Annotated in this window: 46 protein-coding genes (1 of these 46 cut by a window edge); 24 read left to right on the plus strand and 22 right to left on the minus strand. The window is 57.2% G+C overall.

Annotation, left to right across the window (positions count from 1 at the left end; all coding sequences use genetic code 11):
- Window positions 1-41: 41 nt before the first annotated feature.
- The 3 genes from SH661x_RS16670 to SH661x_RS16680 all read right to left on the minus strand — a co-directional run bounded on the left by SH661x_RS16670 (window position 42) and on the right by SH661x_RS16680 (window position 2,713).
- Window positions 42-1,385: a (Fe-S)-binding protein gene (locus SH661x_RS16670; protein ID WP_437223732.1), complete on the minus strand. Its 1,344-nt coding sequence runs from the start codon at window positions 1,383-1,385 to the stop codon at window positions 42-44.
- A 61-nt stretch (window positions 1,386-1,446) separates the two neighbouring features.
- The gene (locus tag SH661x_RS16675) at window positions 1,447-1,809 is read right to left on the minus strand and encodes a cupin domain-containing protein (RefSeq protein WP_437223735.1); all 363 of its coding nucleotides are present in this window, start codon (window positions 1,807-1,809) and stop codon (window positions 1,447-1,449) included.
- Between the two features lie 19 nt (window positions 1,810-1,828).
- Window positions 1,829-2,713, minus strand: a complete 885-nt coding sequence (locus SH661x_RS16680) for a bestrophin family ion channel (RefSeq protein WP_437223738.1) — start codon at window positions 2,711-2,713, stop codon at window positions 1,829-1,831.
- Window positions 2,714-2,945: 232 nt separating this feature from the next.
- Here SH661x_RS16680 and SH661x_RS16685 point away from each other — a divergent pair, with 232 nt between their 5' ends.
- A complete protein-coding gene (locus SH661x_RS16685; protein ID WP_437223741.1) occupies window positions 2,946-4,223 on the plus strand; it encodes a putative sensor domain DACNV-containing protein in 1,278 nt (425 codons plus the stop codon).
- Window positions 4,224-4,405: 182 nt separating this feature from the next.
- On the opposite strand, the gene SH661x_RS16690 is transcribed toward SH661x_RS16685, so the two are convergent.
- Complete coding sequence (locus tag SH661x_RS16690; RefSeq protein ID WP_437223743.1) at window positions 4,406-6,073, minus strand: sigma-70 family RNA polymerase sigma factor; 1,668 nt, start codon at window positions 6,071-6,073, stop codon at window positions 4,406-4,408.
- A gap of 398 nt (window positions 6,074-6,471) precedes the next feature.
- Window positions 6,472-6,966 (minus strand): hypothetical protein, encoded by a 495-nt coding sequence (locus SH661x_RS16695; RefSeq protein ID WP_437223746.1) that lies wholly within the window; start codon window positions 6,964-6,966, stop codon window positions 6,472-6,474.
- Window positions 6,967-7,151: 185 nt separating this feature from the next.
- On the opposite strand from SH661x_RS16695, the gene SH661x_RS16700 reads away from it, so the two are divergent.
- Window positions 7,152-7,619 (plus strand): universal stress protein, encoded by a 468-nt coding sequence (locus tag SH661x_RS16700; protein ID WP_437223748.1) that lies wholly within the window; start codon window positions 7,152-7,154, stop codon window positions 7,617-7,619.
- Between the two features lie 24 nt (window positions 7,620-7,643).
- Here SH661x_RS16700 and panD read toward each other — a convergent pair whose 3' ends face one another.
- Window positions 7,644-8,015: an aspartate 1-decarboxylase gene (gene panD / locus SH661x_RS16705; RefSeq protein WP_437223751.1), complete on the minus strand. Its 372-nt coding sequence runs from the start codon at window positions 8,013-8,015 to the stop codon at window positions 7,644-7,646.
- A gap of 638 nt (window positions 8,016-8,653) precedes the next feature.
- Here panD and SH661x_RS16710 point away from each other — a divergent pair.
- Window positions 8,654-10,147 (plus strand): serine/threonine-protein kinase, encoded by a 1,494-nt coding sequence (locus SH661x_RS16710; RefSeq protein ID WP_437223753.1) that lies wholly within the window; start codon window positions 8,654-8,656, stop codon window positions 10,145-10,147.
- Between the two features lie 447 nt (window positions 10,148-10,594).
- On the plus strand, window positions 10,595-12,364 hold the full coding sequence (locus SH661x_RS16715) for a tetratricopeptide repeat protein (RefSeq protein WP_437223755.1): 1,770 nt from the start codon (window positions 10,595-10,597) through the stop codon (window positions 12,362-12,364).
- 3 nt (window positions 12,365-12,367) lie between these two features.
- On the opposite strand, the gene SH661x_RS16720 is transcribed toward SH661x_RS16715, so the two are convergent.
- A complete protein-coding gene (locus tag SH661x_RS16720) occupies window positions 12,368-12,871 on the minus strand; it encodes a DUF420 domain-containing protein (protein ID WP_437223758.1) in 504 nt (167 codons plus the stop codon).
- A gap of 160 nt (window positions 12,872-13,031) precedes the next feature.
- Here SH661x_RS16720 and SH661x_RS16725 point away from each other — a divergent pair, with 160 nt between their 5' ends.
- The 3 genes from SH661x_RS16725 (at window position 13,032) to SH661x_RS16735 (ending at window position 15,516) form a co-directional block, all read left to right on the plus strand.
- Window positions 13,032-13,382: a hypothetical protein gene (locus SH661x_RS16725; RefSeq protein WP_437223761.1), complete on the plus strand. Its 351-nt coding sequence runs from the start codon at window positions 13,032-13,034 to the stop codon at window positions 13,380-13,382.
- A gap of 236 nt (window positions 13,383-13,618) precedes the next feature.
- A complete protein-coding gene (locus tag SH661x_RS16730) occupies window positions 13,619-14,404 on the plus strand; it encodes an SDR family oxidoreductase (RefSeq protein WP_437223763.1) in 786 nt (261 codons plus the stop codon).
- A gap of 155 nt (window positions 14,405-14,559) precedes the next feature.
- The gene (locus SH661x_RS16735) at window positions 14,560-15,516 is read left to right on the plus strand and encodes a bestrophin family protein (protein ID WP_437223766.1); all 957 of its coding nucleotides are present in this window, start codon (window positions 14,560-14,562) and stop codon (window positions 15,514-15,516) included.
- A gap of 37 nt (window positions 15,517-15,553) precedes the next feature.
- Here the strand turns inward: SH661x_RS16735 and SH661x_RS16740 are convergent, their stop codons facing one another.
- Complete coding sequence (locus SH661x_RS16740) at window positions 15,554-18,205, minus strand: O-antigen ligase family protein (RefSeq protein WP_437223768.1); 2,652 nt, start codon at window positions 18,203-18,205, stop codon at window positions 15,554-15,556.
- A gap of 605 nt (window positions 18,206-18,810) precedes the next feature.
- Here SH661x_RS16740 and SH661x_RS16745 point away from each other — a divergent pair.
- A complete protein-coding gene (locus tag SH661x_RS16745; protein ID WP_437223770.1) occupies window positions 18,811-19,617 on the plus strand; it encodes a hypothetical protein in 807 nt (268 codons plus the stop codon).
- Between the two features lie 88 nt (window positions 19,618-19,705).
- On the opposite strand, the gene SH661x_RS16750 is transcribed toward SH661x_RS16745, so the two are convergent.
- The 4 genes from SH661x_RS16750 to SH661x_RS16765 form a co-directional block, all read right to left on the minus strand.
- Complete coding sequence (locus SH661x_RS16750) at window positions 19,706-20,410, minus strand: SGNH/GDSL hydrolase family protein (RefSeq protein ID WP_437223772.1); 705 nt, start codon at window positions 20,408-20,410, stop codon at window positions 19,706-19,708.
- Window positions 20,411-20,527: 117 nt separating this feature from the next.
- Window positions 20,528-20,944, minus strand: coding sequence for a hypothetical protein (locus SH661x_RS16755; RefSeq protein ID WP_437223773.1), 417 nt, complete (start codon window positions 20,942-20,944; stop codon window positions 20,528-20,530).
- Between the two features lie 349 nt (window positions 20,945-21,293).
- The gene (locus SH661x_RS16760) at window positions 21,294-22,331 is read right to left on the minus strand and encodes a DUF1559 family PulG-like putative transporter (protein WP_437223776.1); all 1,038 of its coding nucleotides are present in this window, start codon (window positions 22,329-22,331) and stop codon (window positions 21,294-21,296) included.
- A gap of 72 nt (window positions 22,332-22,403) precedes the next feature.
- Window positions 22,404-23,147: a FadR/GntR family transcriptional regulator gene (locus tag SH661x_RS16765; RefSeq protein ID WP_437223778.1), complete on the minus strand. Its 744-nt coding sequence runs from the start codon at window positions 23,145-23,147 to the stop codon at window positions 22,404-22,406.
- A gap of 579 nt (window positions 23,148-23,726) precedes the next feature.
- On the opposite strand from SH661x_RS16765, the gene SH661x_RS16770 reads away from it, so the two are divergent.
- Window positions 23,727-24,215 (plus strand): division/cell wall cluster transcriptional repressor MraZ, encoded by a 489-nt coding sequence (locus SH661x_RS16770; protein ID WP_437223781.1) that lies wholly within the window; start codon window positions 23,727-23,729, stop codon window positions 24,213-24,215.
- 339 nt (window positions 24,216-24,554) lie between these two features.
- Here the strand turns inward: SH661x_RS16770 and SH661x_RS16775 are convergent, their stop codons facing one another.
- From SH661x_RS16775 to SH661x_RS16785, 3 genes are all read right to left on the minus strand, one after another.
- Entirely contained in the window at window positions 24,555-26,384 is a 1,830-nt protein-coding gene (locus tag SH661x_RS16775; RefSeq protein WP_437223784.1) for a UbiD family decarboxylase, read from the minus strand.
- A 177-nt stretch (window positions 26,385-26,561) separates the two neighbouring features.
- Entirely contained in the window at window positions 26,562-26,966 is a 405-nt protein-coding gene (locus tag SH661x_RS16780; protein WP_437223786.1) for a hypothetical protein, read from the minus strand.
- Complete coding sequence (locus tag SH661x_RS16785) at window positions 26,966-28,003, minus strand: DUF1559 family PulG-like putative transporter (protein WP_437223789.1); 1,038 nt, start codon at window positions 28,001-28,003, stop codon at window positions 26,966-26,968. Before SH661x_RS16785 ends, SH661x_RS16780 begins: the two co-directional genes overlap by 1 nt.
- An 818-nt stretch (window positions 28,004-28,821) precedes the next feature.
- On the opposite strand from SH661x_RS16785, the gene groL (SH661x_RS16790) reads away from it, so the two are divergent.
- The 7 genes from groL (SH661x_RS16790) (at window position 28,822) to SH661x_RS16820 (ending at window position 36,256) form a co-directional block, all read left to right on the plus strand.
- Window positions 28,822-30,519 (plus strand): chaperonin GroEL, encoded by a 1,698-nt coding sequence (gene groL, locus SH661x_RS16790; RefSeq protein WP_437223790.1) that lies wholly within the window; start codon window positions 28,822-28,824, stop codon window positions 30,517-30,519.
- A 195-nt stretch (window positions 30,520-30,714) separates the two neighbouring features.
- Window positions 30,715-31,005, plus strand: coding sequence for a co-chaperone GroES (groES, locus tag SH661x_RS16795; RefSeq protein WP_437223793.1), 291 nt, complete (start codon window positions 30,715-30,717; stop codon window positions 31,003-31,005).
- Window positions 31,006-31,109: 104 nt separating this feature from the next.
- Window positions 31,110-32,723, plus strand: coding sequence for a chaperonin GroEL (gene groL, locus SH661x_RS16800; protein ID WP_437223796.1), 1,614 nt, complete (start codon window positions 31,110-31,112; stop codon window positions 32,721-32,723).
- A 272-nt stretch (window positions 32,724-32,995) separates the two neighbouring features.
- The gene (dnaJ, locus tag SH661x_RS16805; RefSeq protein ID WP_437223798.1) at window positions 32,996-34,126 is read left to right on the plus strand and encodes a molecular chaperone DnaJ; all 1,131 of its coding nucleotides are present in this window, start codon (window positions 32,996-32,998) and stop codon (window positions 34,124-34,126) included.
- Window positions 34,127-34,186: 60 nt separating this feature from the next.
- Window positions 34,187-34,741: a nucleotide exchange factor GrpE gene (gene grpE, locus SH661x_RS16810; protein WP_437223801.1), complete on the plus strand. Its 555-nt coding sequence runs from the start codon at window positions 34,187-34,189 to the stop codon at window positions 34,739-34,741.
- A gap of 205 nt (window positions 34,742-34,946) precedes the next feature.
- Window positions 34,947-35,249 (plus strand): FmdB family zinc ribbon protein, encoded by a 303-nt coding sequence (locus SH661x_RS16815; protein ID WP_437223804.1) that lies wholly within the window; start codon window positions 34,947-34,949, stop codon window positions 35,247-35,249.
- 56 nt (window positions 35,250-35,305) lie between these two features.
- Window positions 35,306-36,256: an SGNH/GDSL hydrolase family protein gene (locus SH661x_RS16820; protein ID WP_437223807.1), complete on the plus strand. Its 951-nt coding sequence runs from the start codon at window positions 35,306-35,308 to the stop codon at window positions 36,254-36,256.
- Window positions 36,257-36,437: 181 nt separating this feature from the next.
- Here SH661x_RS16820 and SH661x_RS16825 read toward each other — a convergent pair whose 3' ends face one another.
- Window positions 36,438-37,169 (minus strand): hypothetical protein, encoded by a 732-nt coding sequence (locus tag SH661x_RS16825; protein ID WP_437223809.1) that lies wholly within the window; start codon window positions 37,167-37,169, stop codon window positions 36,438-36,440.
- A gap of 211 nt (window positions 37,170-37,380) precedes the next feature.
- Entirely contained in the window at window positions 37,381-39,114 is a 1,734-nt protein-coding gene (locus SH661x_RS16830) for a family 16 glycoside hydrolase (protein ID WP_437223812.1), read from the minus strand.
- 171 nt (window positions 39,115-39,285) lie between these two features.
- On the opposite strand from SH661x_RS16830, the gene SH661x_RS16835 reads away from it, so the two are divergent.
- Window positions 39,286-39,876 carry a thioredoxin family protein gene (locus SH661x_RS16835; RefSeq protein ID WP_437223814.1) on the plus strand — a complete coding sequence of 197 codons (591 nt, stop codon included), beginning with the start codon at window positions 39,286-39,288 and terminating at the stop codon, window positions 39,874-39,876.
- 181 nt (window positions 39,877-40,057) lie between these two features.
- On the opposite strand, the gene SH661x_RS16840 is transcribed toward SH661x_RS16835, so the two are convergent.
- Together SH661x_RS16840 and SH661x_RS16845 are read right to left on the minus strand one after the other, a co-directional pair.
- Window positions 40,058-41,383: a Gfo/Idh/MocA family protein gene (locus SH661x_RS16840; protein ID WP_437223816.1), complete on the minus strand. Its 1,326-nt coding sequence runs from the start codon at window positions 41,381-41,383 to the stop codon at window positions 40,058-40,060.
- A 191-nt stretch (window positions 41,384-41,574) separates the two neighbouring features.
- Window positions 41,575-43,035 carry an Nramp family divalent metal transporter gene (locus SH661x_RS16845; protein ID WP_437223818.1) on the minus strand — a complete coding sequence of 487 codons (1,461 nt, stop codon included), beginning with the start codon at window positions 43,033-43,035 and terminating at the stop codon, window positions 41,575-41,577.
- A 323-nt stretch (window positions 43,036-43,358) separates the two neighbouring features.
- Here SH661x_RS16845 and SH661x_RS16850 point away from each other — a divergent pair, with 323 nt between their 5' ends.
- The 3 genes from SH661x_RS16850 to frr all read left to right on the plus strand — a co-directional run bounded on the left by SH661x_RS16850 (window position 43,359) and on the right by frr (window position 47,948).
- Window positions 43,359-44,837: an aldehyde dehydrogenase family protein gene (locus tag SH661x_RS16850; RefSeq protein WP_437223821.1), complete on the plus strand. Its 1,479-nt coding sequence runs from the start codon at window positions 43,359-43,361 to the stop codon at window positions 44,835-44,837.
- Window positions 44,838-45,197: 360 nt separating this feature from the next.
- Window positions 45,198-47,084: a DNA mismatch repair endonuclease MutL gene (gene mutL, locus SH661x_RS16855; protein ID WP_437223823.1), complete on the plus strand. Its 1,887-nt coding sequence runs from the start codon at window positions 45,198-45,200 to the stop codon at window positions 47,082-47,084.
- Between the two features lie 303 nt (window positions 47,085-47,387).
- On the plus strand, window positions 47,388-47,948 hold the full coding sequence (gene frr / locus SH661x_RS16860; protein WP_437231215.1) for a ribosome recycling factor: 561 nt from the start codon (window positions 47,388-47,390) through the stop codon (window positions 47,946-47,948).
- A 142-nt stretch (window positions 47,949-48,090) separates the two neighbouring features.
- Here frr and SH661x_RS16865 read toward each other — a convergent pair whose 3' ends face one another.
- Complete coding sequence (locus SH661x_RS16865; protein WP_437223826.1) at window positions 48,091-49,614, minus strand: sensor histidine kinase; 1,524 nt, start codon at window positions 49,612-49,614, stop codon at window positions 48,091-48,093.
- Window positions 49,615-50,198: 584 nt separating this feature from the next.
- Between SH661x_RS16865 and SH661x_RS16870 the strand changes: the two genes are divergently transcribed.
- On the plus strand, window positions 50,199-51,578 hold the full coding sequence (locus SH661x_RS16870; RefSeq protein WP_437231216.1) for a sodium-dependent bicarbonate transport family permease: 1,380 nt from the start codon (window positions 50,199-50,201) through the stop codon (window positions 51,576-51,578).
- Window positions 51,579-51,798: 220 nt separating this feature from the next.
- Window positions 51,799-52,107, plus strand: coding sequence for a hypothetical protein (locus SH661x_RS16875; RefSeq protein ID WP_437223828.1), 309 nt, complete (start codon window positions 51,799-51,801; stop codon window positions 52,105-52,107).
- A 61-nt stretch (window positions 52,108-52,168) separates the two neighbouring features.
- Here the strand turns inward: SH661x_RS16875 and SH661x_RS16880 are convergent, their stop codons facing one another.
- Together SH661x_RS16880 and pruA are read right to left on the minus strand one after the other, a co-directional pair.
- A complete protein-coding gene (locus SH661x_RS16880) occupies window positions 52,169-53,455 on the minus strand; it encodes a tagaturonate epimerase family protein (protein WP_437223831.1) in 1,287 nt (428 codons plus the stop codon).
- A gap of 94 nt (window positions 53,456-53,549) precedes the next feature.
- Complete coding sequence (gene pruA, locus SH661x_RS16885) at window positions 53,550-55,157, minus strand: L-glutamate gamma-semialdehyde dehydrogenase (RefSeq protein WP_437223834.1); 1,608 nt, start codon at window positions 55,155-55,157, stop codon at window positions 53,550-53,552.
- Window positions 55,158-55,684: 527 nt separating this feature from the next.
- Between pruA and SH661x_RS16890 the strand changes: the two genes are divergently transcribed.
- Entirely contained in the window at window positions 55,685-56,878 is a 1,194-nt protein-coding gene (locus tag SH661x_RS16890; RefSeq protein WP_437223837.1) for a M24 family metallopeptidase, read from the plus strand.
- Window positions 56,879-57,147: 269 nt separating this feature from the next.
- A protein-coding gene (locus SH661x_RS16895) for a hypothetical protein (protein ID WP_437223840.1) crosses the window boundary here: on the plus strand, window positions 57,148-57,671 show its 5' portion. Its footprint extends 502 nt past the window's final position; the window shows 524 of its 1,026 coding nt (coding positions 1-524); its start codon is at window positions 57,148-57,150; the stop codon falls past the right edge of the window.

The raw sequence follows: 57,671 nt of genomic DNA on the forward strand, positions 1-57,671 counted from the left end.
GCGCGAGGCTCTTTTCTTTCATTGAGATTCGCTGCAGAACCTTAGCCCTTCTCGCCGGTATAGCTCTGCTCCAGCAATTCGACAGGGTGGACGACGGAAATGTCGCTGCGGCCCGCCTCACGGAGCATCGCCTGAATCTGCAGCGAACATCCGGCGTTCGCACAGACAACGGAAGTCGCCCCTGTTTCCAGGATGTGCTTCACCTTGCGGCGACCGAGGCGATCGGCCATTTCCGGCTCGGTCAGGTTGTACGATCCCGCTGCTCCGCAACAGATTTCCGACTCCGCCAGCGGAACAACTTCCAGTCCAGGAATCATTCCGAGCAGCTGCCGGGGCTGCGTGCGAATCTGCTGCGCGTGACAGAGATGGCAGGCGTCATGATAGGTGACTCGTTCCGGAACCGCGTGCGTCGGAGCGACCGGTCCCAGCTTCGCCAGAAACTCGTTCACGTCCTGAATCTTCTGGGCGAACTTGCTCAACCGGTCGACGACTTGCTTCTTCTCCGGACACAGCTCTTCCGCCATGTGTCCGTAGTCCTTCAGCATCGATCCGCATCCCGCCACATTGACGATGACGGCATCAATCTTGTCGATGTCGAAAGCCTTGTCGTTGGCCAGTGCCGTCGCCAGTGCCGGTTCGCCTGCGCCCGAGTGGTAGTGGATCGCCCCACAGCATTGCTGGGTCTTCGGAATGATGACGTCGCAGCCGTTCTTCTGCAGAACGCGGGCAGTGTCGCGGTTAACATGCGGGAACATGGCGTCCGCGACGCATCCAGTGAACAGGGCGACTGTCGCGCGGCGAGGGCCTTCCGCAGGAAGAAACTCCGGTAACTCAGGACCGCGACTCTTCAACTGCGGCAGCAGTCTCTGCATCCGCTGCAGTTTCTCCGGCAGCAGTCCATTCAATCCCATTTTTTCAATGAGTCGATCGAGCTTCAGCTGCTGCATGATCCGGGCCGGCCACAGCGCCCAGCGCAGACGTTTGGCATACGGGAACAGTCCATACAGGATCAGGCTGCGAAACCAGTCGGGACGAGCCCGCTTGCCGGGGGCAGGTCGATGCATCGCCACCCGGAACGGTTCGATGAGCCGACCGTATTGAACACCCGACGGACACGCCGACTCACAGCTCCGGCAGTCGAGGCACAGATCCAGATGACGGGTGACAGCCGGAGTCTGTTCGAGCCGGCCGTCCGTCACCGCCCGCATCAGGTAAATGCGTCCGCGGGGACTGTTGTTTTCATCCCCGGTTTCGAGATATGTGGGACAGGAAGCGGTACACAGCCCGCAGTGAATGCAGTCAAGAAACCGTTCGTACGGAATGTTTGCCGAGGTCGCTGGCGGAGCGAGGGGAGCGTCTTTGACACTGACTTCAATCTCAGACATGAATTCGATTCCAGTTGACTCTGCAGGCTGATCAGGCGGGCTCGATATGCTTTATATTCTGCTATTCATCTCGATGGACCGTCTGCGGGGAGAATGCCGGCAGGCAGACCGCGATGTACTCGGCTCCCGATTCCTCAGGGGTACTGTAGCGGACCCACTCCCCTGCTTCCGTGACCACCGCCTGTCCCGCCTTCACATCGATGTATCCGTCTTCATATTCGACTCGCAGCAGTCCGCCGAGGACCAGTGTGAATTCTTGAAACTCAGGCCGCTGGCCCGGTTCAATCCAGCCACCGGGGGAATTCATGCGGGCCACGCTGATGCCGGTGTCCTGCGAATTCACCCGGCCGATAAACTCTTCGATCCGCTTCGGCTTGTTGCCTGCAGCTTCGATCACAGTGGGCTGGGAGATCAATCGGGGCATGTTGAGAACTCACCTTGCTTCACGAGCGCCAGGCGTTGAGGATGTTACGTCGTTCGAAAATCTGATTGACGCTCCGCGAAATTGCGTCGCACAGCCCATCCAGATCGAGATCGTCTTCATCATACCCGAACGGTTCTTCAACGTGCTCGGCAACGGTCTCCAGTCCCAGCATGAAGTAAGCTGTGATGATCGTCAACGGAATGGTCCACCAGCGGAAGTCGTTGGCGATTCCCCAGGGGAATGTTGCCAGAAACAGAAAGACGCACTGACGGGCAAACACCCGGTAAGACCGCACGATGCGTGTATTTCGAATTCGTTCGCAGCCGCCGCAGACGCTCAACAGGAGCACGGCATCTTCGTCGATGAGACGCAGATCGAAATCGTTAATCTGACCGTTCGCCCGCCAGCGATTCAGCAGGACATACAGGCGCTGCACCAGCTCCGACGGCAGATGATCGAGCGTTGACGAATCCGGCACCAGATTTTCACCCAGTGATGCGTTGTATTCCCGACGCAGATGATCACGGAGGATCGGAGGAAAACCGATTAACAGCCGCCGGGCTTCCGACAGTTCACCGGGGGCGATGTTCCCGAGAGAGTTCAGCTTGATGGCAATGTTTCTCGACACATTGACCAGCTGTCCCCAGAGAGTCCGGGCCTCCCACCAGCGGGAATAAGCGGCATTGGTGCGGAACACAAGAAGCCATCCCAGAACCAGCGTCAGTGCGGCGTGAACCTCCGCGGGGAGATCACCGTAGCTGGCAAAGTGCGTCACCTCTTTCGTCGCTGGAATGGCAGCGTAAACGCCCATCAACAATGCATAGATGGCCACGTGCAGCAGCGTGCGACTATGGACGATCGGCTTGACAATTCCCTTGTCAGTCATGGCGCTGCGGGTGGTCACGAGATAATTCCCGACAATCAAAAATGTCTTTCAGCAAACCGCTGATCGGCGGTAGATTATCGCAAACCGAACTCAACATCTATTGGATGCGACAGGGTTCGCCGCCTGCGGGGCCAAAAATCAGGCAGAAACGTCTTTGCCGACAGTTGACTTCGCCGTACCCCATGAGAAGGATGCTGCCGCGGCGGGCAGAGAAATTCGACGATCAAGCTCAATGAGGATCTGAATCGACTTGGACACATCGCATTCGCTTTATTCGACGCAGCTTTCTGACGAGACCCGCGCGCGATGGAAGGCCTCCGGCTACGATCCTGAGAAACTTCCATCAGAGCCCCTCCTGCGCCAGCTGCTGGATGCTGTCTATCAGGCCAGCCTGCTGCGGGAAGAGGGTGAACCGGTCCGCTGCCGGGTCATTCTCGGAAGCCCGGCGGAATTCCGGTCACTCCCCAGCCTGGGGACCAATCAGCTGATGACGCTGATGTTCAAGACCCCCACCCCGCTCAGCGCCCATCAGATTCGAAAACTGGCCGCAGCGGCCGGCTTCTACCGCTCCTTGCTGGCGGTGGACATCGACCCGGAAGATGGAGAACTCAAACTCTGGGGAATCATCAACACGGGAACACGCTGGGTGAACCGCGTGTCCGGAAGCCGCCCCGATGAACTCCCTCTCCCCCCCAATCTGGTGATTCAAATCCTCGGCCCCGGACATCTGGTCGTTGCCAGTGGAGACATCCGGATTTTTGAAACCTCCGGCGGGGTCCTCCTCCGGGACGGCTTCGATCCTTTTCTGTCGGCGTGGCTGCCGGAGCGGTTTCAGTCGGTCAAGGAAGCGCTGGTCAAGATCCTCGAATCCAGTCCGCATCAATCAACCGCCAAAATCTGCCACACATTCATGCAGAGTACGGCACAAAGCGTCATTCGACGAGCCATCAGCCTGATCCGGACCCGTGGACACGGAGGGATGCTCACGTACATCTGCGATCAGGAGGACGCTGAAGCTCTTGCCTCCCGCTGGTTCCGGTTTCGCGTTTTCTTTCAGCAGGATGAAGGGACGCGGCGGTTTCGTCAGCTCATCGTCCGACTCATCGAGCGACTGACAACAATTGGTCAGGCACGCGGACTGGCTGTCGTCACCTGGAGCGACTATCAAAGAATCATGGATGCGGAAGTCCAGGATATCGACGATGCCATGGTGGAGTTCGCCCATGTTCTCGCAGACTTCATGAGCGTGGACGGTGCGCTGGTCCTCGACCGGTCCTTCCGGGTGATCGGATTCGGGGCCGAAATCCTGGGAGACTCCCACGTTTCAATCATTCACCGGGCGCTGGACCTGGAAGCGAATCACACGATCGCCGAACCCGCCGACGCTTCGGGCACACGCCATCGCGCAGCCTATCGACTCGTCAGCGGGATGCCGGACGTGATCGCGCTGGTGGTCTCGCAGGATGGAGCGGTTCGCTTTGTGGCGAATCATCACCAGAAAGTGACCTACTGGCCGTATTTGCCCTGATACGGCAGTTCCCAGTTTCCGGAGCACGCTGCGTCAGCAAGTGCATTTCGTCGTATTGAGCGAGCATGCACTCGCTCACGCGTCGTGCTCTGATTCGTCTGCGCTGGATTCCCAACTCAAAAAAAATCCCCCGGATCGTGTTGCTCCGGGGGATTTCACTGCGGCTGGAGTTCCGGCCTATCTTACACGCCGGGGATGTCCAGCTTCTCTTCTTCAGCGATCTTGCGGATCTTCTGCATCGCCCGGGATTCGATCTGGCGAATCCGCTCTTTGGTCACGTTGAACCGGGACCCGACCTGCTCCAGCGTTTCGGGTTCGCTTCCCCGTTCCAGTCCGTAACGGTGCATAATGATCGCCCGTTCCCGCTCATCGAGATTGTCGAGGATCGACAGAATCATCTGATGCTGCCGGGTATTGACAGCTTCTTCAGCGAACTGGCTTCCTCGTCCATCTTCGGAGAACTGGAACACTTCATCGATCCCTGTCCGGTAGCGATCCAGAAGCTTGTGCTCGGCCGGAATCGACCGGGCATAGTTCTTCATGATCGCCCAGCTGGCGTAGGTGGAAAACTTGTTTCCCTTCGTGTAGTCGAACTTCTCGATGGCACGAATCAGAGACATGTTTCCGTCGCTGACCATTTCGAAAAAGTTGGTCGTCGGCTTCATATGTCGCTTGGCGATCGAAACGACCAGCCGCAGGTTGCTGCGGATGAGGAAGTTCTTCACTTCCCCGGCCTTTTCGATCAGCTGTTCGATTTCGTCCATTTCCTTGGTGCGAGGCCGCCGCGGGCCGATCCGTTTCTGCAGCTGAGCCGCTTTGAACTTGAGATAGTTCATCTTGCGGAAGTAATAACCTTCCTCTTCGCGGGTCAGCAGCGGAACGGAATACAGGCTTGCCAGGTACGGAGGCAGCCCGGGAGGCGCCTTGACAGCTCCCCCCTTCTTCTCGACATGCGGAGCCGGTCCCAGGATGACCTGCTCTGCATTTGGCTTGTGGAATTCCGGACTATCCATGTAGTCCACTGGGGCATCCAGCAGCATTTCTGCCCGGACTTCCGAGACGATGCGATACACGCTCGTGCGGGTACGGCAGTATTCCTGCGCGAGGGCATCGGCCGACATACCGCCGGCAAACTTCTGATAAATCTCATGCTTACGATCGTCAGTCAGCGGAGTGGTCGCTGTCGGGAACACCGCGTTTTCCGGGTGATCCTGATCGTATTGCCGCAACGTGTAACGAATTGTTTCCGGGGATCGATTGAACCACCGGGAGAGCCGTTTTCCCACTTCCGCAGGGCAGGCGCCATGTCGTGCCAGTCGTTGAGCTTTCATGACAATCTCCAGCTTTTCCGCTTCGGTCAGTTGCGTGAACCGGGAACCACGGTCGATCTCCGTTCCGTGCTCGTTGACGAAACGGTCCACGGAGGATCGGAGGAATCCCACCCGGGAACGGTTCCCGAATTTGAACCTGCGGCTGACGAGACCCCGCTTCCGCCAGCGGTCGACAGTCTTGGTCGACACGTTGAACTGCTCGCTGAGCTCATCGACCGTCAGCACCGGCTCGCCCGCTTTTTCCACGGGCATTTCCAGGCTGGCGGAGAGTTCCTCGACGAACAGCGGCAGGTCATGCTGCAGATCGCTCGCTTCGATAATGAGATCCGGATATTTGTCCGGACGGTAACCGGTAATCGCTTCGCAAAGCTCCGGATACCGGAAGGTGGATTCCGGGGTGAGTCCGTTGAGGAGGACTTCCGCCCGATCCATCTGCTCAAGCCGTTTATCGAGTGGCGCGTACCGCTTCTGCTGCTCTGTGAGTTGCTTGAGAACCGGATGGCGATATTTACTAATCATTGCAAGTCCCTCCCACGTGTTCGCACCCACGGGAGTTCCCGAAAATGCGTGATTGACGTGAATTCAGGGCAAACAAGTCTCTTTCAGGGCTCGCTTTCCTGCTCGCCGGGTCAATTCGAAAGGATTTGACTGCCGACAGAGTGAATAACGCGAATAAGATGCCCTTCGATCAACGGAAGTTCGCCTGCGAATGAAGTTTTTCAAAAAAACATTCAATTCGTGTATGAAGAGAAAGTTGCAGATGACGTGCCGAGTCCGGGCACATTTCGCCAAAGAATATGCAACACACTACTGCGCAGCGGTTTACGGCCAGTTTTCACTTCCCGGACACTTGGGGGGCTGGCTAAATCGGAGTCGGGCGGACACAATTGTGTTCAGTTCGAATGCGCGAACCGCGGCTATTGTGCTGCAGTTGCCGCCGGAACTGCTTTCTCAGCCACCGGCGCGGGCACTCCTCGCACTTTCAGAACCCCAGCAATCACCACGATGATCGTGGAGAGCAGAATGCTGATCCCCAGCCAGAACTTGGAGTTACGACGCATCTGGGCGAAGGCGGGAATCCGTCCTGGCAGGACTGAAGCGATAAAGAAAACCACCATCGCCAGCAGGATTTTGATCCCCATCAGCATGTGATAACGACCGTCCCCCTTGTGGGCGGGGGCCATCACCACCAGATAGTTGTAAAATCCGGAGAAGAAGATCACCGTGATACCAAGGTGGACAAACATTTTCCACCGACGCGTCACAGCACTCTTCAGCTTCTCGTGTTCATTCTCCGGCAGTTCGCTGGCAGCCGGCATCAGCACGTACCGGGTGAAGATCGCCCCCCCGAACAGTGCGATTGCTCCGAGAATGTGCAGACATCGGGACAATGTGATGACGGGGTCGGACATGATGTTTCCTTCGAGTGACGTGGCTCTTTCCTCGGCCAGTTTTATAGGTTTCCGGTCTCCGGGATGGTAGCGTCCGGCAAATTTCTCTCACATTTCAACACTCCCTCCGGGAGTGTCAGGTGGTATGCTGTGGAGAAGGGAGATTCTCCCTTCCGACACCTTGAACACCTAAATTCGGGACAGCCATGATCCAGCTCAAGAAAATCCTTGTCCCCACGGACTTCAGCGATTTCAGTCATTGTGCCTTACGGTATGGCTGCGAGCTGGCCCAGCGGTTTTCTGCCCAGCTTCACCTGCTCAATGTGGTGGAAGACCTGTATCCGCTGATTCCTGATCCGGGCATGACGTTTCCCCCTCCGGAGACGTACGTTGTGGAAATGCAGACAGCCGCCCGCAAGGCGATTCTCGGTCTGCCTCCCGCGGAAATGTGCGGCGAGCTGTCGATTATCCGCGAAGTCGTGGCCGGCGTCCCGTTTCTCGAGATTGTCCGCTATGCGCGCGAACAGTCGATCGACATGATCGTGATCGGCACGCACGGGCGATCCGGACTGGCGCACGTGCTGATGGGGAGCGTCGCAGAGAAGATTGTCCGCAAGTCACCCTGCCCGGTCCTGACGGTCCGCCCCGAAGGACACGGATTCGTGATGCCCTGAACCGCACGAGTGAGACAGTCGAGATCAGGAAATCTCGCCTTCGAACTGCTCGATGATCCGGTTCTTGTCGTTCAGAATGGCGACTTTCGGGCGATGGGCCGTCGCTTCTTCCGGGGTCGCGAAGGCGAAGGACATGATAATCACGCGATCGCCGGTGTGGGCCAGACGGGCCAGAGCGCCGTTCATCTGAATCGCCCCCGAGCCCCGTTCCCCTTCAATGACGTATGTCTCGCCGCGGGCTCCATTGGAACTGTTGGCGACCAGCACCTGCTCATAAGGGATCAGGCCGACAGCGTCCATCAGATCGCGATCGACAGTGATGCTGCCGTGATAATTCAGAGCGGTCTGGGTCACAGCTGCCAGATGAAGTTTCGATTTGAGCAGTCGCAGGAGCATTCGGGCGAGCGTTTCGGCAAGTTTTCAAGGATTGGAACAGGGAGAGACCTGCTCAATTAGAGCAATTTCTGAAATAGTTTTCAGCATTCCGCAAGAGATAAAGTGGTCTGCTGTGGAAAAACGCCTGAATCGCCTGGAGTCGGTCGAGCAAACTGCACTGATTCCAGATTCACCTCATCTGGTCGCGCCTCGCGGGAAGTTCTTAGGAAGATCGCGTGATTCCAGCGATGTGAGCCGCACGCAATGAGTCTCGCGCAGAGACGCGGAAACGCAGAGGAGGAAGAGAACCCCCCCACGAGCGTTCAGTCGCATCACCTCCATCGTTCTCCGGGTCTCTGCGTCTCTGCGCGACAATATCTTCGCATGTTCGATCAGGAGTTCGCAGCCGCAACACCGCCTTTCACATCGAACAGAATCGGGCCCGCGAAAGCCCCGGATTTCATCATCTCGGGATGGCGTCTGGCCTTTCGGATCGGCATAATCTACGGCGACAACGGGATCTGTTCATTTTCTTTCATTCTTTTTCTTCTCCGGTGTTCCGATTCCGCTGTTGCGTGATTTGGTTGGCCCTCCAGTGCACTTCGCCGCAATTTCTTTTTCACTGATCTTTCAGGCGGCGACTCGACAAGGAGTCTTCGATGTCCGTCGAAAAAACCGAAGTCCCGAATTCAGAAACTCAGAAAAAGAACACGGTTCTGGGTGACTTCGAGCTCAAGAAGAAGCTCGGCCAGGGAGGGATGGGTGCGGTGTACCTCGCCCACCAGATCAGCCTCGACCGGGACTGTGCTTTAAAGGTGATGGCCAAGGAACTGGCAGCCAAGCCTGGCTTCGTCGAACGGTTTGTCCGCGAAGCCCGCTCGATGGCGAAGATCGATCACCCCAACGTCGTCCGCTGCTATGCGGTCGATCAGGATAAGGGGCTGAACTTCGTCGCGATGGAGTTGATTGACGGCCGGAGCATGCAGGACTGGCTGAATCAGCAAAAGCAGCTTTCGGTCGCCGATGCCCTCCTGGTCACGATCATGATCGGAGAGGCGCTGCACTACGCCCACGAACTGAACATGATTCACCGTGACGTGAAGCCGGACAACATTCTCGTCACGAAAAAAGGGATGGTGAAACTCTCCGACCTCGGGCTCGCCAAAGCGGTGGATGAAACGGAACTCTCGCTCACGCAGAGCGGCGCCGGACTGGGAACTCCGCATTACATGGCCCCGGAACAGGCTCGAAATGCCAAGCATGTCGACCGACGGTGTGACGTCTACGCCCTCGGCTGCACCCTGTATCATTTCCTGACGGGCAAAACTCCGTTCGCCGGCGGATCACTCGTCGAGCTGATCACCAACAAGGAAAAAGGCCAGTTCACTGCCGCTCATCGGGTTGTCCCCGGAATTCCGGAACGCCTCTCCCTGATGATCGACAAGGCCATGGCACACGACCTGAAGAGTCGCTACCAGACCTGCGAGGAGTTCATCAACGACCTGGAATCTCTAGGCCTGGCTGGCGAATCACTCTCATTCATCGCTGAGGACCAGCGAACCGCGATCCGCAGGCGGTCTTCTCCTTCCATGGTCACCGGCACCGGCATGGGCAATCGGACCATGCCGATCCCGGCCCGCGGCGCTCAAACGCCTGCGGCGGCCCCTGCTCCAAAAGCGACCAAAACTCCCGGCACCTCACTTCCCGGCGCGGACGTCCAGTGGTTTGTGCGGTACGAGGAGAATGGAAAGGTGAAAGTCGCACAGATGGCCGTCCCAGCCATCATGCAGTCGATGAAGTCCGATCGCTTCAATGAAAAAGCTCAGGCGAGCCAGCACGCCAAAGGACCGTTTATCCCACTCGCACAGATTCCTGTTTTCGAGTCCGAAGCCCGGAAGATGCTGGCCCGTCGTCACAGCAACGCCCGGGATACCAATCTCGCTGCCCAGTACGAGAAGCTGGCAAAGCAGTACGACCGCCGTTGGATCTGGCATTCATTGCGACGCATGATGGACGGCACACTGGGAATTGTCGGGCTCATGATCTGGCTGGCAGTGATCGTTGCCGTCGGAGCAGGTCTCTATTTCGCGGTCCCGTACGTTTACGGTCTGTTGGCGGATAAAGTCGGCCTCGACGCTGCCCGGCCGAGATAGGTTTCAAGACATTCAGCGACTCCTTCGAGTGAAGTAATCTCCGCAAGTGAGCCCCCTCCCGTTCGGCGGAATCTGCCGATGTGCACCAACTTAAAGCGCCGCCGAAGGACAGAAGTTCAAGAACCCGCTGCAATTCTTGCACGAAACCGGGAATCTCTTGAACTTCGCTGAAGAAACGCGGGACTCCGGGCGGGAAGCTGAAAAAACGCTTGAAGTCCTCGACATCACGAACATTCCAGCGATCGCTCAATTCACGGGTTCGGCGGGTCTGGTAAGCGGGGCAAGATTTATTGCCCTCTCAGAGTTTCACTGACCGTTATGTCAATCGCATTTCCCGGGATAGGCACGTGAACTGCAATTCCTTTTCTGCAGCTCAGTCCCCGGGCGCGTAAATTAGATGTGTCCGGGATCCATCTTCCCTGCCATACCCGATGTGATTGACCTGCCATGCTTCGCTCTCAACTCTCCCGCATCGTTTCGTCCTGGGCTCTCCTTTCATCCTTGATGATGGGAATTGCGGACGCTCAGACAACAGAGCCGGCCGGGGCGACTGTCGCCCAGACCGAGGAGACCCTGCAGAATTCCCGTTCCACAGCGGTTGCCCTGAACTATTGCCGGGCCTCCTTCCATCGCATCCGCAAGACTCAGACGGAGGATGTTCTGCTGGAAGAGCAGGAGAAGATCCTGAACAACCTGAACCTCGGTCAGGTCGATGATCCCGAAGTGATCGCTCTTTATACCGCCGTGCTCGACGAAATCGCCCAGATCGGTCTGGCGGAGAAAGAACGCGGAATGCTCGATGTCAGCCACAAATCGACCGTCCGGCGGCAGATCACCTGGGATGCGGTCGCATTCGGAACCGACCTGATGACTGCCCAGTTCGGCAGCGCGGTCAGGACCGGGGCGAACAGCTGGTGGGACTATCGAAACAACGTCTTTCGCCGCGATTCTGAACTTCACAAGATCGAAAAGACCCGCGTGACGACCGTGGTCCAGCGTTCCAGCCAGTTCCTCGACACGTTCTGGAAACTGGCCCGCAAGAAAAACATTCCCGACCGCTGGCTGGTTCGCGGAGACGATCTGGATCAACTTGAAATCGCCATGCAGGAGAAGGACCCGGAAGTCCGCCTGCGGGTGCTGCGCCGCATGGAACCGTTCATGGAGGCGTATCCCCCCTACTGGTATTACGTCGGGCGGACCCAGCAGGAACTGGGGAATCTGACTGAAGCGATTGCCATGTACTCGCGGCTGGAAAGCCTGGGGGTCGGCTACTTCCGCAAAGACGAACTACTCGCCACAGCCATGGCCAATCAGGCCGCCATCCAGGATTACATGGGGGATGAACGCGCGATTGCATCCGCGAAAAAGTCTTTGGAGTACTCGACTGACGTGTGGGAAGCCAATCTGATGGCAGCCCGCGTGCTGCAACGGCGCGGACAGATTGCAGATGCCGAAGATGCGATTCTGCGGAATCTGGACGTCGATCTGGAGCAGGCTCAAAGCCACGTGTTCCTGGCGTCGCTGTACTATTTCTCACGCGATGAGAAGAAGCTGCTGGCAATGATGAACGACCCCAAAGCCGTGGCTCACCTGCCTGCTCCGGTATTACTGCGATGTGCGGCACTGGTGGGCGTGGAGCAGGCCCCGCCACTCGTGGTCAATAACATTCTCGCTTCGATTGAAGCGTATCCGAAATCGGGACTGGGGGCTGATCAGATGCTGGTGCGGGTCGGGAATGCCTGGCAGTTGCATCTGGCCCGCGTGGAAGCCTGGCAGGATGGCAAACGCCTGCCGGATCCGCAGGTTGCCAATGGAAAGGGCTATCACGACCTGAAGTTCGCGACCTCTTCCGAACGGTCTTTTTCGCTGTCACAGAATTCCCGGAAGAAAGACCTGCAACTGGTGCTGACCTATCCCGACGAGACCATCGTCCGGCTGTCGCTGGGGGATCAACTGGATGCGAAAGCGGGACTCCCGTCCGTGGCTCTGGGATCATCCGCCGGAACACCGGCATCGATGCGGATCTCCAGCATCCGGGTCGGAGAAGATACATTTGCACTGCGAGTTCGCGAAGCCAGCCACAGCAGCGGAGCGGTTCGAGTCCGGGCTGCCAAGCCAACCCCTGATGCCGCAGCGATCCCTAACATGCCCGGCAAAAGTGCCTCAGCTGCCCTTCCCCTCGAAGACCTGTCGCGTCGACCGCCCGAAGACTACTGATGATCACGCGGTGACGACGAAGGCTGCGTAGTAGAACCACAGACCGGTGACGGACGTCGCAACAATATCGACCACGGACAGCCATCCGAGGAGCTTGTGAGTCCCGCTGTGCTGGCCGGGCCTGGGAGGATTCGGAAATCTTCGCCACGCCAGAATCAATGTGATCGCCCAGAGAAACGGGGTGCTGATCGCGAAAATCAGGTGAATTTTCAGAACCTGCTCGACATGGCGATACGCGTCGCCAGCCAGCCGCGGGGCATCGGGATTCTTATTGACGATGCTCCGCCAGCCTCCGTGCACGACTTGCGTGTCCACTTCAAACGCAGCGACGGCGAGTAGCAACGTCAGTCCGAGAAACAACTGCATTCTCTTGTGGAGACTGAAGTTGCGCTGAACTTTGATCACGTACAAGCTGTACAGCTGTAGAGGGACGATGGCCACCAGCGCGGTGACCACGAAATCGAGCATGAACGAGGCGTCGTAGCCGAGAAATCCTTTTGCGAACATCAGCGGATTATAGGAATCTGGCCGAAACCCGCATCCTCGGTCTGGTTGCAATTTCGGATTGTGAGAATTGCGACGGAAATGCCGCCCCGAACGCTCCCCGATCCCCGTTCTGTCCACACGAGCGTTCAGCCGTCGCGCATCTCGTCCCGATACATCCAGCATGGACGATCTCGACCGACAATTGCTCGAAAACAACCCGAGCTGGCAGCGGGTTCTCCAGGCGTACCTGGAGTTGACGGCCGAGCCGCAGCAGCGAACAGAGCCTGCAGCGGCCGGGCCTCGCTGGTCGGATCGGATCGTCTCCATGAACGACATTGAACCCGATGAACTTTCTTCCATCCACGGTCAGCTGATCGCGCTGGGCTGGCTCAAGTTTCAGTTTGAAATTGGCCAGACCGGCTTGATGTACCGTGTCTCTTCAGAAGGCCGCACAGTTTTCAACCGTGTCCTCGGACGGGCGGCCGAACCCATACAGGAAGACGATCGCGCAGCGGACGAAGCTGCTGCGTAGTTTCCACGCGAAAGCCCTCTCTCCTTCGTTCCTGCACTTCCCCTGACTGCTGACCTGTGCAGGCTCGACGTTCGCGTGCTTCTCGGTCCTGCCTGTGCCGGCGGACTGAAAGTGGAAATTCGCCACTATGCGCCCGGCATTTCCTCGCCAGAATCGAAATAGTTCTTCGATTGCTGGCAAGTGCGCCCCCACCTTGCTGCGATCGACTTCAGGAGTTGCGTGATCGGAGTCAGGAAATGGATTTTGGACTGCAGGGGAAAGTCATTCTCATCACCGGCGGGAGTGCCGGGATCGGACGGGCAGCTGCCATCGCGTTTGCGGAAGCGGGTTCGAATGTGGCGATCTGCGCCCGCGATCAGCAGGCGATGGACGATGTGGTGAGCGACATCGGCAACCGTACGGAATCGATGTCAATCGAGGCAGACGTCAGTTCGGCCGAGGAGATGAAGAAAGTGGTCGCCCGCATCATTGATCGTTGGGGTCGTCTGGACTTCGTGTTTGCGAATGCGGGAATCAATGGTGTTTGGGCTCCGGTGGACGAAATCACGCCGGCGGAATGGGACAAAACCATCAGCACGAATCTCACAGGCACCTTCCTGACGCTGCATTATTCGATCCCTCATTTGAAACGTCACGGCGGGGCGGTCGTCATCACGTCTTCGGTAAACGGAACCCGCATGTTCAGCAACTCCGGAGCGACGGCCTATGCATGTACAAAAGCGGCTCAGGTCGCGATGGCCAAGATGCTTGCCTGCGAACTGGCGGAACACCGGATCCGGGTGAATGTCATCTGCCCGGGAGCCATCGAGACCGAAATCGAAGGGAGCACAGAGAAACGTGATCTCGAACATTTTGAAGAGCGTGTGGAGTTCAAGGAAGGGGCCATCCCGCTGACACATGGCAAACCCGGAACCGCGATGGAAGTCGCGGAACTGGTGCGGTTTCTCTGCTCCAATCAGGCTCAACATATCACCGGAACCGAAATCTGGATCGATGGTGCTCAGTCGCTGATTCAAGGTTGAACTGAGAAGAGCATTTGAGTTCACCAGATTCGAATCTCAACCGCCACAACACATTCAACCATTCACGTCCAGAATTAAAACAACGAACACAAAAGACCACGCCCCAGTTTCCTGACCTCTGACCTCTGACCCCTGACCTCTGACCTCTGACTCACATGTACGTTCGACGCGACATCCCCTGGACCTGGACTCTCTATTATTCCTGGCCGAGCTTAACTTATTTCCTGCTGGTCTCCGTGCTGGTTTATCTCTTCAGAGAAACCGTACTGCACTACTCGTTAAACATTCCCCGCGAACCGGTAACGATTCTTGCAACGGCACTCGCCATCTTCCTGGGATTCAAGAACAACGAAGCCTATGGGCGCTGGTGGGAAGCCCGTAAGATCTGGGGGCTGGCGGTCAATTACAGCCGCGCCTGGTCGCGTCAGGTGCTGACACTGATGCAGTCTTCTCCACAGGAAGAACAGGAGCTGAAAGACTTTCAACGGCGGATGATTTACAGGAATCTGGCGTTTGTCCACTCGCTGAGAATCTACTTACGGACCACCGAGTCTTACCCTCAGGAACTGACCGACGGGGAGCCCTCTGCAAAGAACGATTATTCCGAATGCAGGACGCTGCTCAGCGACGAAGAGTTCCAATCGCTCACCGCTGCCGACAACCCGCCTGAACGATTATTACAACGTCAGGGACAAGACCTGCGATTGGCCCGGAATCAGGAATGGATTAGCGAATATGCATTTATTCATCTGGACCAGACGCTCGTTGAATTTAATCATATTCAAGGGAAAGCAGAACGTATTAAGAAGACGCCACTGCCGCGTCCGTATAGCTATTTCCAGAGACTGATCGTTCACGTCCTTGGAACGTTGCTTCCGTTCGCCCTGATTGAGCAGACCGGCTGGCTCACAATTCCACTCTCTGTCATGGTCAGCTTCGTGTTCCTTTCGCTGGACCTGATTGGATCCAGAACCGAGGACCCGTTTGAAAACCGCGTGGACGATACTCCGATGTCGAGCCTGTGTCGCACGATTGAACGAAACGCACGCGAAACTCTGGGAGAGAGCGAGATTCCCCCTCCGATCAAACCGCAGCGGGGAATTCTGTATTGAAGCGCCCCGCCCGCAACGATCGGGAGACTTTGCAACCTCAGCGGATGATCGACCCACCCGGCTCTTCGGCAACCTGCGTTCCGGACTGGCCGGCGTCGACCTTTCGCTTCGCCTCCAGAGCAATCACATTCAGCCAGGTTTCCTGTGGCTTCTGCTGCACACACCAGGACAACTCATCGACCGACTCCGCAAAATAGCCGTTTCGGTACAGCCAGAGTCCAAAGAGCTGATGGGCCGCGAACGACTGCGGATTTGCGGCGACCGCCTTCTTGGCAGAATCGTAGGCCCCCTTCTTGTCACCTAACTCGGCAAAGCATTCGTGAGCCAGCAGCCATTCGGCTTCCGCCCGGGCTCCCCGCAGACTCGACGCCACCTTGATGCTGGATCGCGCGAGAGTCTCGAGAACGAGCTGGTGTCCGACGCGGTCGTCGGAGATCTCATAGGCTTTGCGAAGCTGTTTCAACGACTCGTGATCCGGCTCGAAATAGTCGAGGAAGAAACGGGCAGGGACGTACGCAGCCAGTGCGGAAATCAGATGTCCCCGATATCCGGCATCCTGACGGAATGCGTACTGCCAGTGGTCGGCAGCGCCCTTTTGATCTCCATCGAGCCACAACAGCCGCCCCAGAGCGAACTGGGCTCGCGCATCGCAGGGACGCGCCGTCACTGCCTGTTGCACAAGGTCACGTTCTGCATGACCATTCACCCCTTCCAGCCAGACCAGTTCCGCCAGTTCCAGATAGGGACGCGGCTGCAACGGGCAGGACTTCAACGAAGCCCGGAAATGTTCAATGGCATCTTCCAGCAGGCGTCGCTCCGTTCCGAGCACTCCCGGTCGGTCCAGCCACTTGTCCATCTCTTCGGTCGATGTGAACAGTGAGCGGGCGGCATCACGAATCTGGGACAGCGGCATATGATGCTGCTGCTTGGACTGATTGATGGCGAATTGATTCAGGCAGGCCAGACCTGCATGCAGCTGCAACCGCTGAGCACGCGGGTTGGCCCGGGCAGCTGCCAGTGCCAGTTCAATCCGCTTGGTCTGCTGTTCTGAAGGAATGGAACTCAGCTGCGGGTCGGGCTGTGCCGGCTGCGAGAGTGTCAATCGCAGATACTCGTCCCAGATCGGTTCAGCCGCCAGTTCCGGAAGCTTCTCCTGCACCATCCAGTAGCCCAGACCAGTAATGGCCGGGACGGCACAAACCCAGGACAGTCGCGACAACTGAAATGACGAAGTCCGACATTTCACATAGTTTGAGCTGGGTTCGAAGAACCGCATCAGACTCACCCGCCATGCGCAGATGGCATAGAGCAGCACGATGTTCATGCATGCCGGGACGTACCAGACAAAGTCGGTCACCGATTGCAGCAGGCTGATCAGCAGACCTGCCGTCACGACTCCCATCACTCCTTTGGATCGAATCGTACCTGCATTCCAGAGTCCCTGTGCACACCACAGCAATGACGTCAGCCACAGGAGAATGACCAGACCTAGACCGGTTAAGCCGGTCTCCATGGTAATCTGCAGGTACCCGTTTTCCGCGTGACTGTATTCGACTCCATCCTGAGGCGAATTGAACCACAGCCAGTACACTTCGTGATGGCTTCCCAGTCCGGTCCCTGCCAGAGGAAACTCGCGGATGCCGTCAATGTTTGCTTTCCAGATCAGTTTACGGCCGCGATTTGCAGTGAGGGCTTTCCACTCTGCACCTTGACCGCGAATTTCTGGAGTCTGACTCACCCCGGCACTGAACAGAGGAATGGCCACGAGCCAGCACAACAGAACACCCACACCAACCATGGCCCGACGCGCGGTCAGCAGTGACTTGAACCAGAAGATCGTGAGCGCCAACAGCACGCCGACTGTCGCTGAGAGAATCCCCGCCTTCGAGCCAGATGCCAGAATTCCGGCAGAGGTGATGCAGATCACCGAAAACCAGCTGACGATATGATAGTCCACTCTCGAAAAGAGATTCGCCCAGGTTTTCCGCTCGATGGTCGTTTCTGCCAGACGATTCGCGTCGTTCAGTCGCAGGACAATCATCAGGAGCTGGGCCGGAAGGGCCATCGCCAGGAAGTTCGCAAAATGATTGGCATTCGTGAAGGCTCCCTTGGCAGCCAGCTTCGTGTCTGTCATGGGATGGGCGTAGACCCAGAAGAACTTTCCGTTTCCCCAGATGTACTGAATCAGACCAAATGCCGCCATCGCTCCGCCGCCGATCGCAACGATGCGGATGAAACAGCACAGATCTTCAGCAGTCGTCAGTCGCTGCACTGCGACGAAGAAAAAGAGCAGGCAAGCAACGATGACGACGAAGTTGCTCCAGGTATCGCTCGGAGTGAAGCTGATCCGCTGCCAGACGCCGTGCAGCAGGTGCTCATTCCCTTCCCATTCAGGAAGCAGCTTCCGCACCTCGGGAGAAACGGCATCAATCAGGGCAGGAGAAAGCTGACAACACTGTAAAACGATCAGCCCCAAACCGAGGAGCATGATCGGCTCAACGCCGGTAAATCGCCAGCGGGTGTCCCCCCGGCTCCATTGATAAATCGACCAGGCCACCCCCGTGAAGGCGGAAAGACAGCACAGGAGTAGCTGCCCGATGGCCTGCCGGCCCCCCATCAGAAACGGGGCGATCACCAGGGTTCCCACCAGTCCGACGTCCACCATTTTCAGGAGAAATGGCTGCGACATCCACCCACGCCAGCCAGTGACGGCCTCGGGAGGAGACGAATCCGTCGAATTCCGGAACGCGCCAGACATGGGAATCTGACTGGTACGGGCTGAGGAAATGGGAAGACTCCTGGACCAGTTGGTCTCTCAAATGCAGGCGGTTCGTGGTTGATCTTTCACAAAGCCGCCCTGAACTGGCCCGCGATATTCCAACAACGCTGGCAGTTCAGTTCATCTCGATGGGGGATTCGGAACTCGGATCGGGGCATCCGCTGACTCTTCACCGAATGCCCGAAATGATTGGGTGCGAATCTTTACCCGGTTTGGCCGAATTCGGAAAGACGAATTTATCGGCGTCGCATGTTCAGGACGTCTCGGGAATTCGGTCTATCGATGTACCGACCTGGGTGATAGAGTCCGTGCCGGTTCTGTTCGCGAGAAATGATTTCGATGACCGACGCCCGCATGCCCGGAGTCCGCAACGATGCTGACCCGTAGCGGCGGTCTCTTTTTGATGAGCAATCGCGTCCGCCTGCGCCCCTCCTTGAAGTCCTGCAGAGGTAACCCTCTTCGACCAGGATTTCCCCCCCACACCTTCAGCTCGACCTTCGAACATGCCGCAATTCATGGATGATATTCCGACCTGGGCACTCGCCGGGCTGTTTTCAATCGCGTTTATCGGCTTTACCTGGCTGGGGATCCTGCTGACTCGTTCGCGTGTCAGGCGATGGATTCAAGGTCAGGAGGACTGGAATCAGGTGATCAGCTACGTGGTCTCCTGCCATGGAGTTCTCTACGGAGTGATGCTCGCGCTGATCGCCGTGGCAGCCTACGAAAACTGTGCGGATGCCCGTAACGCCTCGGAGCACGAGGCTGCTGCACTCAACGCGATCAATCGGTCGTTCGCTAGCTACCCCGATGCAGTCCGTACCGAACTGCAACGGGAGCTAAGAGAATATTGCCGATTCGTGATTGAAGATGAATGGCCGGCCCAACGCGTGGGAATGGCTCACAAGGGAGGAGCCAAGCGGGTTTCAGCGATTCAGACGAGCCTGCTGAACTTCCAGCCGAATGGCCCCCGGGAAGAGATTCTGCACGCAGCGACGATTGACCTGTTCAATCAGTTCGTCGAACTCCGATTCGAACGATTGCAGTTTGCAACGATCGGCCTGCCGACGGAATTCTGGGTCGTCGTCGTCGTTGGTGCCATACTGGGAGTGGTTCTGACGTGGCTGTTCGCCATCGACCGCCTCAGCCTGCACTTGACGGTATCTGCGGTCCTCTCGCTGCTGACCGGTCTGGTCGTCTTTCTGATCGCAGCGATGGACAACCCCTACCGGGGGATGGCTGGCCTGTCGTCGGAGTCGTTCGAGGTCGTCTTCCATCGCCTTTCGGAGTCGAACAGCTCCCCCGACTCTCAAGATGGGGAGTGACGGGGAAGCGACATCTGTTGCTTTGCTGTCCGTTGAAACTCACAACACGTCTCTCGCTCGGCGACGGCCGCTCAGCCAGAGGCTCCCCTTACTTCGCAGCGGCACTGGCTTTCGAGATCCCCTGCCAGAGCGCATCGGCGATCGCCTGCATCCCTTTGTCACCCGGATGACCTCCGACCCCTGGATGACTGACCTCACGCTCGGAATTCGCTTGATTCTGAGGATCGGCCCCCAGGTTCTGCAGCTGAACGAACAGTACCCCGGCCTCCTCGCTCGCCTTCCGCATGATGTCGTCACGGACAGGGTCCGCCCAGAACATGCTGCGGACGACGATCGTCGGATTGCCGTGCTGCTTCAACGTTGCCAGCAGGCGACTGAACCCGGCAGCGTACTCGGATTTCAATTCATCCGTGCTGAGAACGGGAACATTCTCCCCGATGGCGACAATCACCAGGTCAGGTTGAAACGCCAGCTCCTCCTTCAGCTCCTTTTCAATGTCGTACGTCTGAAACCCGCGTTCGAAGTCAGCAATGTTCTTCGCCAGAGACTCTGGTTTTCCGTGCGCTGCATCACCGATCTTCGCGGTGAGCAGATGGACGTAGTCTTTCTCGGGAGCACTGGCCGCCATTCCCCAGTCGCCAGCATGTCCGTCCTTCACCGCAGGGGGATGCCGGGTAATGCTGTTGCCAAGATACAGAATCCGGCCTACTGGCAACTCGCCCAGCTTCAACGCAGACGGAGATTTTTCAGCCCGCTCAGGCTCATTCGCCTGAACTGCGGGAACTGTTGACATCGCGACACACAGGCTGAACAAACAAGCGAGACCACGAGCACTTCGAGCGGAAATCATCATCGGGGCGTATCGTTCTTTACAAATAAAGGTGGCAATAGACAGGCGGCCGTCTGCGATTTATTTCGTCAGCGGGAAATTATGAACATTCCGACCGCGTTCCAGTTTGACCTGCAGCGAACTGTTTTTGTTGTACTTCTCTGGAATGAACTGAACTTCTTCATCGACCTGCAAGTCCTTCGGCATCGACGGAGGTAGAACCAACTTCTTTCCCGTTTTGCGCTTCGCTGTAATCTCGACCCGGTTGACTCCCAGCGCAGCTCCGGGATCCCCGACAATGGAATACTTCCCATTGACGATTTCTGCACCAGCAACCTGCCCATTCTCCGGATAGAAGATGATGAGCCCTTTTTCGACCGGCTCTCCTTCGAACCGGACTTCGCCGCTCACTCCGGCAGCTTCCCGACTGGAACAGCCGGAGCAGGCGAAGGCGACAAGAACGATAAGCAACGCATGCCGCGCCGTTACTGAATTCATAATGTTTCTCCAACCGACTTGAGGACACCCCATGTCGATCTCCTTCACCCCTGACTCAGGAGAGTGTGGCAGCGATTGAAGGGGATTTCTCTCTCTCAAACTGTGTTTATCGCCGCCGGAATGCCCAACGCTTTCGTGCGATCCGCTCTGAATCGCGACACGACGAGTGACTCCAACGACAAGAAATGTTCATACCACGATGGAACATGAGGCACAGATGCCTTCCGAACAATCGCTCACCCGGAACCGTTTGCCGGATGAGCGTGCTCGCAGGCCTGGCATTCAGAGCAGGAACAAGAACTTGTTGGTGTGCGTCCAACCTTTGCACACCACTTCTGTTCCTGGTCTCTCAGTATTCCCCAACAACATTGCCATCGGAGATCCAGGCCACGTTTTCCCAGGTGCCCAGATTGATGCTGTTGCTGATGAAGCGGACGGATCCATCCGCAAGGACAGCATGCACGCCGCCCGTGTGCCGACTGCGGGCAGTGGCATAACCATCACTCCAGTGACTTGCCGTCCCCTGGCAGGGGAGGTTCAGCGACGGCTGATTATTTGCAGTCGTACACCCCTCAGGGAAGCTGTAGACTGCGCCGTCCACAAACAAGTCCGGAACAGAGCTATTGGGTGTCGATGATGCATAGACAAAAGTCGTGACCGGATGCTGCGTGTGGTAATAACCGCGGAAGTCGGTCGGCAGACCGGTGAGCACTTCGGTCAGGATGGCGGTATTTGAAGTCCCGTCTGTGAAATCGCGCAGCCTGGCAGACCGATTGAACGAAAACGCGGCTCTTCGCCCCATGTACGCCGGGTTCTGCACCTGATCGACGGCCAGATGCTCAGACAGATTTCGTCCGGAGAACATTCCGAGATAGTTGGTCACTGGAAGAGGAAATGGGTTCCCTCCCGTTTTTGTCGACCCACCCATTCCATCAGATGGACAAAGCAGCGTCGGAATTGCGGACCGCACGCTCTGGGGCCAGGCGGCATCAGCGCCCGCTTGATGCGGTGCTGGTCGCGACCAGTTTTCCGCCAGAGCATTATAGCGGGCCGACTGATCCAGGTTTGGCAGCAGGAAGTCGTGCAGGTAGGGCCACTGGGGATCCTGCCAGAGCATGCTGGCCCCGTTGATCTGGCTGATCGTGCCGGGTGGGAAGATGTTATGAGAGTCGTGGTAATTGTGGACTGCCAGACCGATCTGCTTGAGATTGTTCTTGCACTGGGATCTTCTGGCTGCTTCCCGAGCCTGCTGAACCGCCGGCAGCAGAAGCGCGATCAGGACCGCAATGATCGCAATCACAACCAGCAACTCGATCAGCGTAAACCCTGACTGCTTCCTTCTTCCGGATGCGGAAGCACCCTTGAAATCCTCATTGAAATGGAGCATGGGACGGACCTCAGAACAATGTGAACGGAAATACACAAACTTGAACGGAAAAGATTTAACTCGACCTGCCTCTTAACGCGACTCGCCCTCGGACTCCCCCGTGAGAGACCCTGCCTCTGCTTCGCCCGGGAGTGGTGCAGTCTTCATGCGGTGCAGGTGACCTTCAATGTGGAGATGCATGACCTCCACGGCAGCGGGAATATCTCCAACTCTCAGCGAATCAATGATCGCCTGATGCTGTGCAACTCCGTTGGCCCATTCCGACCGAGCGACGGACTCCCGGAATCGCTGAAAGAAGACAGCGAGGATGTCCGCGAAAGGGACCAATGGCGAGAGACCGCTGGCGCGTGTCAGCTCCCGGTGGAATTCCAGGTCGATCGAAATGAATTCCTGAATCTCTTTCGCATCCGACAGCCGGCCGTTGATTTCATTGAGTCGGTCATAGATTCCGGGATCTTCCCGCATGGCTTTCACCACATAAGGGAATGTCCCGTTTTCCAGAAACAGTCGGGTGTTCACCAGCTGGAGCGGCGGAGCCGACTGAAGGGCCGGATGAAACCCCAGGCAATCCGCAATATTTTCGACGTTAATACTTCCGACCGTCAGCCCGCGGCCGGGCTTGGCTTCGATGATCCCGAAGTACTCCAGCGACTTCGTCGCCTCCCGCAGGCTGATTCGGTTCACGCCAAAGATGGAGGCCAGCTCTGCTTCATTCGGCAGGCGGTCGCCCGGCTTGAGATTCGCGTTCAGGATGTACTGCTTGAGTTGCTTGGCGACAACATCCCGCAGCTTGGTTCGGCCAATCGACTTGAGCATAGCGGAACCTGGCGAAAGTGTGAGGTGCGGCGAGACCTGTTCATCGATTCATTCAATAAACAGTTTATCAAACAAACTTTTGCCGTCAACGATTCAATAGAATTTCGCTTATCCAATCAGACCTCCCACGACCACGAGAGGAGCTCCGACCCAGACTTCGAAGAAGAGGACTGTCAAAGTCGCCACCTCCCACACCCGCTCGTGAGGGCGATTCACTGGCCTCCGCTATCGCCCTGGGCTCAAAACCCACCTATCAGAGACCCGCCCCAGCGGTCCGTGATGCCAGCTTCGCGGTTCCGACCTCGACGATTTACGTATGAACTGATGAATTCACAGTCATCGTTCGCGACTTGGAAGTTGGCGGCGACAGCAAACTTGAGCGAGTTTGAAATACCGAATCAAAAAGTTCCCGGAAATCCGGCAAAATTCGTTCAATCGGATTGACCCTGCTTCCGGGCCGGGTAATATCTCGATCCGTGGGAACAACGCCCACAACTGCTCTTTGAAAACATTTGCAAGTGGGAATTGAACCCAATACAATCATAGTCGCTCACAACCCATCTCGGCGATTCCAGTCCCATGCCCGATGCTCCTCAATCATTCCTGACTGGAGAATTTCGACGGGCGCTGGATGACCGATTTCGACTCACTCTCCCCACCGATTTTGCTACCGGGGTGACTGACGATGCTGGTGAGACCATCCTGGCGAAGGAACGCTACGGATGCCTCAGCCTGTGGAAAGCAGGTGACTGGCGTCAGCGGATGAACGACGGAGTGTCGCTGATTCGCGAAAAGATCCGTGCCGGACGTATGGAACAGAGATGGACCGACGTCCAACGGCTCGGCCGGCTTCTTTCAACCCGTTCAGTCGATGTCAGCCTCGCCAACCGTTCGCGATTATTGATTCCCGAGGGATTCCGGGAATTTCTGGGGGTCGATAAAGGGGGGGACGTCATCGTCGTCGGTGCAGTCATCTGCATCGAGATCTGGCAGCCTCAGGCCTGGATGGACCAGCTGAAGAACGACATGCCCGAGTTCGGAGAACTCTTTAAGCAGCTGTCGAATTGATAGTGGATAGTGGGCAGGAATTAGGAATTAGTTTGAACCCCTAACCCCTACCCCCTAACCATTCCCACTTGTCCGGATGCATTTGCATGCCCGGCGAACACAGGGAAAGTCTCACTCAACACTCCCCGAGCCCCACACTCGGATACCAGGGATGGATACAGGCAAGGACGCCACTTTCTCAACATTCGCCGGGCATGTTTTGTTGCGCAGGGAAGACGGATGAGAGGTCAGGGGACAGTGAAATCCTCCTCGCGATGATCAGAGCACGAAGCGTCAGCGAGTGCATTTCTCCCGCGAAACTGCAAACACTCTTCACACTCTTCACACTCTTCACACTCTTCACAGAATTCCGTGCAGCGGACCCCCGCTGGCAGCCAGCTGATCAACGCGCCGCGTCACTTCAGGATCTTCGATCAGCGGCGGGGCGTGATGCGGCTTGATTCTCGCGTCAATCACCAGCGTCTCGCGACACCCCCAGTGCTTCTGATCGATGAACGAATCCGTTCCATCAATGTCCGCAGCTGGACTGGATCGAGTGAACGTCACCCAGAGAAAGTTGTTCAGGTTGCGAGCTGCGAACTCCGCATCGTCGACCAGAACACACAGTGGAAATCCGGAAGTCGACTGCAGCTTGCTCAACCCCCGACAAAAATCAGTCAGGACCCCGTCATTTCGCTCTCTGCAGGGAGGGGCCTCAATCGCCAGAACGCCCGGCAGAACGACCTGAGGGTTCGTAACCCCTTCTGGCAACTTGAAGGACGATGGGATGTCAGTGGACAGGGTTCGCCGAACAGCCCCCGCACACGCCACAACGACCTTTGACCCCGCGTTAAATCCGTCGCCTGAATAATCCAGCGTGTCGATCGTGGTACGGGTCTGAAAGTGCAGATCTCTCGTCCAGTCGACCCGCTTCAGAACATGCACCAGAAACTTGCCAATGTCGTGAAGATCGAGGTCCGAGTCATCTTCCTGCGCAGCAATGAAGAGATACTTCGCGAGCGAGAGCTGCCCTTGTCCAAGGATCGCATTGGCCTGAGTGAGAATCTCCTGCGGCGTTCGTTCAGATGCGTACGGCACATAACGTTCGCTGCCAATGGCCAGCAACAGGGGATGCACACCGGCAGCATCCACAGCATGCACTTCCTTCACCCCCGGGAGAACGCTGGGAATGGCCGGCCCCGTGATTTCGTGAATGATCGCCCCAAACGAAGTGTCTTCCTGAGGGGGACGACCGACGACTGTGAATGGCCAGACCGCATCGCGCCGATGCCAGACCCGCTCCACATTCAAAACAGGGAAGTCGTGCTGCAGGCTGTAATATCCCAGATGATCGCCGAACGGGCCTTCGGGCAATTGAGAAGAGTCGATGGTACCTGAGATGCAGAAGTCCGCCTGCGCGATCAGGGGAAGTTGGCCGTCCTGCCGGACCAGCTGCACCCTTCGCCCTCCCAATGCTCCAGCGAATGTCAATTCCGAGAGTCCTTCCGGCAGCGGCATGACTGCGGACAGAATGAGGGCGGGCGGTCCTCCCACGAAGATGTTGACCTTCAGTGGTTCTCCCCGTCGCAGCGCGGCAGCGTGATGCACCCCGATACTGCGATGAATCTGATAGTGCAGTCCGACCTGACGGTTGGGGGCAAATTGATTTCCCGCCAGCTGAACACGGTACATCCCCAGATTGGATTTCTGCCAGCCGGGATGATCGGGATGCTCAGAGTAGACAGCTGGCAGCGTGATGAACGGGCCGCCGTCATCGGGCCATGACTTTAACTGGGGCAGCTGGTCAAGAGTCGTCTGGCATTCGGTGATCGGTCCGGTACGTACCGATTTTGGCTGCATCGCCCAGGCGGTGGGGAGCGCCCTGGCGTATCTGAACGGAGCTTTGGCACCCTGCGCCGGATCGATCTTCAGCTCAACCAGCCGCCGCACGAGATCAAGTGTGTCACGAAACAGAAAGCGGGTTCGATCGATCGTCCCGAACAGATTGCTGACCATTGAAAAACGACAGCCGACGACATTTTCGAAGAGTAATGCCGGCCCGCCCGCCTGATAGACCCGCCGCTGGATCTCGGCAGCTTCCAGATTCGCATCGATGGGATGGGCAATGCGGACGAGGTGTCCGTGAGCCTCCAGATCAGCAATTGCCGCGCGCAGGTTGAGGTAACCCATAGGAACAGGTCAGTGTCAGGGTGAGAGATGAATCACGCGGAGTTTAGCCGGGATGCTCCGCAGGGGCACTTCACCCTGACAAAAAAAGCCACCCGATGAAGATCACCGGATGGCTTCGAATCTGACTCCCGCCTGAATTGTTCGTTTCACTTGGAAAAGTCGAATTCAGGCTCTCTCTCACTTACGCTTGGTCGTCACTTTGGTTTTAAAGTCCAGCTGCACCTCGGAGGACTCTTTCGGAAGTTCCATCTCCAGCACAGAAGCTTCAAACAGCTGACTCACAGGCGTTCCAGACAACCGGGTCGGTGGATCCAGTCGAACAACATAAGCCCCTCCGACACTCCCGTGACCGGCCGCAACAGTGAACTTCCCATCTTTGACAGGGCAGCCGGTCGGCGGACCGTCATTTCCCTGTTTGATGTTCGGCTCGAATGTCAGCGTCCCGTGATCCACGGGCTTTCCGTCGATTGTGACGGTCCCATTCACGGCAAACCGAGTTGGACCACCCGCAGGACGGCTACACCCGAAGGTCGAGAACGCCAGGCCGGCAACCAGGAGCAGAATGTAGGCGTGTTTATGCACTATTGTGGTATCCCCCCCAGAGGCAGGCCATCCTGTCGGTTTCCGAGCCCCTGATGAGTCCCCAGATTCATGTTTTCCGACATAAAATGGACACTCCCGTCTGCCATGAGCATGTGACATCCCCCGACGTGACGGCTCCCAAAGGCGCGACTGACCAGGGAATCATCCACGCAGTTGGGCCCGGATGCCAGTTGCGGATAGGTCCGATCCGGGGAGTTAATCCCATTGATTGCGGCACCCACGGTTGTAAACACCCGCCACTCAGGTCCGGGATTAGCGCCCCCGGCCCAGTACATGCCGTTCAGGTGATAACCTTCCGCAGTCTGAGCACCACTGCAGCTGGAGTCGAACTGGTACTTGGTTTCACCCATCAGGTAGGTGTTGGAAGCTCCGTCAATAAAGTCTCGGAGTCGGGCCGAGGAATTGATATATGTCGCGCCGCTGTCCAGCAGCGTGAAGTTGCTTCCGCCATGTGTAGCGACACAGGCCCCCGAAGCCCCACCCCCGGCTGAGGCGACATAGTTTGCAATGCGCCCCTTCCCATAGGGATCGGAAGGGCACTGAAACGCAGTCGGTGCGGTCCCTTCCTGCAATGGGCGGTTGGTCGAACTGACAGACCGCTCATTCATGTTCACTCCGAAATGCTCACTGAAGGCAAAGCGATTGTACAGGTTCGCCTGATCGATATATGGCAGAATCGAGACGCTCCAGGGAGCCCGGTTCTGGCCATATGCCGTCGGGCAGCTTGCTGCACCTTCGACAATCGCACCGGGAGGAAACACGCCGAATGTGTCGTGATAATTGTGAAAAGCAAGTCCAAACTGCTTCAGGTTGTTCTTGCACTGGGAGCGACGGGCCGCTTCTCGGGCCTGTTGCACAGCCGGAAGGAGCAACGCGATCAGGACTGCAATAATCGCAATGACGACCAGCAGTTCGATGAGCGTAAATCCGCGAGTCCGGCGGCCAGTCCGCGCCAGGCTGGACAGATTCTCCTGCTGAGCAGGCAGATTCGACTGAGAGAGGGGAGGGCTGTGCATGGATCGAAAACCTTTCAAGAAACCTGACAAGTAATCTGGCGCAATTCGCCAGCAATGAGTACGAATGCGAAAACTCAATCCCCGCGCGGAACAACGATTGAAAACGTTCCGTTCGGGCTCAGCGAAAAGACAATGTGGCAATCAAAAGATCTGCAAGTCGCACTTCGAATGACCTCGACAAAGACACTCCCTCCTTCCCCTGGAAAACCCCGGAGCAAACAAGGAATCGAACGTGTTGACCTGAAATCGAGCGATGTGATCTAGAAAAGATGCGTGTACGACTCTTTTCCCAAAAAATTCGCAATTGTCAATCCGAATTTGAAAATTTCAAATTTCTGAATGGGAGCATTAAACCACGGTCGGGCAACAGTTTCTCGACAATTATGATAACGATTATTATCTCCCGTTTATTCAAAATCTCTTACGGAATTTCTGGATCGTCCGCAAAACGTTTCGAAGACACTTTGCCCTGGGAGCCTCGACACCTCGCATTCAATGCCGTTTTGACCGCCTGCCATGCTGGCAGGGAACCACGGTCAGCAGAGACACCACACAATCCACAACCATTTACAAAATAACCACTTACAAAATTCCCGATCGTACTGGCATAGGCATTGCATCCAGCGGAGACTCAAGTCGGAGTTCTGCAATCCAGGCAGCCGCTGAAAGTGTTGAGTTCTCTCTCAGAGACAGAATTCGCTGAAATGAGTCCCAGTCGGATTCGTGACGACAGCGACAGGCGACACGGGTCAGCGCAACACAGATTCCGACCGGAAATCACCTGAAGATCATCGTTTGGCGCAGCACGAGGAGTGATCGTGGCGAAATTGTTGAGTTTTGATGAAGATGCACGCAAGCAGCTGCTGGCCGGGGTCAGCAAGCTTTCACAGGCTGTTGCGAGCACACTGGGGCCCCGCGGGCGTAACGCCGTGCTTGATAAAGGGTGGGGTTCCCCCAAGATCACCAAAGACGGCGTGACCGTCGCACAGGACATCGAACTCGAAGACAAGTTCGAAAACTGCGGTGTCCAGCTGGTGAAAGAAGCTGCCAGTAAGACAGGCGACGTGGCGGGTGACGGCACGACCACTGCTACCGTTCTCGCGGAAGCGATCTACCGCGAAGGTCTCAAGTTCATCGCTGCCGGGGCTGCTCCGGTCGCCCTGGGACGCGGAGTTCAGAAGGCTGTTGACGCTGTCGTCGAAAGTCTGAAGAAGCTGGCTAAGCCGGTTGACGCCGGAAATCGCAAGGCGATTGAAACCGTCGCCACCATCGCTGGAAACAACGACAAGGAAATCGGCAAGATTCTGGCCGACGCCCTGCTGAAGGTTGGCAAAGACGGCGTGATCACTGTCGAAGAAGGTCGCGGCATGCAGACCGAAGTCGACCTGGTCGAAGGGATGCAGTTCGAGCGAGGATTCCTCTCTCCGCACTTCATCACCAACGAAGATGAGCAGGCCTGTGCCCTGGACAACTGCTACATCCTGATCCACGAAGAAAAGATCAGCAACGCCCGCTCTCTGGTTCCGCTGCTGGAACAGGTCTCCAAGGCTGGCCGTCCGCTGCTGATCATCGCTGAAGACGTCGAAGGGGAAGCCCTGGCGACTCTGGTGGTCAACAAGATGCGAGGGATTGTCCAGGTTTGTGCCGTCAAGGCTCCTGGCTATGGCGATCGCCGCAAGGCAATGCTGCAGGACATTGCCATCCTGACCGGTGCCAAAGCGTTCTTCAAAGATCTCGGTGAGAAGATCGAAGACGCCAACCTCAAGGATCTTGGCGTGGCCAAGAAGATTCGCGTCGACGCCGAGAACACCACCGTTGTTCAAGGTGCTGGCGACAAGAAGGCCATCGAAGGCCGCACAGCCCAGATCCGCAACGAAATTTCCCAGACCGACAGCGACTACGATCGCGAGAAGCTGCAGGAACGTCTGGCGAAACTGGCAGGCGGTGTTGCGGAAATCAAAGTCGGTGCTGTGACCGAAACCGAAATGAAGGAACGCAAGGACCTCGTCGACGACGCATTGGCTGCAACCCGTGCTGCCATCGAAGAAGGTGTCGTTCCTGGCGGTGGAGTTGCCCTGCTGCGTTCCGCTTCTGCCATTGAAAAGCTGAAGCTCAAGGGTGATGAAGCCCTGGGTGTGCAGCTGATCCGCAACGTCCTCGAAATGCCGCTGCGAAAGATTGCAGAAAACGCAGGTCTCGATGGTGCTGTGGTCGCGAACAACGTTCGCAAGAACTCCGACCCCAACTACGGATATGATGCCCTCAACGAGAAGTACGGGGACATGTTCGAAATGGGCGTGGTCGACCCGGCCAAAGTGGTGCGTACTGCCCTGCAGAACGGTGCCAGTGTCGCATCGCTGCTGATGACGACCGACTCGATCATCGTTGATGAGCCGAAGGAAGAATCCGACAACCACCACGATGACCACCACGACATGGGTGGCATGGGCGGAATGGGTGGTATGGGCGGCGGCATGGGTGGAATGGGAGGCATGCCCGGCATGGGCGGCTTCTAATTCACACGACAGTGAGAGATCACAAACGCCCGGCCATCGCATGGCCGGGACCGCTTGTGAGAGAAGAAATTTGTCATTGATCAATGGTCATTTGTCATTTGGCCATTGAGGGCGAAAGTCAAAAACTCATCGTTCTCTCCGGTGGTGGAGAGAACTTCAAATTCACACAACAGATTCTATTTGGAGTGGATATCCATGACTCTTAAGCCGCTTGATGATCGCGTGGTGGTTGAGCCTCTCAGCGCTGAGGAAACGACAGCCGGCGGAATTGTTCTTCCGGACAGTGCCAAGGAAAAGCCGCAGCGTGGAACGATTCTGGCCATCGGTCCAGGACGTCTGCTGGACAGCGGCGAGCGTTCGACTCCCAGCGTCAAAGTGGGGGACGAAGTCCTCTTCGCGAAGTACGGCGGCACCGAGATTGAAGTCGACGGCAAGGAGATCAAGATTCTCCGCGAATCCGACATTCTCGCCAAAGTCGTCAGCTAAGTGTGTCATTCGGTTTAGCCACACACTTCACGTGTGTGGCTAAACTTCAAAATCATCACCGAACATCATTGAATTGAAACAACGTCCTCAGCGAGGAGCTTTTGGTGGCTAAGCAATTACTTTTTGAAGATCGCGCTCGACTGAAGCTGCAGCGCGGGATCAACACACTGGCCGATGCTGTGGCCGTGACGATGGGCCCGACAGGCCGCAATGTGATCATCGACAAGAGCTTCGGCAACCCGCTCGTCACCAAGGACGGCGTGACCGTGGCCAAGGAAGTCGAACTGGAAGACGCCTTCGAGAACATGGGCGCCAAGCTCGTGAATGAAGTCGCCACCAAGACCAGCGACATCGCCGGAGACGGCACCACGACGGCCACCGTTCTCGCCCGCGCGATTTACGAAGAAGGTCTCCGCAGCATCTCGCTGGGAGCTAATCCGCAGATCGTGCGCAAAGGGATCGAACGAGCCGTCGATGCAGCCATCGAGTTCCTCGAAGGTTTCGCCCGCCCGGTTTCCGACAAGAAGGAGATCGAGCAGATCGGTGCGATTTCCGCAAACAACGACGCGGAAGTCGGCAAGATGATCGCCGACGCCATGGAACAGGTCGGTCGTGACGGCGTCATCACCGTCGAAGAAGGGAAGAGCAACTCCACCACTCTCGAACTCGCCGAAGGGATGCAGTTCGACAAGGGATACATCTCTCCTTACTTCGTGACCGAGCCGGCAGAAATGAAAGCAGTTCTCGAGAACTGCGTCATTCTCCTCCACGAAAAGAAGATCTCCAACCTGCGGGATTTCATTCCGCTGCTGGAAAAGGTCTCCCAGACCGGCAAGCAGCTGCTGGTTGTCGCTGAAGATGTCGACAGCGAAGCCCTGACCGCACTGGTGGTCAACCGCCTGCGTGGCGTGCTGCAGGTCTGTGCTGTGAAGGCTCCCGGCTTCGGCGACCGTCGCAAGGCGATGCTGCAGGACATGGCGGTTCTGACCGGCGGCACCCTGATTTCCGAGGACCTCGGAATCAAGCTGGAAAGTGTCGAACTGAGCCACCTGGGTCGCGCCAAGAAAGTGGAAGTGACCAAAGACTCCTGCACGATCATCGACGGTGCTGGAGATCAGAAGGAAATCCAGAAGCGTGTCGCCCAGATCAAGCGTCACATCGAAGAGACCGACAGCGAGTACGATCGCGAGAAGTTCCAGGAACGGCTTGCCAAGATGACAGGTGGCGTCGCCATCATTTCCGTCGGTGCAGCCACCGAAGCAGAAATGAAGCAGACCAAAGCCCGCATGGAAGACGCCCTGCACGCAACCCGTGCTGCTGTCGAAGAAGGCATTCTCCCAGGCGGCGGTGTGGCTCTGCTCCGTTCGATCAAAGCGATTGAACAGGTGAAGGCCAAAGGGGACGAGAAGATCGGCGTGGAAATCGTCGTTCGTGCTCTGGAAGCCCCGATCCGCCAGATCACCGGAAACGCCGGGGAAGATGGTTCTGTCATCGCAGATGAAGTCAAGAACCACGCTGAGGCGACATTCGGGTATAATGCTGTCAACGGCAAGTACGTCGACATGTACAAGGCCGGGGTCATCGATCCCGCCAAGGTGGTGAAGAGCGCATTGCGAAATGCAGCCAGCATCGCCGGCCTGATGCTGACGACGCAGGTGCTGATCACCGGTGGAGTCCCGGCGGACTCCAAGAAAGTGATCGAAGGAGCGGTCCGGTAATCCGGACAGTTTCCGTGGATGTCACGCGAGCCGCCGGAGAACCGGCGGCTCGTTGTCTGTGAGGACACTCAAGAATCGATCGATTCCCCGAATCGCAGAATTTGTCATTGGTCAATTGTCATTACTCATTTGTCATTGAGAAAGTTCAGCAGTGTCCCTTCCTGCAGATGACTATTGACAAATGACAAATGACAAATTGACTTAGAACATGCTTCAGATCGCCTGAAAGCTCCGCCACCGACGTTCCTGTCTACGACAGACTAATGCCTTCCATGTCTTCCAAGCGTGATTACTACGAGGTCCTCGAAGTCACCCGCACAGCGACCTTCGAGGAAATTAAGCGTTCCTATAAGAAGATGGCGCTCAAGCATCATCCGGATCGTAATCCGGGTGATACCGAAGCGGTCATCAAGTTCAAGGAATGCGCTGAAGCCTATGAAGTGCTCAGCGACTCCGAAAAACGCAGCCGTTATGACCAGTATGGCCACGCTGGTGTGAGCGGTGCTGGACGCGGACGCTCGGGCGGCGCTCAGGACATCAACGATATCTTTGACGCATTCGGTGACCTGTTCGGCTTCGGTGGGGGAGCACGAGGGCGTCGGTCCGGTCCCACACGCGGATCGGATCTGCAGACAAGTGTCGTGCTCACGCTCAAAGAGGCGGCGGTCGGTTGCAGCAAGGACGTTCAGCTTCATCGCCACAAGACCTGCCCCACGTGTGACGGCAGCGGCGCGGAAGCTGGGTCGAAGCCGGAAACGTGCGAGTATTGCGGCGGACATGGCCAGGTCGTGCAGGCTCAGGGCTTCTTCCGGGTGCAGACGACGTGCCCAGCCTGCCGCGGTCAGGGACAGGTCGTTCGCAACAAGTGCGACGACTGCCAGGGAAGCGGTCTGGTGGGTGAAGTCGTGACCCGCACCGTGAGCATTCCTGCGGGGATTGATAACGGCCAGTCCCTGTGCCTGCGGGGCGAAGGAGAAGCGGGGCCGCGGGGAGGACCTTCCGGGGACCTGTATATCGAAGTGACGGTGGAAGAACATTCCATCTTCCGTCGGGAAGGATCTCACCTGATCTGCCGAATTCCGGTTTCCTACTCGCAGGCAGCACTGGGAGCGACCCTCGAAGTGCCGCTGGTTGTTGGCAAAGATGAATTGAAGATTCCTGCGGGGACTCAACCTGGGCAAGTCTTCCGTCTGAAGGGAAAAGGGATGCCCGATCCCCGCGGTCGCAGCGTGGGGGATCTGCACGTGGAAATTCAGGTGGTGGTCCCCAAGAAGCTCAGTGAAAAGCACGAAGAACTCCTTCGTCAGCTCGCTGAGTTCGAACGGGTCGAAGTGGACCCCCATCAGAAGAGCTGGTTTGAAAAATTGAAGAGTTTTGTCACCGGGGTGGATGATGAAGAGTGATGCCGATGGCGCACTCGAATCGACACCCAGTTCACAAAGCGAAGTCCAGAAGGTGATGTCATGACTCAGCCAAACGAATCCACCGGCGAACAGCCTCAGAACAACGAACCCGAACTGGTCGAATCGACCACCAAGGAGCCGGTCGAGGAGAAGTCTCCTCTGGAAACGCTCACTGCCGAACGGGACGAACTTCGGGATTTGCTGCTGCGAACTCGGGCAGAGATGGATAACGTCCGCAAACGCATGACCCGCGAGCGGGATGAGGAACGGAAGTATTCATCCCTGCCGGTCATCCGTGAGCTGCTGCCCGTCATTGACAACCTGCATCGTGCGCTCGAGGCCAGCCAGAAGGATCATAACACCGAGGCATTGCTCCAAGGCGTTCAGATGGTCGCCAGGCAACTGGAGGAAGTGTTGACCCGACAGGGACTGCAGACGATTCCCGCAGTCGGACAGCCTTTTGACCCGAACCTGCATGAAGCCTTGCAGCAGGTTCCGACGAGCGAACATCCGCCGATGACGGTCATTCAGGAATACGAACGAGGATTCCAGCTGCATGACCGGGTCGTCAGACCCAGCAAAGTCATCGTGTCCAGTGCTCCGGCACAAGCGTGAGAAGCTGGAGATCGGATCTCACAACTGTTTCAAATTGTGAAGAAAAGAATTGAAACGCAGAGATCGCCGAGGACGCCGAGAAGTAAGGGAGAATCTCCGAATTTCTCAGCGATCTCTGCGTACTCTGCGTTTCAAATCCTGAAACTGCAATTCAACCTGAATACAATCCAACTATTAACGTCATCCGGCCGCCCGGAGAGCCTCTATGCCGACATACGATTACGAATGTGCCAGCTGCCATCACACCTGGGAACTGTTTCAGTCCATCAAGGCCCCGGCGGTGAAGAAGTGTCCCGAGTGTGGGAAGAATCAGGCGAAACGGGTGATCGGACCGGGTGCTGGAATCATCTTCAAGGGATCGGGCTTTTACATTACCGATTACCGCAGTGATTCCTACAAGAAGGCTGCCGCTGCCGATACCAAGTCTTCAGAAGGTTCCAAATCCGAATCGAAATCGGAAGGAAGTTCTTCTTCCGCAAAGAAGAGCAAACCCAAATCGAAAGAGTAAGGGGTCGCAAATGGTTTCGACCCGGAGGGACTGAATTCCTGCTGAGAGAGATCACGATGCGTGCTTGCCTGCTGAGTTGGTGTCTGGGAATGCTCCTGATGCAGGGGATGGCAAGCGGGGCCGAGCCCAGCTTCCCGCTTCAGGCCAAGAGAATCGTTTTCCTCGGGGATTCCATCACGCATGCCGGACATGTCGTGACACAGATTGAAGCCCAGCTGCTGACCCAGCGGGGAACTCCCCTCCCGGAGATCATCAACCTGGGCCTTCCCAGCGAGACGGCCAGCGGCCTCTCCGAACCGGCACATCCCTTCCCTCGGCCAGGTGTGCATGAGCGTCTGGCCCGTGCCTTGAAAACGCTGCACCCGGACGTTGTCGTCGTCTGTTACGGAATGAACGACGGGATCTATGCTCCGTTCAGCGAAGAGCGGTTCCAGACCTATCAGACTGCAATTCTCAAACTCGTGGATGAGGTGCACGCAGCGGGCGCCAAGGTGGTGCTTCTGACGCCTCCTCCTTTCGATCCGCTGCCAGCCCGGAAGTCCGGGGCTTTGAAAGGCCGGGAGAACACGGCATTTGACTGGGTTCACATCTACGAGGGGTATGATGAAGAGGTCATGGTCCGATACGCAGCCTGGATCATGGAACAGAAAGACAAGGTCGAAATGGTCGTCGACGTGCGGTCTCCCGTCCTCGCCTACGTGGCAGAGAAGCGGAAGACCGAACCGGATTTCGTCATGTCCGGTGACGGAGTTCATCTCAACGATGAAGGACAAGCGGTCATCGCGGGAGCCGTCCTGACGGCCTGGGGTGTTCCCGGCACGACACCGGATGCGGAACTGCTTCAGCTGGTGGACAAGAAGCAGTCACTGCAGAAACATACGTGGCTGAATGAAGTCGGCCATCAGCGCCCCGGGATGCCAGCCGGGCTGCCGATCGCCGAATTGAAGCAGCAGGTCTCCGAGATTGACCAGCAGATTCAGCAGCGACTCAAGCAGCTTCAGAAGTGAAAACAAAAAGTGCCGCAGATCCAGAGACCTGCGGCACTTTTTGTTTTCTTAATCCGGTGGAGGTGGAACTCGGTACGAAACGGGCCGCGCGTGGCTGCCGCATCAGGCGACCACGGAATTGACCTCGTTCCTCCTGCAGGGAACCGCGAGTGAGTTTCGGTCCCCGCAGTCGCATCGCCTCTTACTGGTTCTCTGGAGCTGGTGCGCCATTAACGGTGAAGCGGGCTTCATAGGCCAGGCTGCCGATGAAGTGCTTGGCTGTGATGAACTGATCGACATCCAGATTGTTGATGTCCGCACTCACCGCCTTCATCATTTTGTCGGTGGCTTTTTCAATCGCGGCGCAGTTGTCGGAACCGGCTCCGCTGTTTCCAGCAGTCCGCTGAGAGAAAAGCTTGTCGATTTCGTAACGGTCCTCGTCGAAAACAGTGGCCCGCAGCACACCCGGCCAGGTAATCACATTGTTCTGCCGGTCGAACTGCTCGCTGCTGAGGCGGTGAGGAGCAGCACGTGCCGCCATGTCTTTCTTGTAGGCTTCCACCTGGGCACGGGCCTCTTTGGTCTTGGCCTGATACTGATCCATGATGGCCTGCTGGCGGACATCATAGAACTGCCGCTGCATGTTGACGGTCTTCAAATACTCCTGATACGCCTGCAGGTACTGGGACTCTGCCTGGGTGTGCTCGATTTCGTACTGGCCCTGATCCACCTCAGCCTGTCCGAGCCCCTGAGCTGCAGCTCCGATTCCGATCCCGGCTCCCATGGCTGCGGTCATTCCACCGCCGTAGCCGTACCCGCCCCAGCCGTAGCTGGGAACGTAGCCGTGAAAACCGTCGTAACCGTATCGACCGGCCTGTGCGAGGCACTCGGAACTGCCCAGTCCGGCGACCATGCTCGCGACGGACAATGTCATTACAAACCCGCGCTGCCAAGAGAGTTTCATTTTTTCAGCCGTCTTTGAAGGGATGTCAGAATCGGTGTGCGCACGACCACAAACACCATGAAGATGCTTGCATGATTCAACAAATTCAATCTACCGAAACCGTTCGTCGCGAAAAAGCCTGAAAATGCTGGTCAGGCCGGTGTGGGTTGTACGCCGGCACCGACGATTCCGACGAACACGACTATTTCAGATCTGAGGGTTTCAGCTTCTTTTCCGCCCAGGCCTCATTGCTCAGATTCCCGTAAGCGGAGGGCTGATAGTCTCCGACCAGTTCGACGTTCGTGCCTGTTTCAGGAATCTGATCTCCCAGTCCCAGCAGGAAATAGACTCCGTTGACGAGTTCTCGGCGAACCCCTTCGCTCGTCAGGTCTGATGAAGACCCGATCGTGGAAGTCATCGACTTCCCTGACTGGCCACCGGGCAGCTGATAGGACTTCAGCCAGACAATCGGCATCATCGGATCGTTCTTGCTTTGATCAGGTTCTGAGTCGGTGGGACGCAGTCCGAAGTATCGATCCTTCTCATCATACTCGCCGGCGCGGTTCATCACTTTCCCGAGTACGAGCGGCTGGGAGTCACCTGGAAGAGGAAGTCGGACACCGTAAACGTCGGTCGATCCCCAGATGTCTCCATCCTTGATCCCCTTCAGAACAGGATGCCCTTCCGCGCCCGGAGCGATCACTCCGCTGGTGCTCTGATGCTTATGATTCCCGTGATGAGTGTGCCAGCGTTCTCCCAGCACCAGCCGGCCGAAACCATCAGCCCAGTCCTTCTCATCTCCCTGGTAGCCGTTCGAGTATCTGGCGAACGCGTTATTTCCGGGAATGTTGAAAGCATGGGTCGCTGTGCGAATCCCGATCACGGGTTTGCCGCTCTTGAGATACTTTTCGAAGTGCTCCATCTGGTCGTCAGGCAGGTTTCGAAACCGCGTGAAGAGCACCAGCAGGTCGGCAGTGTCGAGAGCCTGTAGGCCCGGAATGTTGGTGGTGATGTTAGGATTGATGACGCCTGTGGCAGGATCGATGGCGAACAGTACGGTGCAGTCGTAGCCGTGGCGCTGTGAGAGGATCTTGGCCAGCTGTGTCAAAGCCTGTTCGGAACGGTACTCTTCATCTCCGGAGACCAGAACGACCTTCTTCCCTTTTCCGGGGCCCGACTCCCCTTTGAATTCCAGCCACTGATCAGAATTGTCCGCTGCCGCAGTCGAAGGGAGTTCCTGCAGTTTGATGTTCTTCCAGCGAATCTGTTTTCCCACCTTGCTGGCGTCATCTCCAATGCCATGCACCTGCAGGGCGATGAAGCCGGAGGACGTCATGTCGTCGGTCAGGTCCGCAGCGGGAACTCCATTGATCCAGGTTTTGATCTGCGGGCCATCTGCGACGATCTTGTAATGATTCCAGTCGTTCTGCTTGAAAGCGGCGCGGGCGGCCGCATTCTGATCGCCGGTCAGATTGTAAAGCCATCCGCGACGGCCTTCGTCGTAGATGCCGCCCGACCAGGCCCGCGCGGATGGATCGATCTCGACCTGATACCCATGCACAACTTTGGGAGCAACCTTGGCGGTGATGGCTTTGCCGTTTTGATCGGTCCCTTTCCAGGTCTTTTCGGTGTCGAACTGATTGGTTCGAATCTGCACTCCGGAGTTCAGCAGCGGGTCGACTTTAAAGTCGAGTTCGAGAATGAAGTTCTCGTAGTTCTTGTTCGTACACAGGAAGCTGTTGCCGGTTTTCGGGACCGATGTCCCGACGATTTCATCCCCTTCGACAGTGTATGTCGCTGTTCCTCCCCGCTGATTCCACCCGTCGAGGTCCTTGCCGTTGAAGAGCGCCACTGGCTCGTCCGCCGCCTGCGCCGGGAGGACAGCACACAGACAGAACGCGCCCAGAATCGGAAGAACCATCCAGCAGGATTTCATATTCATGTCCTCATGTTGTTTGACAGGGGATAGTGCAACATCATAGTTGAGAGCGGGCCAGAAAAGGAATGAGGAAACGGTCCACAGCTGGCGACCTTAAGGATTCTTCGCGCCTCGCGAACTTCTGTTACAGTAATGAGATTAACGTCCCTTCTGAAATGAGGATGAAACATGGTCAGGACCGCTTCCACGATGATGCCGCTGGGGACATCTGCCCCGGATTTCTCGCTGCCGAACGTCGACGGGACGACGGTGTCGTTGTCGGACTTCGCGGGCAAACCACTCCTGGTGGTCTTCATGTGCAACCACTGTCCGTTCGTGCTTCACCTGAGAAGTGCTTTGGCTGCGTTTGCGGATGAATATATGGCCAAGGGACTGGCGATGGTGGGAATCAGTTCAAACGACACCGCGGCTTATCCGCAGGACGGACCTGAAGCGATGAAGCTGGAAGCTCAAAATGCGGGTTATCACTTCCCGTACCTGTACGATGCCACGCAGGCGATCGCCAAGGCCTATCGCGCTGCCTGCACTCCGGACTTCTTCCTGTTTGATCTTAACCACAAGCTGGTCTATCGGGGACAGTTCGACGACAGCCGTCCGAAGAGCGACATCCCCATCACAGGCCATGACCTCCGGGCAGCCGTGGACGCCCTCCTCGCCGGGCAGCCTGTCACAGACAGGCAGATGCCCAGCATCGGCTGCAACATCAAATGGAAGCCCGGCCTGGAACCCGATTACTTCACCGGCACTCCCGCAGTCTGAGGCGGGAGAAGCTCCACAAGTTGAATTGCCCCAGGCAGCGTTTCATAAAAAAAGGGTGGGACTCCCCGGTTCGGGAAATCCCACCCAAAATCAATCGCTGTGTCAGAGCGCTGGCGTTCTGAAACGGTCGGAGACGATGCCGGCCAAGAACGCCGGGCATCGGCTATCCGTCGTCGGTTGATTACAGCAGATTCGGTTCCCAGCCTGCGCGATAGGACTTGGTCAGGTACTGATTGGCCTGCGCATTGTTGGTGATCTTCATCGCTGCCGAGTCCCACTCCAGCGTCTCTCCGGGAACCTTGCTGGCGACAATCCCCAGCAGAACGGCTTCGGTGAGTGGACCGGAATAGCTGAAGCGGGAGGTGGCTTCACCTTCACCGCGGCAGGCGTCTGCCCAGCTGACGTAGTGATCACGTCCTTCGACTTTCGGAATTTCAAACTCCGCGAACTTCTCGGTGGGGGACAGCACCGGCGCTCCGACGTGCGGAAGAACCAGTTGTCCTTTTTCACCGATGAAAACAGAACCGGCGGTCGGGATCTTCACTCCTGCCGGCAACGACAGTTCTTCACGGGTCGGAACCTTCCCCTGACCGTTTCGCCAGGTGACCTGAATTGTCGGCTCGGCAGTGTATTCCGTGCCGGGGAACTGGAAGGTCACAACGTTATCGTTGATCCACGCTTCGGAGTTGAGCGGAGGATTAACACCCACCAGAGAAGTCGGGGCTGTCAGTTTCAAAGCGGTGAATACCGGATCGAGGATGTGACAGGCGAAGTCGCCCATTTTCCCGGTTCCGAAATCCTGCCAGTTTCGCCAGTTATAGGGATGGTAACATTCATTGACGTAAGGCCGCTCCGGAGCGACACCCAGCCACAGGTCCCAGTGCACCCCTTCGGGAACCGGATCGCTGCCGGGAAGCCGGTCGGTCCACTTGTTCCAGGACGATTGCCCGGCCTGCCACGAATAGACTTCGCGAATCTTGCCGATCGCTCCATCCTGAATGAGGCGGACTGCTGTCCGGTAGAACTCGTGGGATTGAATCTGGTTGCCCATCTGGGTGACTACACCGGCCTTCTCGGCCGCTTTCGTCATCGCACGAGCTTCCTGCACGGAATGCGCGAGCGGCTTCTGGCAGTAGACGTGCTTGCCCAGCGACATGGCAGCCAGTCCGATCGGCGCATGCATGTGGTCCGGCGTTGAAACCAGCACTGCATCGATATCCGACTGCTCCAGCATCTTGCGCCAGTCGAAGTAGCGCTTTGCCTGGGTATAGGTCTCGGCAGCCCAGCCGAGATGGTTTGCACTCTCGTCAATGTCGCAGATGGCAACCACGTTCACGTGAGGGCTGGCAGCGATAGAATTCAGGTCGTATTTCCCCTGGCCCCCCACACCAACGGCAGCCAGATTCAGCTTGCTGTTGGGAGATGCGGCACGAGAAACACCGCACATCAACGCGGCGCCGCCAAATGCGGAGGATTTCAGAAAATCTCTTCGTGAAAATTTCAACATGGGGGGCTCACAAGATTATAGAACTGGGGCTGGATTGTGTGACACGACTTGGGTGGGATGGAATGCGTCGTGCACACAGTCAAACTATAACAGGAATCTTCAACCGGACGGAACTCCAATGGCGACTCTCTGACCAGCTTTGCTCAGAATGAACCGCGGCTAACTCGAGGTCCGGGGAAGTCGTCGTGGCTTCAGAAAATGGTCTGCATGAACTTCACCAGTTCGATGATCTGTGTCGGAACCACGAATAAAGCGACGAAGACGATTGAGATCACCGCAATCCACAGCAGGATGTCTGTCATCAGAGATGGGCGGAGCTGTTTGTCGACTTTCCGGTATCGAAAGTAAAGCGTGACAATCGCGATCATCGGAAGCGTGGAAGCCTGTGCGATGCCGCCGATCTTGACCAGCAATTGAGGGTCGTGCAGCAGCATGTAGTATGTGAACGCGAGGAGCGGAAAGAATGCACAGAACCGGCGAACGAGCAGCCGCCGGTCGTTGGCATCCCGGGAGGACACGAACCTGTTCAGCACCAGAAAATCCACAGCCAGTCGGCTGTTGGCCGCCGATGCCAGATAAAGAGTCTTGAAGAGAACTGCCCCCGCACCGATCAGGAACAGCATCCGGGTCCAAGCACCAAACGGACCGACATACATCTTGGAAAGCGTATCGATGAGGTCGGTCCCTTTCGGATCGAGATTCTGGGGATGCAGGACAGCTGCCCCCAGAATGTAAAAGGCAACCGTCGAGATCGTGAACACTACCATGCTGATCCAGGCGTCCAGCTGCATCACCCGGATCCAGCCCTGGGCCCGGCGTTCCCATTCAACCGTTCCATCCGCTTTGCCGACATACCGGGCGTACCCTTTCTCAAGGCACCAGTAGGGGTAATAGAACAATTCTGTCGCCCCGACCCCGGTAATTCCGAACACCGCAAATGCTGCCATCTGACCGGACTGGGGGATCTGGAGTTCAAGTCCGTTCTGAAGATCCTTGAGATGGACCGGGAAGTCCGTCCAGTTCAGGGCCACCACCGCCAGCATCGTAATGATGGTCACGCTGACCACGATCATCGTCGTCAGCCATTCGATGCGTCGATATCCGCCGTTGTAAATGAGCGAGATTGCCGTCAGACAAGTGATGAGCGCCCAGATGGCTTCCGGTCGAACCTTGAGAATCTGCTCGGCCCCGGGAAGACCCGCTGAGACCGCTGTGGACATCTGCTGCGTGAAGTGGGGGAATGCCAGGTGCAGCACCTGTCCGACTCCGCCTGCCATTCCTCCCAGCTGCATAACGGTGCAGAGCATCATGCAGAACCACCACCAGACGAGCCAGTGAGCCCGGCGTCCACGTCCGGGCAGTTCGTTGATCGCCCCCAGCGTGGGCCGTCCGGAAGAGATGGCGTATCGTCCCAGTTCCACCTGCACAAAGACCTTGATCACGCAGCTGAAGAGGATCAACCACAAAAAGACGAAGCCATGCCGCGCCCCCAGACTGGTCGTCAGGATCAGTTCGCCCGAGCCGACGATGGTCCCTGCCAGAATGATTCCGGGACCGATCTTCCGCAGGGCCGCAATCCAGGTCTTGGGTGGATCCCGAACATCTTCCGGAGGAAGTGCGTAAGGATCGAATGCGGCGATTTCTTCAGACACGCTTGTTGGCCCCGCTCTCCGGAGAATTGTTCCTTAGGGTGAAAATATAACGGAGAGTTGATGTTCCCGCAAAACGGTGGACGCAGTCTTCAAGCGGGCTTGCCGAATTTCATTCGTAACATTTTCGTGAAGATGTCATTCACGTTGCTTGTCTCGCAGCAGCATTAACACCCCAGGTTGTTTTCAATTCGCCGCGAGCGAACAGACTCATCACTCCTTGACCGCGAGTTCCGGTAGATTGACCTTCAGCCGGGAATGCGGTTCAATCAGATGAGCATGTTTCCTGCTGAGTTGAGTTCACACAGTCCATCGAGGAGTACTCCATGTCGACAGCCATCGCGCCCGCACAGGCGGTCGTTCCACCCAAAGTCCGTTGCACGCAGATGCTGATCGACGGTCAATGGCGGGACTCAGTCAGTGGCCAGACGTTTGCCACGCATCATCCCGCCACGGAAGAAAAGATTGCTGACGTGGCCCGGGCCAACGCTCAGGACGTGGATCTCGCGGTCAAAGCGGCCCGCAGAGCCTTTGAAACCGGTCCCTGGTCCCGGATGGATGCCCGTGACCGCGGTCGGCTCATGTACAAACTCGCCGACCTCATCGAAGAAAACATTGAAGAACTGGCCGCACTGGAAACGCTGGATAACGGCAAGCCGATCGTCGATTCCCGGAACGCCGACCTGCCGCTGGTGGTGGACTGCCTGCGGTATTATGCCGGATGGGCAGACAAACTGACGGGCGAAACGATCCCGGTTCGAGGGAATTATTTCTGCTATTCCCGGCGGGAACCCGTTGGTGTGGTCGGCCAGATCATTCCCTGGAACTTCCCCGCTCTGATGGTCGCATGGAAGTGGGGCCCTGCTCTGGCGACCGGCTGCACCATCGTCATGAAACCGGCCGAGCAGACACCGCTGACGTGCCTGCGCATGGCGGAACTCGCACTGGAAGCGGGAATTCCCCCCGGCGTGATCAACGTTGTTCCGGGATATGGCGACGCCGGCGCAGCTCTCGTCAAACACCCGGATGTCGACAAGATCGCCTTCACGGGTTCAACGGAGACCGGACAGATCATCATGCGGGAGGCGGCCGCCACTCTGAAGCGGACGACCTTTGAACTGGGAGGCAAGAGCCCGAACATCGTCTTTGCCGACTCCGATATTGAAGCTGCGATCGCGGGAGCGGAGTTTGGGTTGTTCTTCAATCAGGGGCAGTGCTGCTGTGCCGGAAGCCGTTTGTTTGTGGAGAAGTCGATTCACAAAGACTTCGTGAAAGAACTGACAGCCCGGACACGCCAGCGCAAGACCGGCAATCCTTTCCACCTGGAGACGACTCACGGTCCCCAGATCGACGCTGCCCAGTTCGACAAGATCATGGATTACATCGACCGGGGCAAGAAGCAGGGGGCGGACTGCGTGACCGGGGGCAAGCGTCACGGGGACGTCGGCTTCTTCATCGAACCGACCGTCTTCGATAACGTCACCGATGACATGGACATCGCAACGGACGAAATCTTTGGCCCTGTCATCAGCGTGCTCCCGTTCCAGGATGTCGATGAGGTCATCGAACGCGGCAACAAGTCACTGTTCGGACTGGCAGCCGCAGTCTGGACAAAGGATATTTCCAAAGCCCACCGCGTGGCAGCAGCTCTGCGGGCCGGGACTGTCTGGGTCAACTGTTACGACGTCTTCGACGCTGCCGCTCCGTTCGGCGGGTTCAAGCACTCGGGAATCGGCCGCGAACTGGGCGAGGCCGCGTTGGCGAACTACACCGAGCACAAGACAGTGACAGTCAGTTTAGGGTGAGGAAATCTCCGGATGCGAAGTTGGGTTCACCACGGAGTCTTGGAGACACAAAGGATTTCTGAACCGCGAATCATGCGAATTCCTTCTGTGTTGCCACTTCTGGTGACTCTCCCTGTTTGAGTCGACCTGTGGAACAGGCATTTCTGCTTGACGGAAATGCCTGTTCCTCTTGATTTCTCTCTCCGTGTCACCGTGCCTCCGTGGTGAATTTCATTCGTAACCCGACCTGCATCGCGGCTGAACTTCGCTGAGAATTCTGTTAACATCTGATTTGTTCTGACAACGTGGCGGGCGGAAGACGAACCTCTTCCGCTCGCCATTTTCACTGACCTGCTTCGATTCCACAGACATTTCCCTCACATGCACACGGAAGTGACCACCCGCATCCGACAACTCCCTCCTGCGGTCATCAACAAGATTGCTGCTGGAGAGGTGATTGAACGTCCTGCCAGCGTCGTGAAAGAGATGCTGGAAAACTCCGTCGATGCACTGGCAACGAAGATCGAAGTCGACATCGAAGAGGGGGGCACCGAGCTGATCCGGATCGCCGACAACGGAGAAGGAATTCACCCCGACGATGTCGAGCTGACTGTCGCCAGCCATGCCACCAGCAAACTCACCGATGCAGATGATCTTTTCAACGTCCGCACTATGGGGTTTCGCGGCGAAGCACTGGCGTCGATTGCGGAAGTCTCCCACTTTCGATTGAGGACCAAGCAGCGCGATCAGCTGATGGGAACCGAACTCGAAGTCCACGGAGGAATTCTCAAGGAGCCCCGCGCGTGCGGCTGCCCGGACGGGACGCAGATTGAAATCCGGCAACTGTTCTTCAACACGCCTGTCCGCCGCAAGTTCCTGAAAACGTCGTCGACCGAGTTCGCTCACATTTCCGAACACTTCACACGAATCGCCATTGCGTACCCGAACCTGCAGATGACTCTGCGGCACAACAACCGGACGGTCTATGAACTGCCGCCGACCCATCAGCTCGTCGAACGTCTGGAACTGTTCTTCGGACGCGAACTCGCATCTCAGCTCATCCCCGTGGAAGCCAGTCACGGAGGAGCCCGCATTTGGGGATTCGTCGGTCATCCCAGCCAGAGCAAGGGAACGCGAAAAGGGCAGTACCTGTTTCTCAACGGCCGCTGTATTCAGGATCGTTCGCTGCAGCATGCTCTGGGGGAAGCCTATCGCGGACTGATGATGGTGGGGCGCTATCCGGTGGCGTTCCTGTTTCTGGAAGTGCCGGCCGACCAGGTGGACGTCAACGTTCATCCCACAAAATCCGAGGTCCGCTTTCAGGACAGTCAGGTGCTCTATCGCCTGATGCTCTCGACGCTGCGAAACAAATTCCTGTCGATGGACCTGGATTCGAAGCTGACTCTGGGTGGCCCCGCAGCCACCCCGGAAACTCCGCCGTTGCGTCACGAAGACACGCAGATCCAGCGCGAACTGGTGGCATGGACCACACATCAACTCGACCGGCAGGTGCAGGAACTCCCCGGTCTGACCGGTTCTGTCCCGGCTTTCGAAAAGTTTCCCGAGTTACCCGAGCGAAGTTTCCAGCGAGCGCTGGAAGCAGCAGAACGACCGGATCCCGCGCCGGTCGCCTCTTCACCGATTACTCATGTCACGACAGCGGAATCGGTCCACACTCCTGCCTCCGCAGCTGCTGAAGTGCGTGCCATGCAGGTGCATGACTGCTATCTGGTGGTCGAGACGACAGACGGCATTACGGTCATCGACCAGCATGCACTCCACGAACGGATCATGTACGAGCATCTGCGCCGGCGTGTGCTCGCGGGTGGAATCGAAGTTCAGCGACTGCTGATTCCAATCACGGTCGATCTGTCGAGTCGGGAAGCGGGAATCCTTCTGGATCAGATTGATCTGCTGAAGGAACTCGGCCTGCAGGTGGAGGACTTCGGGGGAAATACGATCGCCCTCTCGGGTTATCCGACTCTGCTGGCGAAGGCCGATCCCGCACGTCTGCTCAAAGAGATCGTTGAACTGCTGGAAACCTCGGGTCGGCGGATCGAACGGCGTGACCTCATCGACAGCCTGCTGCACATGATGTCGTGTAAGGCCGCGATCAAAGCAGGGCAACGACTCTCTCCGGAGGAAATGGAAGCACTCCTCGAGCAGCGGCACCTGTGTGATGATGCCCATCACTGCCCGCACGGGCGACCGACCGCATTGAAGCTGAGTCGTGAGGAACTCGACCGCCAGTTCGGTCGACTCGGGTAGCTTCCGTTCCGTGGTGGTCCAATTCATTTGAAGCATCGTGACACGACGAACACGTCGCGCAGCTGAGCCACGGTCCTTTTCCTCACCCCATGGGATTGGTGGGGCCGCGACATCATCCGATGCTGCCTCACGGCAGGGAATTACGGTGATCGCCACCCCTGCACTTCTCTATTTTGACTCTGTGCAGTATGGTGATTTCCCGATGAGATTTCGCATCGGAAAATTTTTTTGAACATGTCACCTTCCTCAGATTGCCGGGAAGTGACGAGTTGCTGCATCGCTCGAGGAGTGTGAAATATGGCTATGGACGTTGATGAGATTCTGCTGGATGCCGAAGAACGCATGGAGAAAGCAGTCGAAGTGTTTCGCAATTCCCTTTCGGGACTGCGGACCGGACGCGCTTCCCCCGGCCTCGTCGATTCCGTGAGGGTGAACTACTACGGTTCGCCAACCCCGCTCAAGCAGGTGGCGACCGTCAGCTGTCCTGAACCGCAGCAGATCCTGATCCGCCCGTTCGATCAGGGCTCTCTCAACGACATCATCAAGGCGATTCAGGCGAGCGACGCGGGACTGGCCCCGAATTCAGACGGGCGCATGATCCGCATCAATGTTCCGCCCCTGTCGACCGAACGCCGACGGGAAATGACCACCCGCATCAGCAAGTTCGCGGAAGAAGCTCGCGTTGCGATCCGCAACGTGCGTCGTGATGCCAACAAACATGCAGACACTGCCGAGAAGGAAAAGACTCTCTCCGAGGACGATCTCGAAAGCGTCAAAGAGCAGATTCAGGAGCTGACAAAGAAGTTCGAAGGCAAGACGAACGAGATTGCCAAGGACAAAGAAAAAGAAATCATGGAAGACTGACGCAGTCGCTGATTGGCCGCACTCCTCCCCGGGGTGCGGCCAGAGCGGTTTTGCAAATAATCTATTACGTTCCGCAGGCGATAATATGGACTTTCATGCGGTGAAAACCCTGAATCGCCTGCACATGATAGACCAAACTAGTCTAATCGACCTGCGGCGCGGCGGGAGGTAATTCGATCCGGAACTCGACGCCCCCCTCGGGAAGATTGAATCCGTTCAATTCTCCTCCGTGATTCTGGATGATCCTCCGGCAGATCGTCAGCCCCAGTCCCGTTCCTGTCTCTTTCGTACTGACGAACGGTTCAAAAATCTGTTCGAGCATTTCCGGCGGGACGCCTGGCCCGGAATCAATTACACGGATGAGGATCGGTTCAGGCTCTTGCGGGTCGCTCCCCTGCGGACTTTCGAGTCGAATCTCGATGCTGCCCCCTTCTGGTTGAGCATCCAGACTGTTCAGCAACAGATTGAGCATCACCTGCCGCATCCGTAGCGGATCGGCATCGACCTCAACCCGTCCGTCGGTGAGATCCGCGGACAGTTCGACATGCTGAACGTTGGCACGGGCAGCGACCAGTTCCATCGCTTGCCGAATGACGGTGGCCAGATCGATCCGTTTGCATTGGAGTGCCTGCGGCTTGGCGAAGTCGAGAAATTCCTGCACCAGTCCCTCGAGTCGACGAATCTCTTCATCCAGCACCTTCAGTTGCGGTTGAGAGAGACTGGGGCCATCTGGTCGGGAGAGAGCCCGCTGCACGAGCATCTTCATCGGCATCAGCGGATTGCGAAGTTCATGGGCCAAGCCGGCTGCCAGTTGTCCTACCGCAGCGAATTTCTGGTTTCGAAGGCTTTCCAGCTCACGCTGCTGCAGACGTTCAATGACCAAACCGATGTGATCTTCAACCTGCTTGAGCCCCGATTCGAGCCCTGAAATCCCGCCGATGTTCGAAATCTTGACAGGGCCGACCACTTCCTGAAGCCGGTCCGCAGCTCCCCGCACCGAAACGTCCAGCTTGATCATTGTGCGACGCACCCCACGGGCGATGGCCAGTCCCGCGACCAGACCGGCAGCTCCTCCGCAGACCCCCAGCAGCAGGAATGCCTCGAACATTTTGTTGGCGGTCTGGCGATTGGCTTCGTTCGTGCGATCGGCCGCCTGCTCGTTGGTTTTGACGTATTCGCTGATGGGACGCTGAACATTCGTATTCAGCAGATCATCCAGAGCCGTCGCGGCAGCATCTCTCTGTTCGACCGGCTGGCTGCGAAGTTCTTTCAACTGCTCAAAGAACGTCTGCATGCCCTGATGCAGTTCGGCCCAGATCTGCAGAGATGTCTTCTGGGCGACTCCGCCGGCAATCGACTTTGTATTCGTGGCGAACTCGTGCAGTCGTTCGAGTCGATTCTCGAAAGCGGGCCGCAGCGCTTCGATCTGATCAAGGAACTCGTCCTGTGGATCGAAATGGTACTGGCGGAGCAGCTGCCGCATGTCGCTGACCACCAGCAGCAGATTCTGTGCGGCCAGCGTATTGTGAAATTCCAGATTGACCAGCTCTGAAACGGACGCCTGTTGCTGCTGGACGTTCCAGGCCGCCAGAATTCCGAGGCTGAACAGCAGGATGCTGATCGCAATGGTGGGAGCCATGATGTGCAGCATGAATCGCGTATTCATCACAGCTTTCCAGAGGGGCGTTCGTCGACAGAGGAAGTGACACCACTTCGGTCAGGTCGTGTCTAGAAATTAGACCATGTCGAAAATATTTGATCCAAGACTTCTGAAGATACCTTCTTTTTCCGAAGAGAGCACGAGGACAAGCCGCGTCCGTGCATTTTTCTTTTCTCTGTCATTCCTACGGAGTTACAGTTCACCGCCCGCCGCTGGCCCCGACGCAGCCACGGTCGATCTCGGCTCCACGGGGGTGGCCGGTCGAATTCCTTCGCGCTTCTGGCACGGTGGCTGCTGCTGGGATCGAGGTTCACGATGAGTGATCCATTTCTGGATCGGCGACCGAGGTCACGAAAGCTTTTTTGAGAAAGTTCTTCCGTGTTTCGCAGGCGATCCCAGGCATGTTCACTCGTAGAAACATCTGAGTCGCCAGCGCCCGCCGGAGCGAATTGCTCCCAGAAGCGACCAGAAAGGAACGCCTCGGAAGCGGCCAGGAGCAGTTGATGTTGCAGATGATGTTGGAGCCAATGACTTTGCTGGCGTCTCATGCCGCGGGACACTTCCCTGCGGCCTCCGCCAACGCAGAGAACATGAGTCTCCTCCAGGAGTTCGGATATAACTTTATCCACAATCTCTTTAAGCCGCTGTTGCTCTTTTTCTATGCCGGCTTTCTGATCCCGATTCTGAAAATGAAGTTCGAATTCCCGAAAGTCCTCTACCAGTCCATCACCATCTACCTGTTGCTGGCGATCGGCTGGCATGGGGGAGAAGAGCTGGCCAGCCTGTCGAGAGGAGATCTCGTTCAGGCGCTCGGATTCATGGTGATCGGCTTCTTCACCAACCTGGTGATTGGATGTCTGGCCTATTCCGTCCTGCGACTGACGACCGGTCTCAGACAGATCGACGCGGCCACTGTCGCCGGCTACTACGGATCGGACTCTGCGGGAACATTCGTCACCTGCGTTGGAGTGCTGACAGCGACAGGCATTGCCTATGCCGCTTACATGCCGGTGATGCTGGCGGTCATGGAGATTCCCGGCTGCCTGGTCGCACTGGTCATCGTGGCCCGCCTGAGAAGAAATGGAATGGACGCGAATGGAAACATGCCGGGGGAGCGCGGATACGATCGGAACGCCGTACACAGCCACATCGCGATCCATGAGCCCGCCCTTCAGAAGCACGTCGGCACGCATTCACGAACCGTCCCTGTTCGGCAGGCGGCGCTCGTCGCGGCCGGGATTGAAGAGGAAGCACTTTATCAGGGCGAGAATGCGACCCGTTCCGACCATATGTCCGGGGATTCAAACCGCGAGTCTCCCGAAGACTTTGAAGATGACATCTCGCTGCAGGAACCGGGACATGGCGGGGAGCTGGTCACCGAAGAGTCCCGTCATTCCGGCAGTCTCCTGAATAAGGAACTGCTGCATGAAGTCTTCTTCAACCCCGGGATCTACCTGCTCTTTTCAGGGATTCTCATTGGGTTCATCAGTCAGCTGCAGGGCCCCTCGGTTACGAAGCCGGACGATACTCTGTTTGTGAACCTATTCCCGCCGATTCTGTGCCTGTTCCTGCTGGAGATGGGGATGACCGCATCCCAGAAACTGGGTGACCTGCGGAGCGCCGGCTGGAAATTCGTCGCCTTTGCCGTCCTCGCCCCCAATCTGTTCGCGACACTGGGGATCTGCATTGCCCACGCGTATTCAATGTTTCTGGGGCAAACTCTTGAGATCGGAACGTACGCCCTGTTCGCAGTCCTGTGCGGAGCAGCTTCTTATATCGCATTGCCAGCGGTGCAGCGGATGGCGATCCCCGAAGCAAGCCCGACACTTCCACTCGCAGCTTCACTGGGATGCACATTTTCCTACAACGTCACGATCGGAATTCCCGTTTACATTCTGATTGCAAAGATCATCACCAGGAGTTTCCCGGTTGCTCATCAAGTGGTTGCAGCCATGCAATCAGGCTCGTAATACAGTTTGATTTTTTCAGAGTACGCCGCGTGAGTAAGTGCATTGAGTCGCGTCATGCCAAGAATGCACTCGCTCACGCTTCGTGCGCTGAGAGAAGATTCATTGAGCATTTCAATAAGTTGAACGGTCGCACCCGGGCGAATCCCACGAAAGTGAGAAGTTCCGGCGGCGATTGCCCAGAAGTTGAGTGAAGGCCAACATTCAAAAATGGAGTCAGGTCATGTCTCGCCCTGTCAGGGATCTCCCCCCTGGAGCGTCGCGGCCACCGCCGCTTGAAAATCGGAATCCGACAGTCTCCCCGGACCATCAGGACTTGCAGACTGAAGGACAGAATCCGCGCCTGCTGGGGCTGCCCGGTCAGCCCGCGCGCGTGTATTTCCTCATTGCGTTCGTCGCATTCACAGCAGCCGCAGCGGGCTGGTTGATCACAACATTCCTCTCCGGATGGATGGAAGTTGCCGGGACGCTGGCCGTGGGACTCTTCTACCTGGGACTGGGATTGCAGGAACTCGGAAGACGCCCCTCTTGACCATGTCTCCAGCAGACAGGCCAGTGCGACGTCTTCTGCGAAAATCCTGTCTCCGCCAGACTCAGCCTGCGTTCAGGGCCTGAAGATGGCGAACGAAGTGTTCGGTCAGCACTTCATTGTAAACCCCGGCATTCTCACGCAGCACCTGCTGGACGACTGGCCCCAGTTCCGGGTGCAGCAGGACCGATCCGAACGTGCAATGCAGGATCTGCCGACCCGGTGCTGTGAACCCGCGTCCGGCCGGGACATCGTCCCAGCATTCCAGATACAGCTGTTCGAGTTGCCGCGCGGTCTGGACGTTCGCGGGTGCGGGAACGTCATTGGTGGTCGCCGAGACGTGATAGGTCGCCTTGTCCACGTCGTAACGATCACGGGCGAAATCGACGATCCGTCGAAACTCGTCCGGGGCACAGCGGGCCACAACTCTCAACGCTTCCAGATAGCTGGTTCCCGCGGTCTTGACGTGGAACTGTCCCTGCGTTTTCCGCGCCAGCAGTCCGTACATGGAAAGTTTGTCGGACCCCGAATGCAGGCTGATCTTGTAAGGGCCCATCGATCGCGCAACGGCCGCGTGCTCACCCATCGAGCGTTCCAGGGCAGCGAGGTCTCCCTTGTAATCAACTCCCTTTTCGAGTTCTCCGATGAAACGCGGAGCAAGACTGATGATCCGCACATCATGTCGACGCAGCTGGTCGGCAATGATGTAGTGCTCGGCCAGAGTGGTCGGCTGATCGGTTTCATCCACGCTCAGTTCGATTTCGAATGGTTGCTTCCGCTCGGAAGCGGCCTGCTGAATCGTCTGTGCCAGTTCTATCGTCTTCCGGATGGCGGGGCCGTATTTCACCGCTGCCCGCAGGACCGCTTCAGCATTGAAATCGATGATCGGTCCCTGGTCGACTCGAATCGTCTTTCCGGTGTAGTGCTGAACCCAGTCAACATCGTCCTCGATCGCAGCAAATTTTTCCTGCAGCGTGTTCTCATCGTAATCGTCCGCCCGTTGATCGACGCTGCCACTGGGATCGATCGTGTAAAAGACGAATCCGGCATCAGCAGTGTACTTGATGTCTTCTTCCGTCTTCAGATGATCCGCATCAGCTCCCCAGACTCCCGTGAATCCCGCGGCAGCCAGAGCATCCACAGCAGCCTGCATCACCTGCGGGGCCGTCCGCTGAGTCCGGGCCATCTCCCGGATCGACTGCTGGGCAAAGATCCCGAGAATCGGTCCTCCCGCCTGCTGAAGCGCTGCGAGATGCCCGGGAGTCGCCAGGCCCAGCCGGTCGCCGAATCCGAAGCTGGGGGCCAGTCCGAGTGCCGAAGGTTGCGGACGGTGCGAAGGTGTCGGAGTCATTGTAGCGCTTTCTGGTGGAACACGTGCTGTTGAACACGAAAACGCAGTTCAACCTGCGATTCGTCGGGACAAGGACAACCTTCAGCTCACATCATCATTCGGTCTCTGTGGCAGGTGCGAATCCACGTCGGACCGTATTCTCACTGACGGTGACTGGCAGCAGGAAGTTCAACAGATAGTCGGGACCGCCCGTTTTTGTGCCGATCCCCGACATCTTATATCCGCCAAAGGGGTGCCGTTGCACAATCGCTCCGGTGATCCCCCGATTGAGGTACAGATTTCCAACCTGGAACTCTTCTCGTGCCCGCTGCAGATTCTTCGGACTTCGACTGTAGATTCCACCGGTCAGCGCGAAGCGTGTTCCGTTGGCAATCTGGAAAGCGTGGTCCAGATTCCGGGCTCGCATCACACACAGCACCGGACCGAAGATTTCCGCCTGAGCCAGCCGGGAATCGGGTTCGACGTTGGCAAAAACATGCGGCCCGATGAAATACCCCTCTTTGGCAAGCTTGCCGACATCCCCTGCCACAATCGTCGTGCATTCTTCCTTGCCGATCGCAATGTAATCCTGGATCCGGTTGAAGGCCTCTTCGTCAATCACAGGACCGAAGTCACTGCCAGGATTTTCCGCCGGCCCGACAATCAGGCTCTCGCATGCCAGTTTCAATCGCTCCAGGAACGTGTCATAGATGTCTCCCAGCACGATGACTCGCGAACAGGCGGAGCATTTCTGACCGGCATAATCGAATGCGCTGCGAACGACCCCGAGCACAGCGTCATCCAGATCCGCGTCTTCATCAATAATAATGGCATTCTTGCCCCCCATCTCGGCGACGACATGTTTGACGTTTGCCTGCTCGGGAGAGGGCTCTGCGGCCAGTTTGTTGATCGTCAGGCCGACTTCACGGGACCCGGTAAAGGCGATGACATCGACATCCGGATGCTGCACGAGCGTCGGCCCGATGTCTTCTCCCACGCCGGGAAGGAAGTTCAGCACTCCGGTCGGAATCCCTGCATCCTTGGCAATCTGCATCAGCTTGGACGCAATGATCGAAGACTGCTCAGCAGGCTTCATCACCACGGCATTTCCGGTCACCAGAGCGGCTGCCGTCATGCCGGTGAGAATGGCGAGCGGAAAATTCCAGGGAGCAATGACCACCACCACCCCACGGGCGCGATAGTCGTAGCTGTTCTCTTCGCCGGGGTAATCACACTTGAGCGTCGTGGTCAGGTCCCGCATGGCGAGCGAATAGTAATTGCAGAAATCGATCGCCTCTGCGACGTCGCCGTCCGCCTCTTTCCAGGGCTTTCCGCATTCATAGACCATCCAGGCAGCCAGCTCGAAGCGCCGTGCCCGCATTTCAGAGGCCATCAGTTCGACGTATTCCGCACGGTGATCCGTGGAAACTTTTCGCCACCGCGTTGCAGCTGCCCGGGCCGACTCGACAGCCTGATTTGCCAACTCCACCGTCGCCGCGTTGATGGTTCCAAGGTTTTCAGACTTCTTTGAGGGATTGCGGGCGACGAGGCTGGAGCGGGTGGTCATCGCCTTGCCGTTGATGACAGCTGTGTAATCCGTTCCGAACTGGGATTTCACCTCTTTGAGTGCGAATTCCATCGCTTCGCGATTCTCGCGGCGGCTGAAGTCCGTGAGCGGTTCATTCCTGAACTTCTGCACAGCGAACGTCTGTTTCCTCTCCATCTGCGACATTTCCAATCCCCGGTCCCTAGCGTCGTTTTTCCTTCAATGTTGCCTTGCCTGCGACGAAGGATAGAAGATTTGCATCAAGATTGCTCTGTGGCGCGAAATCCTCCCCTTTCATTCGCGGACATCTCGTGAACTTCGAAGGATCACGAGGGCTGTCGTTCCCGTCAAGCAGCCAGCCCGCATTTCAGGCGGACATGAATGACAGCACCGGTTTTTGTCGGCCCGGCAGGGTGAAATTGAACCACGGAAGACGCGGAAGTCACGGAAAGGAAGCGCGAATCGGGGGAATCCAGCGAATTCGGATCCGGGATCTCTTTGACTGGTCAATGTCATACGACGCGCCTGATTCACAGTTTGACGACCTCTCGTCTCATCTTCCGTGCTTTTCCGCGCCTTCCGTGGTTCCATCTGAATTCCCTGTCCTCACCATTGCGATGCCCCGACATCTGCGGGAAAATCACACTTCAATAAAACTGACCCCACTTCCCTTTACCCAGTCCCCTCTCCCCCCCGGTGCGATCTTGAGTTTTGACCTCGAAGCGATTCAACAGGCTCTGCGGGAGTACGGGATCGATGGCTGGTTGCTGTACGATTTTCGGGGGAGTAATGCACTGGCCCGGCGGCTTCTGGAGTTTCCCGAGGGAACCCTGGGGTCGCGCCGCTGCGTGTACGGAATCCCGGCTTCCGGCACGCCAATGAAACTTGTCCATCGGATTGAAGAGACCTCTCTGGACCACCTTCCCGGAGATGCACGGGTCTACCTGCACTGGCGGGAGTTCGCTGCCGGCCTGCAGGCGTTCTGTCAGGGCAAGCAGACAGTGGCGATGGAATACGCTCCGCTGGCTGGGAACCCGTATATTTCGAGAGTCGATGCCGGCACGGTGGATCTTGTCCGCTCGTATGGGGTCGATGTCGTTTCTTCGGGCGATCTGATTCAGCTGTTTGAAGCGACCTGCGATGACGCCCAGTTCGAATCGCATCTGCAGGCCTCGGTCATTACGAATGTGGCCTATGACGTCGCCTGGAAGATGATTGCCGATGCCGCTCGAGCGGGAACGGGCGTGGAGGAACAAGCTGTCGCTGAGGCGATCGAACAGCATTTTCTGAAGCATCGTTGCGTGACGTCGCACCCGCCGATCGTGGCGAGAAACGAGCACAGCGGCATGCCTCATTACGAAACTGGAACCGGAAAAGAGACGCTGATTCGCGCCGGGGATTTCGTTCTGATTGACTTATGGGCGAAGCTGGATCAGCCGCGCAGCATTTTCAGCGATCTCACCCGGGTCGGGTACGTCGGTGAGACAGTTCCTGACAAGTATCAGCAGGTTTTCAAGATCGTGGCAGCGGCACGCGATGCGGGGATCGCAGCTGTGAAGTCCGCATTCGCTGAAGGAAAAGCCATTCGAGGCGGAGAGGTGGATGAGATTGTGAGGAGCGTGATCACCCAGGCGGGATACGGCCCATACTTCACGCATCGGACCGGCCACAGCATCGGTCAGGACCTGCATGGCAACGGTGCCCACATCGACAATCTGGAAACCCGTGACGAACGCCAGCTGATCCCCCGCACCTGCTTTTCCATCGAGCCGGGTATTTACCAGGCGGAATTCGGCATCCGCAGCGAAGTGGATGTCTTCATCGACGGGGCTGGAACCGTGCATGTCACCGGAGGAAGGATCCAGCAAGAGGTGATTGCGATTCTGAATGACTATTGAGCATTTCCCGTTCATCGTTTTGCCACACATTTGAAGTGTGTGGCAAAACATTCCGCTCATGACCAGCAGAATCAGCCGTCCGACCGACGGGCTGACTCGCCAGCGGAAGTTTCTGCCGCAGGATATTTTCCCCAGCTTCCGCAACCGGACTCCGCACGGATCACATCACCGTCTCAGGCAGGAAATCCGATACCACAGGAGTGAGTCGTCTCATGGACGATTCCTCCAAATTTGGTTAGCACGCATGTCTCCAGGATGGAAACAATACGATGCTCTGTTGGTCAACATACTTCCGAATTCTGTTGTTGGCGACCCCGGTCCTTCTGCTTCCGGCGGTCTCTTCTGCGCAGTTCGTTCCCGGGTCAGGAACACTGCTCAACCGGGATGACCTGGAGGACTCGACATTCGTCTACACTCACAACCTGCCCAAGAGCAGCCGAGAGGAAGATGAGCAGGTGCGGTATCCGCTCGGCTTCAGCAGCACCGGCATGTGGTTCGAAAGTCCGAAGCGAGGCTCTCCGGACTCCGTCAAATGGGTCGAAACCCCGGCTGGCGGTATTCCCGGAAGCAAAGGCTGCCTGTACCTGCGTTCGCGCGATACCGGCGTCCCAGGGCACCCGGGATTCAACTTCCGTAAAGACGGAGTTCATCAGGCTCAGGACGACTTCATCATGAAGGCCCGCCCGGTGTCGGTGGCCTCTTCCCCCAGCACGACCGTGCGTTTGTATCTCCCCTCCTGGGATCAATGGGAACAGCGAAACGGAGTCTCCTTCGGATACCGTGCAGGGATGCA

This window comes from Planctomicrobium stercoris (assembly GCF_051465655.1).
Lineage (GTDB): Bacteria > Planctomycetota > Planctomycetia > Planctomycetales > Planctomycetaceae > Planctomicrobium.

Excerpts from the sequence above, each read along its gene's own strand:
- SH661x_RS16670 (WP_437223732.1), bottom strand. The coding sequence starts at position 1,385 with ATGTCTGAGATTGAAGTCAGTGTCAAAGACGCTCCCCTCGCTCCGCCA.
- SH661x_RS16675 (WP_437223735.1), bottom strand. The coding sequence starts at position 1,809 with ATGCCCCGATTGATCTCCCAGCCCACTGTGATCGAAGCTGCAGGCAAC.
- SH661x_RS16690 (WP_437223743.1), bottom strand. The coding sequence starts at position 6,073 with ATGATTAGTAAATATCGCCATCCGGTTCTCAAGCAACTCACAGAGCAG.
- SH661x_RS16695 (WP_437223746.1), bottom strand. The coding sequence starts at position 6,966 with ATGTCCGACCCCGTCATCACATTGTCCCGATGTCTGCACATTCTCGGA.
- SH661x_RS16700 (WP_437223748.1), top strand. The coding sequence starts at position 7,152 with ATGATCCAGCTCAAGAAAATCCTTGTCCCCACGGACTTCAGCGATTTC.
- panD (WP_437223751.1), bottom strand. The coding sequence starts at position 8,015 with ATGCTCCTGCGACTGCTCAAATCGAAACTTCATCTGGCAGCTGTGACC.
- SH661x_RS16710 (WP_437223753.1), top strand. The coding sequence starts at position 8,654 with ATGTCCGTCGAAAAAACCGAAGTCCCGAATTCAGAAACTCAGAAAAAG.
- SH661x_RS16715 (WP_437223755.1), top strand. The coding sequence starts at position 10,595 with ATGCTTCGCTCTCAACTCTCCCGCATCGTTTCGTCCTGGGCTCTCCTT.
- SH661x_RS16720 (WP_437223758.1), bottom strand. The coding sequence starts at position 12,871 with ATGTTCGCAAAAGGATTTCTCGGCTACGACGCCTCGTTCATGCTCGAT.
- SH661x_RS16725 (WP_437223761.1), top strand. The coding sequence starts at position 13,032 with ATGGACGATCTCGACCGACAATTGCTCGAAAACAACCCGAGCTGGCAG.
- SH661x_RS16730 (WP_437223763.1), top strand. The coding sequence starts at position 13,619 with ATGGATTTTGGACTGCAGGGGAAAGTCATTCTCATCACCGGCGGGAGT.
- SH661x_RS16735 (WP_437223766.1), top strand. The coding sequence starts at position 14,560 with ATGTACGTTCGACGCGACATCCCCTGGACCTGGACTCTCTATTATTCC.
- SH661x_RS16740 (WP_437223768.1), bottom strand. The coding sequence starts at position 18,205 with ATGTCGCAGCCATTTCTCCTGAAAATGGTGGACGTCGGACTGGTGGGA.
- SH661x_RS16745 (WP_437223770.1), top strand. The coding sequence starts at position 18,811 with ATGGATGATATTCCGACCTGGGCACTCGCCGGGCTGTTTTCAATCGCG.
- SH661x_RS16750 (WP_437223772.1), bottom strand. The coding sequence starts at position 20,410 with ATGTCAACAGTTCCCGCAGTTCAGGCGAATGAGCCTGAGCGGGCTGAA.
- SH661x_RS16755 (WP_437223773.1), bottom strand. The coding sequence starts at position 20,944 with ATGAATTCAGTAACGGCGCGGCATGCGTTGCTTATCGTTCTTGTCGCC.
- SH661x_RS16760 (WP_437223776.1), bottom strand. The coding sequence starts at position 22,331 with ATGCTCCATTTCAATGAGGATTTCAAGGGTGCTTCCGCATCCGGAAGA.
- SH661x_RS16765 (WP_437223778.1), bottom strand. The coding sequence starts at position 23,147 with ATGCTCAAGTCGATTGGCCGAACCAAGCTGCGGGATGTTGTCGCCAAG.
- SH661x_RS16770 (WP_437223781.1), top strand. The coding sequence starts at position 23,727 with ATGCCCGATGCTCCTCAATCATTCCTGACTGGAGAATTTCGACGGGCG.
- SH661x_RS16775 (WP_437223784.1), bottom strand. The coding sequence starts at position 26,384 with ATGGGTTACCTCAACCTGCGCGCGGCAATTGCTGATCTGGAGGCTCAC.
- SH661x_RS16785 (WP_437223789.1), bottom strand. The coding sequence starts at position 28,003 with ATGCACAGCCCTCCCCTCTCTCAGTCGAATCTGCCTGCTCAGCAGGAG.
- groES (WP_437223793.1), top strand. The coding sequence starts at position 30,715 with ATGACTCTTAAGCCGCTTGATGATCGCGTGGTGGTTGAGCCTCTCAGC.
- dnaJ (WP_437223798.1), top strand. The coding sequence starts at position 32,996 with ATGTCTTCCAAGCGTGATTACTACGAGGTCCTCGAAGTCACCCGCACA.
- grpE (WP_437223801.1), top strand. The coding sequence starts at position 34,187 with ATGACTCAGCCAAACGAATCCACCGGCGAACAGCCTCAGAACAACGAA.
- SH661x_RS16815 (WP_437223804.1), top strand. The coding sequence starts at position 34,947 with ATGCCGACATACGATTACGAATGTGCCAGCTGCCATCACACCTGGGAA.
- SH661x_RS16820 (WP_437223807.1), top strand. The coding sequence starts at position 35,306 with ATGCGTGCTTGCCTGCTGAGTTGGTGTCTGGGAATGCTCCTGATGCAG.
- SH661x_RS16825 (WP_437223809.1), bottom strand. The coding sequence starts at position 37,169 with ATGACATTGTCCGTCGCGAGCATGGTCGCCGGACTGGGCAGTTCCGAG.
- SH661x_RS16830 (WP_437223812.1), bottom strand. The coding sequence starts at position 39,114 with ATGAAATCCTGCTGGATGGTTCTTCCGATTCTGGGCGCGTTCTGTCTG.
- SH661x_RS16835 (WP_437223814.1), top strand. The coding sequence starts at position 39,286 with ATGGTCAGGACCGCTTCCACGATGATGCCGCTGGGGACATCTGCCCCG.
- SH661x_RS16840 (WP_437223816.1), bottom strand. The coding sequence starts at position 41,383 with ATGTTGAAATTTTCACGAAGAGATTTTCTGAAATCCTCCGCATTTGGC.
- SH661x_RS16850 (WP_437223821.1), top strand. The coding sequence starts at position 43,359 with ATGTCGACAGCCATCGCGCCCGCACAGGCGGTCGTTCCACCCAAAGTC.
- mutL (WP_437223823.1), top strand. The coding sequence starts at position 45,198 with ATGCACACGGAAGTGACCACCCGCATCCGACAACTCCCTCCTGCGGTC.
- frr (WP_437231215.1), top strand. The coding sequence starts at position 47,388 with ATGGACGTTGATGAGATTCTGCTGGATGCCGAAGAACGCATGGAGAAA.
- SH661x_RS16865 (WP_437223826.1), bottom strand. The coding sequence starts at position 49,614 with ATGAATACGCGATTCATGCTGCACATCATGGCTCCCACCATTGCGATC.
- SH661x_RS16870 (WP_437231216.1), top strand. The coding sequence starts at position 50,199 with ATGAGTCTCCTCCAGGAGTTCGGATATAACTTTATCCACAATCTCTTT.
- SH661x_RS16875 (WP_437223828.1), top strand. The coding sequence starts at position 51,799 with ATGTCTCGCCCTGTCAGGGATCTCCCCCCTGGAGCGTCGCGGCCACCG.
- SH661x_RS16880 (WP_437223831.1), bottom strand. The coding sequence starts at position 53,455 with ATGACTCCGACACCTTCGCACCGTCCGCAACCTTCGGCACTCGGACTG.
- pruA (WP_437223834.1), bottom strand. The coding sequence starts at position 55,157 with ATGGAGAGGAAACAGACGTTCGCTGTGCAGAAGTTCAGGAATGAACCG.